Here is a 54,840-nt window from a genome sequence, read left to right as displayed (position 1 = left end):
CGCCATCGCCCAGATCCTGACCAACAGCCGCATGTGCGCGGAGGGGCATCGCCCGATCTGCCAGGACACCGGCATCGTCAACGTCTTCATCAAATGGGGCATGGACTGCCGGCTGGACGATAACAGCCGCTCCATGCAGGAGGTCGTGGATGAAGGCGTGCGCCGCGCCTATCTGAACCCGGAGAACCGCCTGCGCGCCTCGATCCTGAAGGACCCCGCCTTTTCGCGCGTCAATACGAAGGACAACACGCCCTGCGTGCTGAATGTCGAGATGGTGCCGGGCGACAAGGTCATCGTCGACGTCGCGGCCAAGGGCGGCGGGTCGGAGAACAAGACCAAGTTCAAGATGATGAACCCCAGCGATTCGATCGTCGACTGGGTGCTGGAGATGGTGCCGCAGATGGGCGCGGGCTGGTGCCCGCCCGGCATGCTGGGCATCGGCATCGGCGGCACGGCGGAAAAGGCCGTGGCGCTGGCCAAGGAATCGCTGATGGAGCCCATCGACATGGGCGAATTGAAGGCGCGCGGACCGCAGAACGAGATCGAGAAGCTGCGCATCGAGATTTTCGACAAGGTCAACGCGCTCGGCATCGGCGCGCAGGGGCTGGGTGGCCTCGCCACCGTGCTGGACGTCAAGATCTACGACTATCCCTGCCATGCGGCGGGCAAGCCGGTGGCGATGATCCCCAATTGCGCGGCGACCCGCCATGCGCATTTCACGCTCGACGGCTCGGGTCCCGCCTATCTGGAGGCGCCGAAGATTTCGGAATGGCCGCAGGTCGACTGGAAGCCGAGCAAGGAGGCGATCCGCGTCGACCTCGACACGCTTACGCCGGAAGTGGTGCAGAGCTGGAAGCATGGCGACCGCCTGCTGCTCAACGGCAAGATGCTGACCGGGCGTGACGCGGCGCACAAGCGCATCCAGGACATGCTGAGCCGCGGCGAGGAACTGCCGGTCGATTTCAAGGGTCGCGTCATCTATTATGTCGGCCCGGTCGATCCGGTGCGCGACGAGGTGGTGGGCCCGGCCGGTCCGACCACGGCGACCCGCATGGACAAGTTCATGGACATGATGCTGGAACAGGGCCTCGCGGCCTGCGTCGGCAAGGCGGAGCGCGGCCCGGCGGCGACCGACAGCATTGCCAAGCATAAGAGCGCCTATCTGATGGCGGTCGGCGGCGCGGCCTATCTGGTGGCGCGGGCGATCAAGGCGGCCAAGGTGGTCGGCTTCGAAGACCTGGGCATGGAAGCGATCTACGAGTTCGAGGTGCAGGACATGCCCGTCACCGTAGCCGTCGACAGCGAAGGCCAGAATGTCCACCGTCTCGCCCCGCTGGTGTGGCAGGAGAAGATCAAGAAGGAAGGCCTTCTCGAAGGGGTGTGAGGCTCGCCCGATCCTCCCCGTCGGGAGATGGGGAGGGGGACCGTTTGCGAAGCAGATGGCGGCGGGGAATCGGCGCAAGGCAGCCGAATGGAAGGATCGTCGCAGGCGCGGGAATTGCGGCGCGCTTTGGCGCACCCGAAATCGCGCTGTGAACAGCATCCGGTCGGGCTTTTGTGCTGGATTCCACTGCGCCTCTGTCCGGTTGGCTATGGAGCTGGACAGCGGCTTTCATGACCATGCTGAGCAGATGGCGCAGGATGCCCAGCGTAGCAGATGGCGGCGTTTTCAGGGGGTTAGGGTGCTCTGGATCAAGGCTCATGACATAATCCGGGATTTCGACGATGTGGCGCGGCACATCCTGCACCACGGTCGCGCATTTCCCCTCCACCATCCCGGGAAGGACTAGGATGGCGTTTCCCATCTGGCTTCCGGCGACGCTGCTGGCGGGAGCGACGCAGGCCTGGCGGACGGCGGTGCAGCGCCGGGTCAGCAAGGAACTGTCCGTCAACGCGGCGGGTCTGGTGCGCTATCTCTACGGCCTGCCCTTCGCGCTGATGCTGCTGGCGGGCTATCGGCTGATCTATCCCGGCCCGCTCCCCTCGCCCGATCCATCGTTCCTGCTGTTCTGCCTGGGGGGCGGACTGGCGCAGATCGTCGCGACCAATTTGCTGATCATGGCCTTCGCCCATCGCAATTTCGTCGTCGGCACGGCTTATTCCAAGACGGAGGCGGTGCAGGGGGCCATCCTCTCCTTCCTGCTGATGGGGGAGCGTCTGCCCCCCTTGGCCTGGGCAGGGATCGGCTGCGGCGTGGCGGGCATCATGCTGCTGTCGGTCGGCGGCAAAAAGCCCGGCTTCCTCCGCGCGCTGGGGCAACCGGCCGCGCTGTGCGGCATCGCCTCGGGCTTCTTCTTTGCGCTGACCGCGATCGCCATCCGGCGGGGAACGCAGGAGGTGGACGCCGGTGGCGCGAACGCGGACCCGGTCCTGGCCGCGCTGATCGTGCTGGTCGTGACGGTCGCCATGCAGACGGTGATGCAGGGCGGCTTCCTGCTGCTGCGCGAGCCCGGCGAAATGCGCAAGGTGCTGCACGGCTGGCGCATTTCGGGGCAGGTCGGGCTGTTGTCCGCCCTCGGTTCGGCATGCTGGTTCACCGGCTTTGCGACTGCGCCGGTCGCGCTGGTGCGGATCGTCGGGCAGGTGGAGGTCGCCTTCACCCTGGGCTTCGGTCATTTCTACCTGGGCGAACGGATGAAGCAGAGCGAGGTCATGGGGCTGGTGCTGGTGGCCACCGGCGTCGTGCTGGCGCTGACTGGCGCGCTGTAACGGCCCACCGCATCGATAACGGATATTTTACCAACGTCCGATAGCCCGGACGGCGTGGAAAACCAGGCAAGAACCCGGAACGTCGAACAGGCGGTGATGAAGGTGGCCAAGCTGTCCGGCGACCTGGGCATCCGCACGCTCGATCTGCAGGCGGACATCAGCGAGCTGGCGGATCGCGTCACCAATCAGGCCCGCACGATCGAGGCGATCAGCGGCGCGGCGGCGCAGCTTTCCCGGGATGGCGAAAGCGTGTCGCTGGCGGGACAGGATGCGCGCGAAAAGGCTGTGGCCGCGCGGAGCATCATCCAGGATTCCGGGCGCCAATTGTCGGACGCCAACAGCAATTTCGTCGACCTGATCGAGCGGGTGAGCAGCGTCCACGCACAGCTTGACGGCTTTCGCGAGGCGTTGAAGACCGTCGCCCATGTCACCAGCGTGATCAGCGGCATCGCCAGCCAGACCAATTTGCTGGCGCTCAACGCGACCATAGAGGCGGCGCGCGCAGGCGATGCCGGGCGCGGCTTCGCCGTGGTGGCCGCAGAGGTCAAGAAGCTGGCGCAGGAAACCGCGACCGCCACCCAGACCATCGATCAGTCCATCGGAGCGCTGACCGGCGAGGCGGGCAAGATGCTGGAGGGCATCGTCCACGGCGCGGAAACCGCGCGAACGGCGCTTAACGACACCAAGAATATCGAACTGCTGGTCGAACGGCTCGGCGCGCTGATGGAAGACCTGTCCAGCAACAGCGAGGGGGTGGCCGAACGCATCGCCTCCATCGTCGGATCGGCGGGCGAGATCCGCGGTGGGCTGGCGGCGCTGGCGAGCACCTCCACCGACAATGCGGGGGGCCTGCAAAGACTGTCCGGCCGCATCTCCACTGCCAGCGACGACACCAACCGACTGCTGCAACTGGTGGCGGAAAGCGGCGTGGAGATTCCCGATACGCCCTATATCGATTTCTGCCTGGATGCCGCGCAGGCGGTAAGCGACGCGCTGGAACTGGCCGTTGTCGAGGGCCGGCTGACGGAAAGCGAATTGTTCAGCGAATCCTACATGCCGATCCCCGGCACGCAGCCGGTTCAATATAGCCATCCGGTCCAGCCGGTGCTGATCCCCGCTGCGCGGGTGCAGCAGGAAAGGGCGCGCGTCTTTCCAGGGCTGTTCGGCATGACCTTCACCGACCGCAACAGCTTCGGCGCGGTCGCGATGCCGGAACGGTCGCATCCGCAGCGGCCGGGCGACGACAACTGGAATTTCGAATATTCGCGCCAGGGCCTGATCTTCGACTTCCCCGACACGCGCGAGCAGTGCAGGATCACCCAACCCTTCTGCATCAAGGCCTATCGGCGGCTGAACGCCGTGGGTGAGGTCATATTGCTGAAGCAGGTCATCGCCTCCATCCATGTTCGAGGACGGCATTGGGGGATTTTGCAAATGGCCTATCAGGACCAGGACAGGTGAGATTTTCGGCCTGAAGGGTCGGGAGCGGCCTTCGCCGCGTTCGGAAGAGGGAGCGGCGTATGGAAGCCCCGTTCAAACGCCATGATCTACGGAAGGCGGGTGGATCGCGGCCATTCCGCTATTCTTGAGGCACAAAGTGCTCCTGCGAAGGCGGGAGCCCAGTTTCCACGGTGCAATGGTCCACAGACGGCGGAACCGCGCTCTGACGAACCATGCGTCTTGTTCGAGCGCCTTCGAGGAGCATGGCGGGTTCGAACAAGAAGCGGACGGTTCCCCGGCCCCTAACGTCCGAACTTCTTCTGCACCTTCCCGTAGCGCAGTTTGCGCGTTCCCGGCTTGCCCTCGGTCGCCCGTCCTCGCGGCGCCGCCACCTGCTGCCCGGCGGGCAGGCCAAGCTCTTCCGCCTCCAGCTTGCGGATTTCGTCCCGGATGCGTCCGGCCTCCTCGAACTCCAGGTCCGCCGCCGCGGCCCGCATCTGCTTTTCCAGATCCTCAATATAGGCGCGCAGATTGTGGCCGACGAGGTGCGGCCTGTCCTCCAGCCCGGTGTCCACCGTCACCTGATCCTTCGACGCGACATGGGCGATGATGTCGCCGATGTTGCGCTTGATCGTGGTGGGCGTGATGCCATGTTCCAGATTATAGGCCATCTGCTTCTCGCGGCGGCGCGACGTCTCGTTGAGCGCCCGCTCCATCGATCCGGTGACGCGGTCGGCATAGAGGATCACCCGTCCCTCGACATTGCGCGCCGCGCGCCCGATCGTCTGGATGAGCGAGGTTTCGGAGCGCAAAAAGCCCTCCTTGTCCGCGTCGAGGATCGCGACCAGCCCGCATTCGGGGATGTCCAGCCCCTCGCGCAGCAGGTTGATGCCCACCAGCACGTCATAGACCCCCAGCCGCAGGTCGCGGATCAGCTCTATGCGCTCCAGCGTCTCGACATCGCTGTGCATGTAGCGGACCTTGATCCCCGCCTCATGCATGAACTCGGTCAGATCCTCGGCCATGCGCTTGGTGAGCGTCGTGACCAGCGTGCGATAGCCTTTCTTCGCCGTCTCCTTCGCCTCATGGATCAGGTCGTCCACCTGGTCCTCCACCGGCTTGATCTCGACAGGCGGGTCGATAAGGCCGGTCGGGCGGATCACCTGTTCGGAGAAGGTGCCGCCGGTCTGCTCCATCTCCCACGACCCGGGCGTTGCGGAGACGCTGACCGTCTGCGGCCGCATCGCGTCCCATTCGTTGAAGCGCAAGGGCCGGTTGTCGATGCAGCTCGGCAGGCGGAAGCCATATTCGGCCAGCGTGATCTTCCGCCGATGGTCGCCCCGCGCCATCGCCCCGATCTGGGGCACGGTCTGGTGGCTTTCGTCCACGAACAGCAGCGCATTTTCCGGCAGATATTCGAACAGCGTCGGCGGCGGCTCGCCCGGCAGACGGCCGGTCAGGAAACGCGAATAATTTTCGATCCCCGCGCAGGAGCCGGTGGCAGCGATCATCTCCAGGTCGAAATTGGTCCGCTGCTCCAGCCGCTGCGCCTCCAGCAGCTTGCCCTCGGCCTGCAATTCCTTCAGCCGCTCCGCCAGTTCGAAGCGGATCGCCTCCATCGCCTGCTTCAGCGTCGGGCCCGGCGTCACGTGGTGCGAATTGGGAAAGACCTTCACAAAGTCCAGGCTCGCGACCTTCTTGCCGGTCAGCGGGTCGAATTCGACAATGTCCTCTATCTCATTGCCGAAGAAGCTGACCCGCCAGGCGGTGTCCTCATAGTGCGACGGGAAAATCTCCAGATTGTCGCCCTTCACCCGGAAATTGCCGCGCGCGAACGCCGCGTCGTTGCGCTTGTACTGGAGCGCGACCAGCTTTCGGATGATCTCCCGCTGGTCCTCGACCTGCCCCTTCTTCATCGCGAAGGTCATGGCCGAATAGGTTTCGACCGAGCCGATGCCGTAGAGGCAGGACACCGACGCCACGATCAGCACATCGTCGCGTTCCAGCAGCGCACGCGTGGCCGAATGGCGCATCCGGTCGATCGCCTCGTTCACGCTCGACTCCTTCTCGATATAGGTGTCGGAGCGCGGCACATAGGCTTCGGGCTGGTAATAGTCGTAATAGCTGACGAAATATTCGACGGCGTTTTCCGGGAAGAAGCTCTTGAACTCCCCATAAAGCTGCGCGGCCAGTATCTTGTTGGGCGCCAGCACCAGAGCGGGCCGCTGCAACGCCTCGATCACCTTCGCCATGGTGAAGGTCTTGCCCGATCCGGTGACGCCCAGCAGCACCTGGTCCTTCTCGCCAGCCAGCGCGGTTTCCACCAGTTCGGCTATGGCGGTCGGCTGATCGCCCGACGGCTCATAGTCCGACACCAGTTTGAACGGCCTGCCACCCTCGCTCTTTTCCGGGCGCGCGGGGCGGTGGGGGACGAAGCCTTCGCCGGTCTCCGGCTCGTCCAGCGTGGTGCGGATCTGGATAGACATAAGCGGAATATGGGGCCTTTGGCTTGAGACGCAATCGGCTTCACGCTCTCTTGTGCCGGGAAGCGGCAAAGCCGTACGCCTCCGCCCTTTCAGGGCTTCGGTTCGAACAGCCCTTCGGACGGCGACGGATAGACCGCCGGCTGGTCACCCTGGCGCGCGAAGAGCCGAAGTAGGCCCTTCTCCATCTTCCCAGTCCATCAACGCTCACCCGATTGTCGAACACGCATAGCATCAGAATTAGAACAAATAAAGAACATATGGCTTGCCCATTCCGCATTGTATCCTCCCCCTCCCTTGATATGGTCGCGCCCTAAACGGCGTGGAAACAGGGAGAAAAGCTTATGCGTCCGACACTCTCCATCCTGATCGGCCTGACGGGAGCGACCGCCCTGCTCGCGGCGTGCGGCGAAAAGAAGGCGAGCGAGCCGCAAACCCGCGAGGAGGTCCGTCAGGAAGTGCAGAAGGTCCAGCTCAAGCCCGGCCAGTGGGAGGGCAGCTATGAGCTGGAGGACATCGACATGCCGAACATGCCCGGCGGCGGCGACCAGATGAAAGAGCAGATGAAGAAGATGATGAGCCGCACCTCGATCAAATATTGCGTCTCGCCGGAGGAAGCCGCCAACCCCAGCGGCAAGATGTTCTCGGGGCAGGAGAACAAGGATTGCGCCTACAAGGGCTTCGACGCCAGCGGCGGTTCCGTGAAGGGCGAGATAAGCTGCAAGTCACAGGGCGGCACGATGAACGCCGTCATGTCCGGCAGCTATGCGCCCGAAAGCTATGAGATGCACATGGACATGAAGATGACCGGTGCGCCCAATGGCATGAACATGAGCATGAAGGCCAGGACCAGCGGCAAGTGGATCGGCACGACCTGCGCGGAGAAGTAAGGGCGGGCGATGTGAGCGAAGCGCCTGCAGGCGATAGCAGATTCCTCTTGCGCTTTGCACGGCTTGGCGCGAGCCTGCACCGGTTCCAACAGAGAACAGGGGAGAGGATATGCAGAAATTCGCGCTGGCGGCCTTGCCGCTTGGGCTTGCTCTCGGCTTGGCCGCCTGCGGCAGCAAGCCGGAACCCGCGCCCGAAACGACCGAAGCGCCGATCGTCATGAAAGCGGGCGAATGGGCGCTGACGCGCAAGACAACCGGCTATAATACCCCCACAGTCACCCCGGCCGAATATCAGGCCGCGCTGAAACAGGTGAGCGAGGACAAGACCTGCATCGCCGTCGATGCCGCCGGCGTGCCGGACGCCAATGCTCTCGCCGGGGATGAGGGCAGGAACTGCACCTACAAGGACAAGCTGATCCGCAAGGGGCGTCTGATCGCTACGCTGAGCTGCACATCCGGCAAGGGCACATCCGAAATCGTGCTGGAGGGCAATTTCACCGCCGATACGCTGACGCTGGGCAGCACCATGACGAGGACCGAGGGCGGCCAGCCCGTGCTGCGCACCACCCATGACGTCACCGGCAAGCGTGCAGGGGAATGCACCAAGGCGTGACGATAAGGACCGGGCGGGGTTCTCCAACTGTGCCCGGTCCGCAAAGCCCGCCGGCGCAGCGCCTTCCTTTCGCGGGATCTCCGGCCTTTCGGAGCATGGCGCGCGGCCCTCGCGGCGATCGAAGGCTGCCGGCCATTATCGCAAGCGCGGGGATGCTTTCCGAGGCGATGGAATTACGGATCGAGAGCGGCGGATAAGGGGCGGGCCGAGAGCAGCATGGGGGCGAACATGCTGCCGCGACGAATGGGCAAGACTGCGCCATGTTCGATGGACCCCGGAGCGCATCTTGGGTCGCGTCCTTCCATCGCGGCGATGAAGCCTAGAGCCAATCGACATTCAGCCCTGACGGCCTGCAAATGACGCTTTTCCGTGCTTCCGGTGCTCACCTACCTTGAGTAGGCTGCGCTCCGGGTCACGGAAAATCGACATTCAGCCCTGACGGCCTGCAAATGACGCTTTTCCGTGCTTCCGGTGCTCACCTACCTTGAGTAGGCTGCGCTCCGGGTCACGGAAAACCACCATTTTACCTTCGGTGGCCTTCGGCTCGGCTCGTCATCATCTGAATGTCGATTGGCTCTAGGCCCGGGCGCGCACCTGATGTCCGGGGAAGAGCGCCGCCGCGTCGGCCGCCGGCATGGGCCGCCCGAAATAGAAGCCCTGCACCTTGCGGCAGCCCAGGCCCCTGACCATGGCCAGTTCGGCCTCCGTTTCGACGCCCTCCGCCGTGGTCGCCATGCCCAGACTGTCCGCCAGCGTGACCACCGCGCGGATTATCGCCAGGCTTTCCGCCCTGTTGTTCGCCGCGCCCACGACGAAGCTGCGGTCGATCTTGATCGTGTCGAAACGTGTGCGGCTGAGATAGCCGAGCGAGGAATAGCCCGTCCCGAAATCGTCGAGCGACAGCCGAACGCCCAGCCCCCGCAACTGATCGAGTATCTTGAGCGCCCCGGTATCGGCGTTGACGAACACGCTTTCGGTGACTTCCAGTTCCAGCCGCCGCGCCTCCAGCCCGCTCTGCGCAAGGGCGGACACCACCGCACCGACAAAGCTCGGATGGACGAGCTGCTCGGCCGAGACATTGACCGCGATGCGCACGCCGTCGGGCCAGCATGCCGCTTCCTTGCAGGCGGTCCGCAGCACCCATTCCCCGATCGGTCCGATCAACCGGGCTTCTTCCGCGACCGGAATGAATTTGGCTGGCGAGATCGGCCCCATGTCCGGATGGGTCCAGCGCACCAGCGCCTCGAACCCGACGACAATGCCCGCCTGCGCCTCCACCACCGGCTGGAACAGCACATGCAGCTGGTTCTTCTCCAGCGCGTCGCGCAACGCGAGTTCCAGTTGGCGGCGCTCCTCCGCCTGCGCATGCAATTGCGGTTCATAGGCGCAATGCACGCCGCCGCCATCGCCCTTTGCGCGATAGAGGGCGAGGTCCGCGCTGCGGATCAGCGCCTCCGATTCATGGCCATCCTGTGGCGACACCGCCGACCCGACGGATGCACCGACGTAAAGCGTATGTTCGTCCACCTGATAAGGGGCTGAAAGGCCGTTGATGATCCGGGCCGCAAGCCTGTCGACGCCGTGATTATCCCCCAGTTGCGGGATGACGACGGCAAATTCGTCGCCGCCGATGCGCCCGCAAAATTCCGCGCCGGAACAGATATGCCGCAATCGCCGCGCCACCTGGGTCAACAGCTTGTCACCGATCTGGTGGCCCAGCGTATCGTTCACCGCCTTGAACCGGTCCAGGTCTATCATCAGGAAGGCGCAGCCGCCGCGCCCTGCGCCCGCCGTCCCGCCGCCGCCCATGGCCTGATCCAGCACATCGCGCAGATGCGTGCGATTGGGCAGGCCGGTCAACGGGTCGAACCGCGCAAGCTGCGCGATCCGTTCCGCCGATTCCTTCTGTTCGGTAATATCGGAGCCGACGCCCCGGAAGCCGAGAAAGGCGCCGCCCTCGTCATAGCGGGGCGAGGCGGACAGTTCCCACCAGCGCACATCCCCCTCCAGCTCGACCGGCAGGACGATGTTGCTGAAGCTTTCCCGCCGCTTCAGATGATCCGCCAACGCATGCAGTTCCGTCGGGAACAGGCCGCTTTCCCAGGCATTTCCAGCCAGCAGTTGCACCAGCAGCACGCCTTCCACCTCGGCCGGTGTACGGCCGAGCATTTCGGCAAGGCGCGGCGACACGCCGCTCAACCGCCGCGCGGGATCGGTCTGCCACAGCCAGTCGGACGCGCCATGTTCATATTCGCGCAGCAGCAGGCTGACGACCTCGCTCTTTTCCTCCAGTTGCACGCTGGCGCTGTGCTGCCGGGCGAAGGTCCGTGCATAAAGGAAGCAGCCGACCAGCAACGACAGCGCATAGCTGGTGGCAAGGGCAAGCAGCGGCGTCTGGTCGCGCGGATCGAACAGCGCGCCAAGCCCGACGATGCAGGGCAGCAGGAAGCCGGTCGCCGCCAGCGGAGTGGCGGCATAGCTGATCGCGCCGCAGACCATGATGCAACTGATCAGCGTCCAGTGCGCCACCAACTGCGCGGCGCCGTGCCCGGACGAGAGCGTCATCATGCACGCCGCCCAGACGAGGCCGTGAAGCAGGCCGGTGAAGCCATGGACCCTGAGATCGGTCGCGCTTGCCGCCGCGCCATTGCGCCTGCGCCGCAGGATGGCGCCGACGGCCATGGAAAGGAGCAGCGCGGCGCTCCAGACCATCAGCCCCGGCACAGAGCCGTGATCGCCGAAGACCTGCCACAGGAACAGCAGGCCGAAGAGGTTCATCGCCTGCCTCAGCAGCGCGACATGATCGGCCGAGCGCAATTGGGCGGCAAGGACGCGTTCCGCCGCATCGCCCGGCACGACGGCAAGACCCATCATCGCCCGAAGCGATATTCGCTCCCGCGAAGCCTGTTCAGAAGATGGCCCTTGCCCGCGTCTCACCCGGCCGGATTAACAGCAAGCGGTTATCAATCCGTAACGGCCGTCAAAAGCAGATGAAAAAAGCGGCCCCCGGCCGGTCGGTTCGCGGCAAAGGGTCAGGCGGCGATGTCGTAGGGCCGGATTTCGCCGGTCAGATAGAGGTTGCGCGCCTTCGACCGGCTGAGCTTGCCCGAGCTGGTGCGCGGCAAAGTGCGCGGCGGCACCAGTTCGACCACGCAGTTCATGCCGGTGATCGCCCGCACGCGTTCGCGGATCTGGTCGCGCAGCCGGGTACGCTCATCATTGTCGGAGGTCCGGCAATGCACCAGCACGGCGGGCGCTTCCTCGCCGCCCGGCGTGGTGATGGCAAAGGCGGCGATGTCGCCCTGCTTGAAGCCGGGAAGCTGCTCCACCGCCCATTCGATGTCCTGCGGCCAGTGATTCTTGCCGTTGATGATGATCATGTCCTTGGCGCGGCCCACGATATAAAGATAGCCGTCGCTCAAATAGCCCATGTCGCCCGTGTCCAGCCAGCCGTCGACCATGCAGGCGTCGGTCGCCTCAGGATCGCGGAAATAGCCGACCATGAGCGACGGCCCGGTGGTCCACACCTTGCCGATCTGACGCTCGTTCAGCTTCGCTCCATCCTCGTCCCGGATTTCCACGACCATGTCGCGCGCCGGCTTGCCGCAATTGACGATCGAGCGGAAGCGCTGCGGCCGGCCTTCGGTCGCGTCGCCGCCGGAAAGGTCGGTTTCCTCCACCAGTTCGACGATGATGCCCTCGCCCGGCGGCATGATGGTGACGGCCAGCGTGGCCTCGGCCAGGCCATAGCTCGGCAGGAACGCCTTGGGGCTGAACCCCGCGTCCCCGAACGCATCGACGAAGCTCTGCATCACATCCGGGCGGATCATGTCCGCGCCGTTGCCCGCGAGCCTCCAACGGGAAAGGTCGAAACGATCCTGCGCCTTGGTCTGGCTCGACATGCGGCGCGCGCAAATGTCGTAGCCGAAGGTCGGGGAATAGCTGATCGAGGTGCCTTCGTTGCGGCTGATGAGGTCCAGCCACGCCAGCGGACGGCGAGCGAAATCCTCGGTCTTCATATAGTCGGTCGACACCTGGTTGGCGACGACGGACAGGAAGCAGCCGACCAGACCCATGTCATGATACCAGGGCAGCCAGCTTATGCAGCGGTCGCTCTCGACCAGTTCCATGCCATGGCTGTGCGCCGCCAGATTGCTGAGCAGCGCATGATGCGTCACCGCCACGCCATGGGGGAAGCGGGTCGAACCGCTCGAATATTGCAGATAGGCGATCTCCTCGCCCTTCGCCTGCGGCAGATCGCAGGGCACGGCTTCCCGCGCGATGAAATCCTCGAAGGCGATGCTCTCGACCGCCTTTTGACGGCCGGATTCCCCCGCCATCTCCTCCAGTTCCTTGGGAAAGAGGAACAGCATCGGGTCGCAGCTCGACAGTTGGACGTTCAACTGGTCGATATAGCTTTCCTTGCCGCCGAAGCTGGTCGGCAGCGGCAGCGGCACCGGCCAGGCGCCCGCATAGACGATGCCGAAGAACAATTGCGCGAAATCCGGGCCCGTCTCCGCCACCAGGGCCACGCGATCCTCCGGCTTCACCCCATGGGCGATCAGCCGGTGGGCGCAGGCGACGGCGTCCTCGCGAAGCTCCGCAAAGGGATAGGGTCGCGCCAGATTCCCCCGCGCGTCGTGAAAGTTCAGGCCGCGCCGCCCGGTCGCAGCATAGTCCAGCGCTTCGCCCAGCGTCTCGAAGTCGGAGAAACGGCGGGGCAGATCGTCGGTGGTTGGCGTCGGTGCCATCATGCTTTGCGAACCCGTCATATTGGTGTCACCCAATGTCATGTTTGTCATATTCCGGCGCGCCGCTAACAGCTTTCAAGCCGCTTTGCACCGGATAGTTGCATTCCAGCTTGGGCTTTTACCCCAAAAGGGGCGGTAAAATTCCGGCCCGACTGTGGCATAATCAAGGCGCAACAGGCATGAAGCATTGCCATGACCGGCAAACGCCCTCCTGCCCCGCTCGATGAAGAGGCCATGCGCGAACTTGCGCTGCGTTATGTGGCGCGCTTCGCCACCAGCCGGGCCAAATTGCTCGCCTATCTGGGCCGCAAGATCAAGGAACGTGGCTGGGGCGGCGAAGACCCCGCCGATCCGCAGGCGCTGGTCGATCGGCTGAGCGAATTGCGCTATGTCGACGATGCCGGTTATGCCGTGATGAAAAGCGGCGCGCTCAGCCGCCGCGGTTATGGCGCCCGCCGGGTCGCGGAAACCCTGCGCGCCGATGGCATAGCGGAAGCCGACCGGGTGGAAGCCCACGCCCAGACCGAAAGGGAAAGCTGGTCCGCCGCCGACCGCTTCGCCCGGCGCAAGCGGATCGGCCCCTATGCCCAGGAACGACCGGACCTAAAGCAGCGGGAAAAATGGATTGCCGCCTTCCTGCGCGCCGGCCATGATTACGCCACCGCCCGCCGCTGGACCGACGCCGCGCCGGGGGAAGTGCCGGAAGCGGATGAGTAGCCGCTCAGCACCCTGTTTGTTAACCGCCAGGCTGTGATACCTCACCCCCATGAAGCCCTTCCTCCTCCTTCTGCTTGCAATTCTCCCGGCCGCCTGCTCCCCATCCGCCCCCAAAGCCGAAAACACCGCCGCGCCCACCGCCACCGGGCAAACCACCCTCCTCCCCCTCACCATCCACACCGCCAAAACCGCTCACCGCTTCACCGTCGAACTCGCCCTTACCGAACAGCAGCAGGAACAGGGCCTGATGTTCCGCAAGTCGCTCGCCCCCGATTCCGGGATGCTCTTCCCCATGTCACCGCCCCGCCCGGCCAGCTTCTGGATGAAGAACACGCTGATCCCGCTCGACATGCTGTTCATCCACACCGACGGCAGCATCGCCTTCCTGAAGGCCAACGCCGCCCCTTATTCCCGCGAGCCGGTCTCCGCCGGCATCCCGGTCGCCGCCGTCCTCGAACTGCGCGGCGGCAGGGCGGCGGAGCTGGGCATCAGGGAAGGCGACCGCGTCACCTGGGGCGATTGCGACCGGCCGTCCTCGTCAAACCCCCTCAATTTCTGCCCCCGCTGACCAGAACCGCCTTGCCAAGCGCCAGCCGCAACGGCTAAGCGCTTCGCCCATGGGAATCCTTGGCAAGATCTTCACCTGGTGGGATGGCGCGACCATCGGCACCTCGCTCTACACCTCCCGCAAGGGCACGAAGGTGGGTGAGGACCATCAGGGCAATGTCTATTATGAAGGCGGCACCGACCCCAATGGACTGACCCGGCGCTGGGTCATCTATAATGGCGCGAACGACGCCAGCCGCGTGCCCGCCGAATGGCATGGCTGGCTGCATCATTCGATCGAGGGCGCGCCGGAGAGTTTCCTGCCGCCCCCGCGCATCTGGGAAAGGGACTTCACCCCCAACGCCACCGGCACGGCCCAGGCCTACCGCCCCACCGGCGCGCTGGAAAAGGGCGGCCTGCGCCAGAAGGCGACCGGCGATTATGAGGCGTGGAGCCCCGACGCATCATGATGCGGCGCCCGGCGGGACGTTTCCTGCCGATTCTCGGCTGCACCCTGGTACTGGCCGGTTGCGGCGGCGACGATCTGCCGACGCAGAACCAGGGCGGTCCTGTCCGCATCGAGGGGCAGAAGATCCGCAATGGCGACGAGTCTCCCCTCACCGGCACGCCGATGAACGAGCGGGTGGCGGTGATCGGCCTGCTCAACAAGCGCAACGGCATCACCACCGACCTGACGATGAAGCCGGGCGAAGCGCTGCGCGTGGGCGATGCCATTGTTCGGCTGCAGGCCTGCGAAACCACGGCGCCCTGGGAAAATGTGCAGGAAACCGGCGCCTTCGTTCAGCTCGACGTGCGCAGCACCGCCGACAATAAATGGCGCCGCAACTTTTCCGGCTGGCTGTTCCGGGAACGGCCCGACCGCAATGTCGTGCAGCACCCGGTCTACGACGTCTGGGTCAGGAGCTGCACGATGTCATGGCCGGAAACCGGTCCCGATACGGTGAAGCTGGGCGACAAGGGCGAAGTGTCGGACGGCGCGCGGGCCAAGGCGTCCCCGGCAAGCGGCGAAAATGCCAGCTCCGCCCAGACGCCGGAACCGGCCGCCAGCACGCCCCGCCCCGCCCCCAGCGCCACGCCGTCCAATGCGCCCGCCAATGATTGAAGATAGTCGCGCTGGCTGATTTCGATCGCACCCAATGACCGCAGATGATCGGTCATGAACTGGCAGTCGAGCAGGGTGAAACCGCCGAAACGCATGCGGGCGGTCAGCCAGGCCAGCGCCACTTTCGAAGCATCGGCGCGTCGCGACACCATGCTTTCCCCGAAAAAGGCCCGCCCCAGCGCCACGCCATAAAGGCCGCCCACCAGTTCCTCCCCCTCCCACACCTCAACGGAGTGGGCGAAACCTATTTCATGCAGATGGCGATAGGCACGCTCGATCGGATGGTTGATCCAGGTGGACGGGCGGTCCGGCGCGGCTTCTGCACAGAGCCGGACGATGCCTGCGAAATCGCGATTGGCGGTAACCCGAAACCGCTCCCGCCGGATCGTCTTGGCCAGCGAATGGGAGATGTGGAAACCGTCGAGCGGCATGATCGCCCGTCGCTTCGGCTCGATCCAGTACACCTCCTCCGCCTCGCGGTCGTCGGACATGGGAAACACGCCGATCGCGTAAGCCTGCAACAGCACCAGCGGGTCAATCGTCATCAAAGAAAGACTTAACGCGAGACAGGGCAGCGCGCCAGTGCGACTTTCATTCCTCGAACCGCCTTGCAAAACGGGAAGCCCCATCCCGCGGTCGATGGAGCATCAACATGAGCGGCCTTAAGGCTGTGGTAGAAGCAGGCTAGAATCGCCATAGCTGTAGAAACGATAGCCGCCATCAATGGCGTGCCGATAGACCGACAGCATTTTCTCCGTGCCCATCAAGGCGCTTACCAGCATGAACAGGGTCGATTTGGGCAGGTGGAAATTGGTCATCAACCCGTCGACTGCGCGGAAACGATAGCCCGGCGTGATGAATATCCGCGTCTCGTCCGCGAAAGGACGGATGATGCCGTCCTCCCCCGTCGCGCTTTCCAGCAGGCGCAGGCTGGTGGTGCCGACCGCGATCAGCCGGCCGCCGGCCGCCCGTGCGGCGTTGAGGCGGTCCGCCGTCGCCTGGTCGATCCGCCCCCATTCGGCATGCATCCGGTGATCGTCCGTATCGTCCGCCTTTACCGGCAGGAAGGTGCCGGCGCCGACATGCAGCGTCAGCGTTTCGGTCCGGACGCCGGCTTTTTCGACCGGTGCCATCAATTCGGGCGTGAAGTGCAACGCCGCCGTGGGGGCGGCGACCGCGCCGTCTTCCCGCGCGAACATGGTCTGGTAATCGCTGCGGTCGCGCTCGTCGGTCGGGCGCTTGCTGGCGATATAGGGGGGCAGCGGCATCCGGCCCGCCCGTTCCAGCAACAGCTCGACCGGCTCCTCACCCTCGAAGCGGAGCGTGACGCCACCGTCCTCGTCGCGCGGGCCGGCCACAGCGGTGACGCCATTGCCGAAGTCGATCCGGTCGCCATCGCGCACCCGCTTGGCGTTGCGGAGGAAGGCCTGCCATTGGCGCAGACCGAGCCGCTTGTGGAGCGTGGCGCCGACCCTGGCCTGGCCGCGCATCCCCTCCAATTGGGCGGGAATGACCCTGGTGTCGTTGAACACCAGCACGTCGCCGGCGCGCAGCAGGTCGGGCAGATCGCGCACGATCCGGTCCTGGAAGGGCGCGTCGCCGGGCACCAGCAGCAGCCGGGCCGCGTCGCGCGGGGAAGCAGGGCGAAGCGCGATGCTTTCAGGCGGGAGGTCGAAATCGAACAGATCTACGCGCATGGTCGAATGCTCTAGAACAGCATATCAAGTGCTCCTGCGAAGGCAGAAGCCCAGTTCAGGCGGCGGGACTGGGCTTCTGCCTTCGCAGGAGCACGCATTCACCCGGCCTGACTATTTCTTCTTCGGCGCGGCCGGCTTCCTTGCGGGCGCGGGCTTCTTCGCCGGCGGCGCGACGATCGAGGGCGCGGGCGGAGCAAGCGGCGTCGGCAGTGCCGTCACCGGCGGTCTGCCGTCGCTTTCGATCGAGGCCTGGAGGATGATGGTCGGATCGGCGGGCGGTTCGCCCTGATGGATGGCATCGACATATTGCATGCCCTCGATCACGCGGCCGAACACCGTATATTTCTTGTCGAGCTGCATGCGCGGCAGGAAGACGATGAAGAACTGGCTGTTCGCGCTGTCCTCGCTCTGGGCGCGGGCCATGGAGACGGTGCCACGCAGATGCGGCATCGGATTGAATTCGGCCTTCAGGTCCGGCAGCGTCGACCCCCCGGTCCCGTCCCCCTTGGGGTCGCCGCCCTGCGCCATGAAGCCGGGAATGACGCGGTGGAATTTGAGCCCGTTGTAGAAGCCCTGGCGCGTCAACTCCTTGATCCGCTCGACATGGCCGGGCGCGATGTCGGGACGCAACTGGATGCGCACGCGGCCGCCGCTCGACAGGTCCAGGTCCCAGACATTCTGGGGATCGACAGGCACCGTGGCCGGCGGCAGCTTGGAAGCGGGGTCGAGGCCGAGCTGCTTGGCGGCCTGCTCCGCGCGCACGGCCGCCTCCTCCTTCTTCATCTCCTCGGCATTGCGCCCACCGCCGCCCTGGGCCAGGGCCGCGCTGCTCGATGCATAGAGAGCGAAACCGATCGCCACGGTCTTGAGCGCCGACGTGAACCGCATGAATGAAGCTTTCCTCAAATTTTGCCCAGGTGCGAACTTGCCCTGATAGCGCCCTCTTCGCGATTGGCAACTGAACGAAGGCTGAGTGGAGCCTTCAGCCCTGCCCTTTCAGGCCGATGGCGGCGACCCGCGCCTCCACTTCCTCGCGCACGGCGGGGCTGACGAATTTGTGGATCGGCCCGCCATAGAGCGCGATTTCCTTGACCAGACGGGAAGCGATCGGCTGCAACGACACGTCCGCCATCAGGAAAACGGTTTCGACCCGGCCGTTGATCTGCTGGTTCATCCCCGCCATCTGATATTCATATTCGAAGTCAGCGACGGCGCGCAGGCCCCGGATGATGACGCTCGCCCCCTGCGATTCGGCAAAGTCCATCAGCAGCGAGTTGAAGCCCGTGACGACGATTTCCGTGTCGATGCCCGCGCATTCGCGCCGCACCATATCCAGCCGTTCATCGTCGGAGAACATCGGAGATTTGGAGATGTTGGTGGTGACGCCGATCACCAGCTTGTCGACCAGCTTCGCGCCGCGCCGGATGATGTCCATATGACCCAAGGTGATCGGATCGAATGTCCCGGGATAGACCCCCACCCTCTGCTTGCTCATGCCCCTAACGATCCCTTTCCACGATATAGTCGGCAATGGCGCGCAGCAGGTCGGCCTCCGGCCCGAAGCCGTGCAGATGCGCCTTCGCCTGCTCGACCAGCAGGCGGCCCTGTTCCCGCGCCCGCTCCACCCCCAGCAGGGAGACGAAGGTTTCCTTCCCCGCCGCCGCGTCCTTGCCCAGCGCCTTGCCGGCGAGAACGGCGTCCCCCTCTACGTCGAGCAGGTCGTCCGCGATCTGGAAGGCAAGGCCGATGTCGCGGGCATAGCCGTGCAGGCGCGTCCGCCCCTCCGGCGGGATGCGGGCCATGATCGCCGCCGCATCGACGCAGAAGCCGATCAGCGCGCCGGTCTTCAACTGCTGGAGCCGCGTGACCGTGGGCAGGTCGAAGCTGGTCTTCTCCGCCTCCAGGTCCATCATCTGGCCGCCCGCCATGCCGCTGGTGCCGCTGGCGACGGCCAGCGCCTTCACCAGCTCGACCCGGACGAAAGGATCGGGATGCGTCTCCTCGTCCGCCAGCACTTCGAAGGCCAAGTCGTGCAGGCAATCGCCCGCGAGGATCGCCGTCGCCTCGTCAAATGCCTTGTGCACGGTCGGCTTGCCCCGGCGAAGGTCGTCGTCGTCCATCGCCGGAAGATCGTCATGCACCAGCGAGTAGACATGGATGCATTCCACCGCGACGCCGACCCGCAGCGCCGAATCCCGCGAGATGTTGAACAGGTCGCTGGCCGCCTGCACCAGCAGCGGACGCAGCCGCTTGCCTCCGCCCATGGCCGCATGGCGCATCGCTTCGTGCAGGCGCCGGCGCGGGTCGTCGGGAACCGCCAGCAGCGCGTCGAACAGGCGGTCGATGTCGGCCGCCACCGCCGCAGCGCGGTCGGCCACCAGACCGATCGACCGAGGCGAGGCGGAGTCGGGTCCGCTCATGGCCGCCTCTCCCGCACGCTGCACGCTCAGTCCGAACCGAAGGGCTGAGCGCCGGTCACGGCGCCGCCGGCGTCGATCGTCAGCTTGGCGATGCGCGCTTCGGCCGCCTGCAGCCGTTCCATGCAGCGTTTCCGCAGTTCCTCGCCCTGCGAATAGAGCGAAATGGATTCGTCGAGCGGCACATCCCCGCTCTCCAGCCGCCGGACGATCGATTCGAGCGCGCGCAGCGCATCTTCGAACGACATCTGCGACGGATCGCCCTCATGGGTCATGCTGTCTTGCGCCATGTCCCTGCATTGGCGACCCCCGCCCGCCCGGTCAAGCCCGCATGGGCCCTGGGAGCCGATTCCGGCCGCCATTCACGAAAACGTCATGACGTCGCGCCACTGGCTGGCGGACTCGTGGCAGTTTTGCGTTGACGCTTGGCGTGGCTAGTGCACATAGAAGGACCGCTATGAAATATCATCTCCCCCTGATCTCCGTGGCGGCGCTTGCGCTGCTCTCCGCCTGCAACAAGAATGACGAACCCGAAGTGGTGGGCGGCCCCGCCGATCCCATGGCCGAAAAGCTGGCCAATGCCGCTCCCGTCGAACTGCCGCCGATGGTGAAGGAAAGCCATCAATATCGCTGCAAGGACAACAGCCTGATCTTCGTCGACTTCATGAGCGACGACAAGACGGTGAACGTGCGCACCGAAAAGGACGGCGCCCCCACGAAGCTGACCGCCGCCGAGGCGGGCAAGCCCTTCGAAGGCGGCGGCTTCAAGGTCGAGGGCTCGGGCAAGCAGATCACCGCCACCCTGCCGGGCAAGAGCGCGCTGAGCTGCAAGGCCTGATCCTTTCCGTTTTCCTGCAAGTGCGGGCCGGCCCTCCCCATGGAGGCCGGCCTTTTTCTTTGGAGTTTGCAAGGATGTGGCCAATCGACGCCATTCCTCTCCCGCCTGCTGGAGAGGGAGTGGCTTGAACCGCCCCAATCTGCACGCCCGGGCCGACGCGCTCAACGCAATTCCGGCTCTCCCACCTCGACTGGATCGGGGCCGAAGCGGTTGGGGCCCCGCGTGCCGCTCATGATGAAGAAGATCAGCAGGACGATGCTGCCGATGATCGGGAAGAAGACGATCAGCAGCCACCAGCCGCTGCGGTCGGTATCGTGCAGGCGGCGGACGGAAACCGCGATATGGGGAATGATCATCGCCAGCGTGAACAGCCCCGTCAGCGGACCGCCGCGGGTGCTATAGCCCGCGCCCGCCCACCAGGGGCCGCGCTGGAACCAGTGATCGGTCGTGCTGAGGCCCAATATCCCCTCGACCATCGCGACGCCGATATAACAGAGCAGCAGGAACAGGACGAACATCCAATATTCGCGCGGCCGCGCCCGGCCGGAGAATTTGGCGTAGCGACGAAGCGGCAACAGCATCCATTCCATGGGCAACTCCCCTTTTTTTCGTCCGGCCGGGAAAGCTATCATGTTTTCGCCCGGGCGCGAGCCTCAGCATTGTCTATCGGGCGCTCCCCCGCTAAAGGCGCGCACATGTCCAGCACCGCATCCCAGATCACGCCGCAGGTCGTCGCAGACCATGGGCTTTCCCCGGAAGAATATGATCGCGTCCTGAACGCGCTCGGCCGGGAGCCGAATCTCACCGAACTCGGCATTTTCTCGGTGATGTGGTCGGAGCATTGCTCTTACAAAAGTTCGCGAATCCATCTGAAGAAGCTGCCCACGGAAGGGCCGCAGGTCATTTGCGGCCCCGGTGAAAATGCGGGCGTGGTGGACATCGGGGACGGCCAGGCCGCGATCTTCAAGATGGAGAGCCACAACCATCCCAGCTATATCGAACCCTATCAGGGCGCGGCGACGGGCGTGGGCGGCATTTTGCGCGACGTCTTCACCATGGGCGCGCGGCCGGTGGCGAACATGAACGCGCTGCGCTTCGGGCGGCCCGACCATCCGAAGATGAAGCACCTCATCAGCGGCGTGGTGCATGGCATTGGCGGCTACGGCAATTGCGTCGGCGTGCCGACCGTAGGCGGCGAGGTGAATTTCCATCCCGCCTATGACGGCAACATCCTGGTCAATGCGATGACCGTGGGCGTCGCGGAAACGGACAAGATCTTCTATTCCGCCGCTTCGGGCATCGGCAATCCGATCGTCTATGTGGGTTCGAAGACCGGCCGCGACGGCATCCATGGCGCGACCATGGCCTCGGCGGACTTCGGCGACGACGCCGACGCCAAGCGCCCGACGGTGCAGGTCGGCGATCCCTTCACCGAAAAGTTGCTGATCGAAGCCTGCCTCGAACTCATGGCATCCGACGCGATCGTCGCGATCCAGGACATGGGCGCGGCGGGCCTCACCTCCTCCTCGGTGGAAATGGCGTCCAAGGGCGGCGTCGGCATCCAGCTCAACATGGACGATGTGCCGCAGCGCGAAACCGGCATGACCGCCTATGAGATGATGCTGTCGGAGTCGCAGGAGCGCATGCTCATGGTGCTCCAGCCGGGCAAGGAAGCCTTTGCCGAAGCCATTTTCCGCAAGTGGGAGCTGGACTTCGCCGTGATCGGCCATGTGACGGATACCGGCCGCATGGTGCTGGTCCACAAGGGCGAGACGGTGTGCGACATTCCGCTGGCCCCGCTGGCCGACGATGCGCCGCTCTACGACCGTCCGGCGATGGCGAAGGATGAATATAAGGCCTGGTCGGGCGTGCAGCCCTTGGGCGAGATCAGCGAGAGCGCCGACATCGGCGCCGATCTCGTCAGGCTGATGGGATCTCCCGACATCGCCTCTCGCCGCTGGATCTGGGAGCAGTACGACCATATGGTGGGCGCCGACACGGTGCAGCGCCCCGGCGGCGACGCGGCGGTGGTGCGCGTCCATGGCACGCGGAAGGGCATCGCGATCAGCACCGACTGCACGCCGCGCTATTGCTATGCGGACCCCTATGAGGGCGGCAAGCAGGCGATCGCGGAATGCTATCGCAACATCAGCGCCGTCGGCGCGACGCCGCTCGCCGTCACCAATTGCCTGAACTTCGCCAATCCGCAGCGGCCAGAGATCATGGCGCAGTTCACCGGCTGCCTGGAAGGCATGGGGGAGGCTTGCCGCGCGCTGGATTTCCCGATCGTGTCGGGCAATGTCAGCCTGTACAATGAATCCAAGGCGACCGGCGGCGGATCGGCGATCCTGCCCACCCCGGCGATCGGCGGCATCGGCCTGCTCCAGGACATCGACGGGATGGCGACCGTGGCCTTCAAGAATGAGGGCGACGCCATCTGGCTGATCGGCGGGGAAGGCGGCCATCTCGGCCAGTCGATCTGGCTGCGCGAGATTGCCGGCCGGGAAGCGGGCGAGGCGCCGAAGGTCGATCTGGCGGCGGAGCGTGCCCATGCAGAAACCGTCCGGGCGCTGATCGCGGAAGGCAAGGTCAATGCGGTGCATGACATTTCCGACGGCGGCCTGCTGGTCGCGGTGACGGAAATGGCGCTGGCCGGGAAGATCGGCGCGGAGCTGAGCATCGCCCTTACGACCGCCAGCGCCTTTGGCGAGGATCAGGGCCGGTACATCGTCGCCGCCGCCCAGGGGGTGGACATTCCAGGCGCGCTTCGCATCGGCACGACCGGCGGCGACAAGGTGGCGGGCGTGGCGCTGGCGGACCTGCGCAGCGCCCATGAGGGCTTCTTCCCGGCACTGATGGACGCTGAACTTTAAAGAATAGAAATGACGTGCTCCTGCGCCAGCAGGAGCACGCTGCGCTGAATGCGCTGAAGATGTCCATTTCGAGGAGTCCCGCCATGGCCTTTACCGCGAAGATCCTCCTTCTGGGCTCGGGCGAACTGGGTCGTGAATTCGTGATCTCCGCCAAGCGCCTCGGCGCGCAGGTCATCGCCTGCGACAGCTATGCGGGCGCGCCTGCCATGCAGGTGGCGGACGGGTTTGAAGTCTTCTCCATGCTTGACGCCGACCTGCTCGCCAAAGCCATCGAAAAGCATCGGCCCGACTTCGTGGTCCCCGAAATCGAGGCGATCCGCACCGAGGTCCTGGCCGATTTCGAGGCGCGCGGCGTGACGGTCGTCCCTTCGGCCCGCGCCACCATCATGACCATGAACCGCGACCGCATTCGCGAAGTCGCCGCGGTCGAACTGGGGCTGCGCACCTCCCGCTATCGCTACGCCGAAACGCTGGAGGAAGTGCGGGCGGGGGCGGCGCATACCGGCCTTCCCTGCGTCATCAAGCCGGTCATGTCCTCATCCGGCAAGGGCCAGAGCACGGTCCGCACGATTGAGGAACTGGAAGCCGCCTGGGACTATGCAGTCGCGAACATGCGCGGCGACCGCAGCCGGGTGATCGTCGAGGAATTCATCGCCTTCGACTATGAGATCACGCTGCTGACCGTGCGCAGCCGTGACGGCGTCAGCTTCTGTCCGCCTATCGGCCATCGGCAGGAACGCGGCGACTATCAGGAAAGCTGGCAGCCCACGCCCATGTCCGGCGGCGCGCTGGCCGCCGCCCAGGACATGGCGCGCAAGGTGGTCGACAACCTGGGCGGCTACGGCATTTTCGGCGTGGAGTTCTTCGTGAAGGGAGAGGATGTCATCTTCTCCGAACTCTCGCCCCGGCCGCACGATACCGGCATGGTGACCCTGATCTCCCAGAACTGGAGCGAATTCGATCTTCACGCCCGCGCGATCATGGGCCTGCCGGTGCCGGAAGTGACGCTGCATGGGGCCGCGGCTTCGGCGGTGATATTGGCGGATCGGGAATCGGATGACTTTGGGTTCGAAGGATTGGCCGAAGCGCTCTCGACGCCCGGTGGGGAAGTCGATCTGCGGCTGTTCGGCAAGCCGACGACCCGCCCCTATCGCCGCATGGGCGTCGCCCTGGCCCGCGCGATCGACGCAGACCAGGCCCGCGCCGTCGCGGCCGAGGCTGCATCGAAAGTGCGGATCATCCATGGTCGATAGGGCGGTTTCCCGCCATTAGGCCCCTCGCCTTGAAGGCGAGGTGTCAACATCCGCAACTGGCCCAATCTTGCCAATCCCGCATGGCATCCCAACATGCGTCCCGACCCCGAAGCAAGGAGCCTTTCATGACCATCACCCGCCGCGTCACCGTGCATGAAGGCCCTGGCGGTCAGTTCGAGAGCATGGCCGTGTTCGACGATGCCGCCGCCGCTCCGCGTCCGGCCATCCTGCTTTTCCCCAATGTTCTGGGCACCAAGGAGGCCGATTTCGCCTATGCCGAAAAGGTCGCGGCGATCGGTTACACCGTGCTCGTCGCGGATGTGTTCGGCCAGGGCAAGCGGACCAGCCGGGCCGATCCGGACATGGGCCGCTACATGGCCGAACTCAATGATGACCGCACTTTGCTGCGGGACCGGACGAACGCCGCCCATGCGCTGCTGAAATCGCTCGATGAGGCGGACGAGAGCCGGACCGCGGCGATCGGCTTCTGCTTCGGCGGCAAATGCGTGCTCGACCTTGCCCGTTCAGGAGCGGATATTGCAGGCGGCGTCAGCTTCCACGGCGTCTATGATGCGCCGCCCCTTCCCCATGCGAAGATCACCGCGCGGCTGCTGATCTGCCACGGCTGGGACGATCCGATCGCGCCGCCGGAAGCCACGGTCGCGCTGGCGAAGGAACTGACCGAAGCGGGATGCGATTGGCAGATCCATGCCTATGGCCATACCGGGCACGCCTTCACCGACCATGACGCGAAGATGCCAGAAAGGGGCCTGGCCTATAATCCCGAAGCCGACCGCCGCAGCTTCCGCGCGATGGCCGATTTCCTGGGCGATCTCTTCGGCTGAACCGCGGCCGGCCGGGTTCAGATTTCGTCGATCATCTCCGCCAGCACGCCCAGGCAGTCCTTGGCGAGTTGGATCGACCGCGCCGGCGACCAGCCGAAATCGGCGTCCGGCAGGTCGTCATTATCCTTGAACGGCATTTCCAGCGTCATTGCCACGGCGCCGAAGCGCTCGGCCAACTGGTTGGTGGACATGGACAGGTTCGCCTTGCCCGCCGGCGCGGTGGGATAGCCCTTCCTCGTCTGGAAATCGGGCGTCCGGGCGGCCAGCGTGTCGCGATAGCGGCGATACAAGGCCGACTGCCGCTCCGTGATGGAGGGAATGCCTTCGAACCCGGCCAGGAAGACGGCCGCGATCGCCTCGTCGCCATGCACGTCCATGGCGAAGTCGACCCCGACCTCATCCATCGCTCCGCGCACCAGGAACACCTCCGGACTCTTCTCCATCGACGGCTCATGCCATTCTCGGTTGAGGTTGATGCCCACGGCGTTGGTCCGCAGATGGCCGCGACGGCTGCCGTCCGGATTCATGTTCGGCACGATGTAGAAGGTCGCCTCCCTGCGCAGCAGCCGCGCCACGGCGTCCTCCTCGTCGCAGAGCCGCTCCAGCGCACCCTCCATCCACCATTCGGCCATGCTTTCGCCCGGATGCTGGCGGGCGTAGAGCCAGACCTTCTTCGGTCCTTCCCCCAGCACCAGCAGGTCGAGCGGCTGCCTGTCCACCGTCAGCCCCAGTTCGCGATGCTCCACCCCCGGCTGCGACGCCGCCCAGGCGACCAGATCATGGTGCCGTTCCATCGAATAGGGCGCGAAATAGGCGAGCCACACCGCATTGCTGTCGGGCGAAAGACGGATCGTCAGCGTCCCGTCGGCATAGCCGGTGTCCGCCAGAAGCCAATTCTCCCGATCCTCGCTATAGCGCGCCTTATAGCCTGGCCAGCCGTCGGGATAGGCCGACGCGCCGCAATTGACGATCGCCAGTTCGACTTCCCGCCCGGCCACGCCAGCCACGCGGAAGTGGAACCATTGGTAGAAGTCGCTCTGCCGGTCTTTGACGATCTCCAGCTCGGCGCGGACGCCTGCGGACGTGGCGGAAATGGAAAGGACGCGAATATTGCCGCTGTCGAAGGCACTTGTGATCGAGATGCTCATCTGACGGTTATAGTCCGCCCCGATTCGCCCGGATAGCCCCCCAGCAATGCCGTCGCCAGCTTCTGCGCCGCCAGACCCGGCTGCGATGCGGGCGTTCCCTCCCGCGCCCCGGTCTGCGCCCGGCCCTCCCAGATGGTGGTCGAATCGGCGCGGCGGCGTATCTGCACCTGCAATTCGGTGAAGACCTGCCCCTTGGGCTTGCCCGACAGGTTGATGCCGATGCCCAGCCCCAGGCCGGAATAGCCGCCGCTGCCCACGGCGCCGCCCACGCCGACGCTTACCGGCTTGCCATTGGCGCCATAGCTTTCGGGTTCGCGGAAGGTGCGGCGAAAACTCACCAGCGCGACATAGTCGCTCTTCGCCCCCTGTGCGGCCGTGGTGAAGCCCACGCGCTGCAATTCCTGCTCGACCGCGGCGGCATAGGTGCGGAATTCCAGGCCGACATCGGGGTTGCCGGCCATTTCCTCGACGGCGATGGTCCCGTTGCGCGCCGGATCGTCGATATGGAACCGCGTCACCTCCACGGGTGGAACAGCCGTGGCGCAGCCGCTGAGCCCCAGGGCGAGCAGGGACGGAAGGACGATCTTCTTCAACATGGACGGATTCGACATGGATGGCACTCCAGGGGATGAACAGCCTCTACACGACACCGCGCCGCTAATCCCTTAAAAGCGTCAAGCCACGGATTTGCTGCATGCAGGATGAACGGCGCGGCGATGGAGCGAAAAGCGGGCGGCCGCCCTTGACTTTCGGCCGTCCCGCCCATAGGGGCTGCGCTTCGATTTTCGATCACGCAAGATTCATTCAAAGGCTGGTTCCATGAAGATCCGCAATTCGCTCAAGTCGCTCAAGGGCCGTCACCGGGATAACCGCGTGATCCGCCGTCGCGGCCGCACCTATGTCATCAACAAGACCAACCGCCGCTTCAAGGCCCGCCAGGGCTGATTCATGGCGGATATTGCCGCCGTCGTCTTTGACGTTGGCAATGTCTTGTATCACTGGACCCCAAGGGTTCTGTACGAGCGCCTGATCGATGACGATCGGGCGCTCGATGCGTTTCTCCGTGACGTGGTGACGCTGGACTGGCACTTCCAGCACGATCAGGGCCGCCCCTTCGCGGAAACCAGCGCAGAGCTGATCGCGCGCCATCCCGAACATGCGGCGCTGATTCGCCTCTGGGGCGAGAAGTTCATCGACAGCGTAGGACCGGCAGTCGAGGGCATGCCGGAGATCGTCCTTGAATTGCACGAGGGCGGCATTCCGCTCTTCGCCATCACCAATTTCAGCCATGAATTCTGGGCGCCATTCCATGCTCGGGAGTCGGCGCTGTTCGCCCCCTTCCGCGACATCGTGGTCTCCGGCGCGGAAAAGCTGGTGAAGCCCGACCCCGCGATCTACCGGCTGGCGCTGGAGCGATTCGGTTTGAGCGCGGAACAGGCGCTGTTCATTGATGACCGCGAGGAAAATGTCCTGGCGGCCGAGACGGAAGGCATGCGCGGCCACCTGTTCCGCGATGCGGCGACGCTGCGCCGGGAACTGGCAGAGCTGGCGTTGCTTCGAAGCCCAACCGTCTAAGCTGGACATGCCCCTGCGAAGGCAGGAGCACGCCCCTCAGGACCGATCGGCATTCAGCCCTCGTCCCGGCCCCTCAGCTCATCTCCGCGAATCGCGGCCACATGCAGCACATTGGTCGACCCCGGCGTCCCGAAAGGCACGCCGGCCAGCACGACGATCTTGCCGCCCTTCTCGACCATATCGTGGCGCAGCGCCATGCGGCGGGCCTTGCCGATCATCTCCTCGAACGTGCCGATGTCCTTGGTCCGGACGGCATGCACGCCCCAGGTCAGCCCCAGCTTGCGCGCCGTATCCTGCCGCGGCGTCAGCGCCAGGATCGGTGTCATCGGCCGCTCGCGCGCCACGCGGCGCACGGTGCTGCCCGAAGAGGTGAAGCAGGTTATCGCGCTCGCCCCGACGACGGACACGATGCTGCCGGCGCCCTCCGCCAGCGCATCGGCGGTGGTGGGATCGGGCTTCGTCTCGGTATAGTGCAGCCGCCCGAAATAGCCCGGATCGCGCTCCACGCTATGGGCGATGCTGTCCATCATCGTCACCGCCTCGACCGGCCAGTCGCCCGCCGCCGTTTCCGCTGACAGCATGATCGCGTCGGCCCCGTCATAGACCGCGGTCGCGACATCGGACACTTCGGCGCGGGTGGGCGTCGGCGCCTTGATCATGGATTCCAGCATCTGCGTCGCCACCACGACGGGCCGACCCATGCGGCGCGCGGTCGCCACGATCTGCTTCTGCAGCGGCGGCACCGCCTGGGGCGGCAGTTCCACGCCAAGGTCGCCCCGCGCCACCATCACGCCGTCGGCCAGTTCGATGATCTCCTCCAGCCGCTGGACAGCCGCCGGCTTCTCGATCTTCGCCATCAATGCGCCATAGCCGCCCATCAGCTTGCGCGCCTCGGCCAGGTCTTCCGGCCGCTGGACGAAGCTCAGGGCGATCCAGTCGCAGCCCTGTTCGACCGCGAAGCTCAGGTCGCGCCGGTCCTTTTCGGTCAGCGCCGGCACCGGCACGACCACATCGGGCACGTTCACGCCCTTGCGGTTGGAAAGGGTACCGCCGACCTCGACCACCGCGTCGATGCGATCCTCCGCCACCTTCTTGACCCGCAGCACCATCTTGCCGTCGTCCAGCAACAGCCGGGTTTCGGGCACCAGAGCCGCATAGATCTCCGGATGGGGCAGGTTGACCCGCGTCGCATCGCCCGGCGCAGGATCGCTGTCGAACACGAAGGCCGCGCCCGTTTCCAGCACCGCCAGCCCGCGATCGAATGTCCCGACGCGCAGCTTCGGCCCCTGAAGGTCGCCCAGGATTGTCGTAGGACGTCCGAATTCCTTTTCCAGCGCCCGGATCGTCGCGATGCGCGCGGCATGATCCTCATGCGCGCCATGGCTCATATTGATGCGGAAAGCGTCGGCCCCGGCGACGAACAGCGCCCGGATCATTTCCGGGCTGTCGCTCGCGGGGCCAAGGGTCGCCAATATGCGGACCTTGCGCGAACGGGGCGGTAATTTCGTCATTCCTCTTGTCTCCTGGCCGTCATGGTCGCCTCTGGTTTGCCAGGGCGCGGTTTTCGATTATCCGTGCTGCACGACAGGATGATGATCAGCGAAAGGTTCGCCGTGAGCGATAACATACTCAGTGATGCGGTTGCCGCAACCGCCTTCCGACGGCTGGTGGCGCATTTGCAGCACCGCACCGATGTCCAGAATATCGACCTGATGGGAACGGCGGGCTTCTGCCGCAACTGCCTGGCCGACTGGATCGCGGAGGCGGACGGCACGATCGGCAAGGAGGAGGCGCGCGAGATCATCCATGGCATGCCCTTTGCCGAATGGAAATCCCGCCATCAGGGCGAGGCGACGCCGGAACAGATCGCCCGCATGCAGGAGAGTGTGGCGAAGAACGCCGACAATCATTAGAGGCAGGCGCCGACCGATTCATCAACCGATTCACATTTACTGGAGATTCCCATGAGCGATGGCAATGTCGCCGCCGAACAGCTACGCCTCTTCATCGAGCGCATCGAGCGTCTGGAAGAGGAAAAGAAGGGCATCGCGGACGATATAAAGGACGTCTATCTGGAGGCGAAGGCCAATGGCTATGACGTGAAGACGATGCGGTCCATCGTCCGCCTGCGCAAGATGGAGCGCAATGCCCGCATGGAAGCCGAAGCGCTGCTGGAAACATACAAGACGGCGCTGGGCATCGAATAAATCGCAGCGCGGGGAGAGCGTCCATGACCGGGATCATCGTCAGCACCACCCCTTCGCTGGAAGGCCGGCCTGCGAAGGAATATCTCGGCATCGTCACCGGCGAGGTGATCGTGGGCGCAAACCTGTTCCGCGACCTGTTCGCCAGCGTGCGCGACATCGTCGGCGGGCGCTCGGGCGCCTATGAGGACGTGCTCCAGCGTGCCCGCGAACAGGCGATCGCGGAAATGCGCACCCGCGCCGCGGCGCTGGGCGCCAATGCGGTCGTCGGCGTCGACCTGGATTATGAGACCGTCGGGTCCAGCGGGTCGATGCTGATGGTGACCGCCTCGGGCACCGCGATCCTCGTCTGACATTGCGCATCAAGGGCGCGCTCGCTAGAGAGCCCGCATCGAACAAACAGACAAGTCAGGAGCAGGCCGTGGCCGGCCATAGCAAATTCAAGAACATCATGCATCGCAAGGGCGCGCAGGACAAGAAGCGCTCCTCGATGTTCTCCAAGCTGTCGCGCGAAATCACCGTGGCGGCGAAGATGGGCATGCCCGACCCGGACATGAACCCGCGCCTCCGCCTTGCGGTCAACGCCGCCAAGGCGCAGTCCATGCCAAAGGACAATATCCAGCGCGCGATCGACAAGGCGATCGGCGGCGACATGGAGAATTACGAGGAAATCCGTTACGAGGGCTATGGTCCCGGCGGCGTGGCCATCATCGTCGAGGCGCTGACCGACAACCGCAACCGCACCGCAACCAACGTCCGCACGGCCTTTTCCAAGAATGGCGGCAATCTGGGCGCTTCGGGCGCGGTCAGCCACGGTTTCGACCGCATGGGCCTCATCACCTATCCGGCGAGCGCGGGCGATGCCGACGCGATCTTCGAAGCGGCGCTGGAAGCGGGTGCGGACGACGTCTCCTCGAACGAGGACGAGCATGAGATCTGGACCGCCATGGACGCGCTGCACGAAGTCGCCAGGGCGCTGGAGGCCAAGCTCGGTCCGGCCGAAGGCGCCAAGCTCGCATGGAAGCCACAGACCACCGTCGAGGTGGACGAGAGCAATGCGGCGACGCTGATGAAGCTGGTCGACACGCTGGAAGACGATGACGACGTCCAGACCGTCTGGGGCAATTACGAAGTTTCCGACGAAGTCATGGAGAAGCTGGGTTGATCCTTCCCCTTCCCTCTCCCCTGCGGGGAGAGGGATGCGAAGCTCTGGCGGCCCTGCCGCTCGGGCGAAGCCGGGAGGACGCGGCAGCCGACGCGCCCGGTCCGGTCTCCCTCCAGACGGGCCTGTCCGGCGGACCAGCAAGCCTCCCTGTCCTCTCCCGTGAAGGGACGAGGGGAATATCATGATCATCCTGGGCCTGGACCCGGGCCTTGGCACGACCGGCTGGGGCCTGATCGCCGCGGACGGCAACCGCCTCACCCATATCTCCAACGGCCAGATCAAGACCGATTCAGGCATGGCGCTGGCCAGCCGGCTGCTGGTGCTCGATCTGGCGCTGACCGACCTCATCCTCGAACATCAACCCAATGGCGCGGCTGTCGAAGAGGTGTTCCTCAACGTGAACCCGCAGTCGACGCTCAAACTCGGCCAGGCCCGTGGCGTGGTGCTGCTGGCGGCTTCGCGATCCGGTATGGAAGTGGGCGAATATGCCGCCCGGCTCGTCAAGAAATCCGTGGTCGGCGTCGGCAATGCATCGAAGGAGCAGGTCCACGCCATGGTCTCCCGCCTCCTCCCCGGCGCAAAGATCGCAGGACCCGATGCCTCGGACGCCCTGGCCGTAGCGATCACGCACGCCCATCATCTGGCCAGCGCACGAAGGATTCCGCGGAAGTAGAAGGGTGGGGCGATCCGGGACGGGAACTGGCCAATCCAAGACCTTCCCCTCCCGCAGGCGGGAGGGGTTAGGGGTGGGCGCGAGCGTAGCGAGCTTCCAGCTTAGCCGTTGAAAATTCACGCTGATGTCGTGCCAGCCCACCCCCTAGCCCCCTCCCGCCTGCGGGAGGGGGAATGGCAGGAATCCACCCAAACCGGTCGGGACCATCACAATTCGCGGCGCAGGGCGGGGTCTATGCTGCCGTCGGGGCGGACGCCGGCGCGTTTCAGGTCGCGGGCCATTCTTCCGGTCAGGAAGCGGAACCACATCACGAAATCGGCCCGCAGCGACCAGAAGGGATAGCGGAAGGTCGCCGGGCGGTTATGTTCGATCAGGCTGTGGCCGATCCAGGCGAAGCCATAGCCGGCGAGGGGCACGGCGGGGATCATCCACCAGCTTCCCGCGACCGGCAGCGCGGCGATCAGCAGCACGACCAGGCTGGTGCCGGCATAGTGCATCGCCCGCGTGCCCGCATGGGCATGTTCCTGGAGATAATAGGGCCAAAAGTCGCGGAACGCCGCCGTCTTGTCGTCCATCGCATCCCCTCCTGCCTGTGTCCGCAAGCCTATCGGGAAACGGGATGGAAGTTAAGATGGATGCGTCAGGCCGTGTGCCGATCGGGGGCGAACAGGAAATAATCATAGGCCGCCCGCGCCGCTTCGGCCATGATGCGGTCGCGCAGTTCATGGCCCATATGGTCCTTCATCACGAAGACCGAGATGACGAACATGCGGCCATCGGGCAGCGTGACGATGCCCGCGTCGTTGCCGAGGCCGTTCAGCGTCCCGGTCTTGTGCGCGATGCGGGTGCCCGGCGGCAGCATGGCGCGCAGCCGGGTCTTGCCGGTCTTGCAGCGTTCCATGACCGACAGCATCAGCGCGGTCGTCTGGGGCCGCAGCACCCTGCCCAGGCGGATCGCGGCGAGCAGGTCGTCCATCGCCCGCGGCGTGGCGGTGTCGCGCGGATCGGCGGCGAAGCCCAGATTGGGCATGTCGCGGGCGTCGCGCTGCGCCGCGGAAAGGCCGGATTCCATCGCGGCTTCATCGCCGAAGCCAATGCCCGTCACCTTGGCGCGGGCGAGCAGGTCGCGGGTGTTGCTGTCGACGCGCAGGCCCCTGATCCCGGCGGCGCGGACCCAGTCGTTGACCGCCTGCGGCCCGCCGGCGCGGGCGACAAGGGCGTCGGTCGCCTCATTGTCGCTGAGCGTCAGGCTCATGTCGATCAGGGTGCGCACCGGCAGCGGGCGGCCGAGGCGCATGAGCGGTTCGTCGAGGCTGAGGCTGCCCGCGTCCAGCAGCGAGAGGATCTTGGCCGTGACCGCCACCTTGTAGGTGCTGGCCATGGGGAACAGCGTGTCGCCATTATAGGCGAGCGTCTCGCCCGTGCCGAGATCGCGCACGGCGATGCCGACCGTGCCGTCGGTCAGCGTGGCGAAACGGGCGAATTCGGCCATCAGGCGGGATTCGGCGCTGTGCTGGACCGGATTGGGCGTCGGGCCGAAGGCGTCGGCGGTGGGCAGCGGAGCCAGGAACAGGGCCAGAAAGGCGATCAGCTTGGTACGAAGGCGCGGCATGCCGCCTGTTTCCCCGATTTGCCGGAGAAGGGCAAGCACTGTTGACAGCGGATCGGCGCGGGGTTCATCACGCCGGGCCATGAGCGATACGATCAAGCTGGACGAGAGCTGGCGCGCACCGCTGCTGCGGGAATTCGAGAGCCCCTATATGCAGGGGCTGAAGCGCTTCCTTCAGGAGGAGAAGGCGCAGGGCAAGCGCATCTTCCCCAAGGGCAGCGAATATTTCCGGGCGCTGGACCTGACGCCGCTGGACAGGGTGAAGGTGGTGGTGCTGGGGCAGGACCCCTATCATGGGGAGGGGCAGGCGCATGGCCTGTGCTTTTCGGTGAAGCCGGGGGTGCGGACGCCGCCGTCGCTGGTCAATATCTACAAGGAATTGCAGAGCGACCTGGGCCTGCCGCCGCCGCGCCACGGTTTCCTGGAGCATTGGGCGCGGCAGGGCGTGCTGCTGCTGAACAGCGTGCTGACGGTGGAGATGGGCAAGGCGGCGTCGCACCAGAAGCGCGGCTGGGAACAGTTCACCGACGCGATCATCCGGCTGGTCAACCAGCAGGGCGAGCCGGTCGTGTTCCTGCTGTGGGGCAGCTATGCGCAGCGCAAGGCGGAGTTTGTCGACCGGAGCCGGCATCTGGTGCTGAAGGCGGCGCACCCCTCCCCCCTTTCGGCGCATAACGGGTTCCTGGGGTGCCGGCATTTTTCGCAGGCCAACGCCTTTCTGGAGGAGAAGGGGCGCGGGGCGATCGACTGGGGGTTGCCGGAGACGGTGGCGGCATGAATTTCGACGACCAGTTGCACCGCTATTTCGGGGTGCGGGATGTGGACGCGCTGACCCCTGATGCCCTGGAAGCGGGGCTGGAGCGCATGCGGGTGGATTTCGGGCTGGAGACGGACGGGCGGCGGCGCTTTGCGCTGTGGTCGCTGATGTTCCTGCTGGGGGCGGCGCCCGATCTGGACGAGGCGTTCGAGGACCCGGCGGACCGGGACGCGGCGCGCGACTTCATGGAGATGATGGAACGGGCCGAGGGGAACGAGTAGGGTTTTGCCGCCGCGCAGGAACAGGCTAGTCTGTCGGGCATGCGAATCTTCACCATCGGCTATGAGGGCGCGACGCAGGACGAGGTGATCGCCGCCCTGCGCGCGGCGGGTGTGACGATGCTGGCCGATGTGCGGGCGGTGCCGCTGTCGCGGCGGCCGGGCTTTTCCAAGAATATCCTCGCCGCCGGGCTGCGCGAGGCGGGGATCGATTATGTCGGGTTGAAGGCGCTGGGGACGCCCGCCGCCGGGCGGGAGGCGGCGCGCAAGGGGCAGCACCAGCGGCTGGCGGAGATTTATGCGGGGCAGTTGGAACTGCCCGAGGCGATGGTGCAGGCCGCGCAACTGGTGGAGATGGCGGAGGAGCAGGCCGTGGCGCTGCTGTGCTTCGAGCGGGATGCGGCGGCCTGTCACCGGTCGTTGCTGATCGATGCGGTCATGCCGGATGCGGAGCGGGTGGATCTGGTGCCTTGAGGAGCGCGCTTCCCCTCCCCTTCAGGGGAGGGGATTGAGGGGTGGGGGCGTGCCCTAAGGGAAAGCTGGGAGTAACGGCCTGCCCCCACCCCAACCCCTCCCCTGAAGGGGAGGGGCTTCTATATATAAATTCAGTTTCTTTGCCGCCGAAGCGATTCCATATTGCATTGCAGCAGGGGGTGGCGTTTCATCGCTTTCATGCTGAAGGCCGCGCTCCACCACCTGACGTCCTATCGCTACAGTCGCCCGATCACGCTTGGGCCGCAGGTGATCCGGTTGCGGCCCGCGCCGCACAGCCGGACGAAAATCCCCAATTATGCGTTGAAGATCGATCCGCCGGGGCATTTCCTGAACTGGCAGCAGGACCCGCATGGCAATTGGCTGGCGCGGATCGTCTTTCCCGAGCCGGTCGACCGTTTCTCCGTCGAGGTCGACCTGCTGGCCGATCTCGACATCATCAATCCATTCGATTTCTTCGTGGAGCCTTATGCGGAGGAGTATCCCTTCGCCTATGACGAGCAGTTGAAGACCGACCTCGCCGCCTATTTCGACCTGGAGGATCAGGGGCCGCTGTTCGAGGCTCTGGTGGAGAGCCACAAGGGGTTTGAGGGGCGGACGATCGACTTTCTGGTCGAGGTGAACCGGCAGCTTCAGCAACGGGTCGGCTATGTGATCCGGATGGAGGCCGGGGTGCAATCGCCGGAGGAGACGCTGGAGATCGGCACCGGGTCGTGCCGGGATTCGGCCTGGCTGCTGGTGCAGTTGCTGCGGCGGCTGGGTTTTGCGGCGCGCTTCGTATCGGGATACTCGATCCAGCTTGTGGCAGACGTCGAGCCGCTGGAGGGGCCGAAGGGGGTTTCGCAGGACGTGGTCGATCTGCATGCCTGGGCGGAGGCCTATGTGCCGGGCGCGGGCTGGGTGGCGCTCGATGCGACTTCGGGGATGTTCGCCGGAGAGGGGCATATTCCGCTCTGCGCGACGCCGCATTATCGGTCCGCCGCGCCGATCAGCGGCATGGCGGAACCGGCGGAGGTCGATTTCCACTTTTCCATGGGCGTCAGCCGCATTGCCGAGGCGGTGCGGATCACCAAGCCCTTCACCGATGCGCGCTGGGATGCGGTGATGGCGCTGGGCGCGCAGGTGGACGCCGACTTGCAGGCGCAGGACGTGCGGCTGACGACCGGGGGCGAGCCGACCTTCGTGGCGGAGAATGGCGGCGATGCGGGCGAGTGGAACGGCGATGCCGTGGGGCCGACCAAGGCGGGTTATGCCGACCGGCTGATCCGGGGGCTGCGGGAAGCCTTCGCGCCGGGCGGGATGCTGCATCATGGGCAGGGCAAATGGTATCCGGGCGAGAGCCTGCCGCGCTGGGCCTATGCGGTCTATTGGCGGCAGGACGGGGTGCCGATCTGGCGCGATGCCGGGCTGATCGCGGATGAGGTCGCGCCGGCGGATGCGCGGGTCGTGACGGCGGAGGATGCGCAGGCCTTCATCGCGCATATGGCGGGGGCGATGGGCTTTTCCGCCGAGCATATCCAGCCGGTTTATGAAGATCCGGCGGTGTGGGCGGTCAAGGAGGCGGACCTGCCGGTCAACACCTCTCCCGACGATCCGAAGATCGCCGATCCGGAGGCGCGGGCGAGGATGGTGCGGGCGTTCGAGCGGGGGCTGGACCAGCCGGTCGGCTATGTGCTGCCGGTGCAGCGGTGGCAGGCTCAGGCCGCGACGCCGCGCTGGCAGAGCGAGATTTGGCAATTGCGGCGCGGGCGGCTGTTCGCGGTGCCGGGGGATTCGGCCCTGGGCTATCGCCTGCCCCTGGGGTCGTTGCCGCATGTGCCGGAGGCGGCCTTCCCCTATATCCATCCCCGCGATCCGAGCGAGCCGCGCGGGCCTTTGCCGGATTTCCGGGCGACATTGGACGAGGTGCATGCCCAGCCGGTGCAGCGGGTTCCCGACGCGCCGGGCGGGGCCGCCGCGCAGGAGCGGGTCGAACAGTTCCATATCGAGGGGGCGGTGCGCACCGCCGTGACGGTGGAGCCGAGGGGGCATTTCCTGTCCGTCTTCCTGCCGCCGGTGGAGGCGCTGGAGGATTATCTGGAACTGATCGCCGAGGTCGAGGGCGCGGCGGAGGCGATGCGGATTCCGGTGCGGATCGAAGGCTATGCGCCGCCGCCCGATCCGCGCCTGCAGGTGCTGAAGGCCACGCCCGATCCCGGCGTGATCGAGGTGAATATCCAGCCTTCTTCAAGCTGGGACGAGACGGTGGAGATCACCGAGCGGCTCTATGCGCTGGCGCGGACCTGCGACCTTACCGCCGACAAGTTCATGGTCGACGGGCGTTCGGTGGGGACCGGGGGCGGCAATCATATCGTGCTGGGGGGGCCGAGTTTGAACGATTCGCCCTTCATCCGGCGGCCCGACCTGCTGAAGAGTTTCGTGCTGTACTGGCAGCGGCATCCTTCGCTGTCCTATCTGTTTTCGGGGCTGTGCATCGGGCCGACCAGCCAGGCGCCGCGCATCGACGAGGCGCGGCATGACGGGCTGTACGAGCTGGAGATCGCGCTGGCGCAGGTGCCTGCTCCCGGTGATGGCGATGCGCCGCCGCCATGGCTGGTGGACCGGCTGTTCCGCAACCTGCTGGTCGATGTGACGGGCAATACCCATCGCACCGAAATCTGCATCGACAAGATGTTCTCCCCCGACGGGCCGACCGGGCGGCTGGGGCTGCTGGAGTTTCGGGGATTCGAGATGCCGCCGGAGCCGAGGATGAGCCTTGCCCAGCAATTGCTGTTGCGGGCGCTGACGGCGTGGTTCTGGCGGCAGCCGCAGCAGGGCGGTCTGGTGCGCTGGGGGACGGCGCTGCACGACCGCTTCATGCTGCCGCATTTCGTCTGGGCCGATTTTCTGGAGGTGCTGGGCGACCTGCGCGGCGCGGGTTTCGCGTTCGATCCCAACTGGTTCGAGGCGCAGCGGCAGTTCCGTTTCCCGGTGCATGGCGCGGTGGATGCGGGCGGCGTGGGGCTGGAGATTGCCCATGCGCTGGAGCCGTGGAATGTGCTGGGCGAGACCGGGGCCATTGGCGGGACCGTGCGCTATGTCGACAGTTCGACGGAGCGGTTGCAGGTGCGGGCGACGGGGCTGGTCGCGGGGCGGCATGTCGTCGCCTGCAACGGGCGGCGGGTGCCGATGACGCCGACCGCCGTGCCGGGCGAGGCGGTGGGCGGCGTGCGGTACAAGGCCTGGGCGCCGGCCGCCTGCCTGCACCCTGCCCTGCCGGTCAACGCGCCGCTGACCTTCGACGTGCTGGATAGCTGGAGCGGGCGGTCGCTGGGCGGCTGCGTCTATCATGTCGCGCATCCGGGCGGGCGCAATTACGACACGCTGCCGATCAACGCCTATGAGGCGGAGGCGCGGCGCAAGGCGCGGTTTCAGGACCATGGCCATACGCCGGGGCCGGTCGACATGCCGCCCGCCGAGGCCCCGGGCGAATTTCCGATGACGCTGGACCTGCGTTTCCGGCATCCATGACCGTGGCGAGCGCCCCTGTCGTGGAAGCGGCCGGTTGGGCCGACGCCTATCTGGCGCGGGCGCCGGAGGGCGACCTGTTCGCCGGAGCGAGCGCGGAGATGGCCGGGCGCTGGCGGACGATGCTGGAGCGGCTGTCGGCGCAGGCGCAGGGCGATCCGGCGGTGCTGGCGGGCAATGTCGATCGGCAGGCGGTCGACCTGGGGCTGGCGTTCCGGCTGACCGGGGACCAGCAGGAAAGGCCCTGGCCGCTCAGCCCCATTCCGCTGCTGATCGGGGCGCGGGAATGGACGCATATCGAGCAGGGGCTGATCCAGCGGGCGCAGTTGCTGGAGCGGGTGATCAGCGACATCTATTCCACCCAATCGCTGGTCCGCGATGGGAAGCTGCCCGCGAGCGTGATCACCGGCAGTCCGCATCACTGGCGGGTGATGACCGGCGCGCCGCCGCCGCATGGGCATTTCGTCCATTTCTACGCCGCCGATCTGGCGCGGGGGCCGCAGGGCGATTGGCGGGTGCTGGCGGACCGGGTGCGGACGCCCGTTGGCGTCGGTTATGCGCTGGAGAACCGGCTGGCCCTGTCGCGGGCGACCGGGGACCTGCTGGGCGCGCTCAATGTGCGGCGGCTGGCGCCGTTCCTGAGCGACCTGCGGCGCGGGCTGGCGGCGGATTGCGAACGGAGCGATCCGCGCATCGGGCTGCTGTCGCCGGGGCGGTTCAACCAGAGCTATGCCGAGCAGGCGCATCTGGCGCGCTATCTGGGCCTGTTGCTGGTCGAAGGTGACGACCTGATCGTGTCCGACGGGCAATTGTTCGTGCGGACGATCCAGGGATTAAAGCGGGTCGATGGCCTCTGGCGCTGGATGGACAGCCGCTTCCTCGATCCGCTGGCGTTCGACGCGGAATCGCGGATCGGCGTGCCGGACCTGTTCGACGCCTGCGTCAAGGGCGGGCTGATGCTGGCCAACTGGCCGGGCGTGGGCGTGATCGAATCGCGGGCCATGGCGGCCTTCCTGCCGGGGCTGGCGCGGGAGGTGCTGGGGACGGACCTCATCCTGCCCAATATCGCGACATGGTGGTGCGGGCAGGCGGCCGAGCGGGCGCATGTGGCGGGGGCGATGGACGAGCTGGTGGTGGGATCGGCCTTCGACCGGGACGTGGCGGGGCTGACGGGAACGCGGTTCCTGCCCGGATCGGGGATGGATGCGGCGCAGCGGGCGGCCCTGCTGGAGGCGATGGCGCGGCGGCCGATGGATTATGTCGGGCAGGAAGTGGTGCGGCTGTCGACCACGCCCGCGATCGTCGGGGGCAGGCTGACCGCCCTGCCCTTCACCCTGCGGGTGTTCGTGGCGCGGGACGAGCTGGGGCAATGGCGGATCATGCCGGGCGCCTTTGCGCGGCTGGCGGCGCATGGCGACATTCGCGCCGCGCTGATGGGCGAAGGCGACCTGTCGGCGGACATGTGCGTGCTGGACGGCAAGCCGGTGCCGCAGGACGGACTGTCGGCGGCGGCTCCGGCGATCCGGCGGGTGGGCGGCATGCTGCCCGCCAAGGCGGCGGACAATCTCTATTGGCTGGGCCGCTATATCGAGCGGATGGAGATGACGGCGCGGGTGATCCGGGCGATCGTCGGCGGGTCCATCGAAGCCGATCTGGGGCCGGCGGTGGGATCGCCCGCCATGGACCGGCTGATGGGGCAGCTTGCGTCCTGGGGCGCGATTCCGGCTGTCGCGGGGGCGGTTGGGCCACTCTGCGCGCAGGCGTTGGGCGATGGCGCGCAGCCGGGCAGCGTGCGGGCCCTGCTGGCGGCGGTGGCGGGCATAGGGGAAGGGCTGCGCGACCGGCTGGCGGTGGATTACTGGCGGCTGGTGCGGCTGCCCCTGCCCGATTTCGACGGCGGGGTGACGGAGACCCTGCTGAAGGCGTCATCCCGGATGATCGAGCGGATTTCCGCGCTGTCGGGGCTGGCGGCGGAGAATATGGGACGGACCGAGGGGTGGCGTTTCCACGACATGGGGCGGCGGATGGAGCGGGCGATCAATGGCTGCCGTCTGGCGATGCTGTTCGGGGGCGATGGGGCTTCGGCGGACGACCTGACCGTGCTGCTGGACCTCAACGACAGCCAGATCAGCTATCGCAACCGCTATCTGGCCGGGCCCGCCCTGGCGCCGGTGCGCGATCTGGTGGCGCTGGAGCCGCATAATCCGCGCTCCATCGTCTATCAGGCGGAGAGGCTGGCGGAGCATGTCGGGGCGCTGCCGACGCTGCATGGCGATGGCATGCCCGAGGAGCCCCAACGGCTGGCGGCGATGCTGGCGGCGCGGCTGGCGCCGCTGACGGGGGATGTGCTCGGCATGGCGGACTTGAGCGATGCGGAGGGCCGGTTGCTGGAACTGTCGGACGCCATCGGCCAGCGCTATTTCCTGCAGCGGCGCAAGGAAAAGAGCGAGGGCGTCAGCCTGCTGTCATGATCTACCGCATCCGGCATCAGACCATCGTGCATTATGATGCGCCGGTGCAACTGGCGCGCCTGAACCTGCGGCTGCGGCCCGCGCCCTGGCCGGGGCAGTGGACGTCGGACTATCATCTGGCGGTCGATCCGGCGCCTTCCTCCATCGAATCGCGGCCGGGGGCGTGGCCGGTGCATGTCGCCCGGCTGGAGATCGACAGCCCGCTGCGCCGGATCAGCATCGACAGCAGCTTTCGCGCCGGGGTGCAGGGCGGGCCGGCGGCGGAAGCGCGGGACGATGATCCCACCGTCGGCGCGGTGGCGGAGGCGGCGCTGGTGGCGCGGGACATGGGACCGGCGGGGCCGGCGCATTATCTCCACGCCTCGCAGCGCGTGCCGCTGGTGGCGGAGATCGGGGATTGGGCAGCGGATTTGCTTGTCCCCGGGCGGCCGATTGTCGAGGCGGCGGTGGAACTGGCGCGGCGGATCAAGGGCGAATTCGCCTATGTGAGCGGGGCGACCGATGCGGCGACGCCGGTGGCGGAGGCCTTTGCGGCGCGCCATGGGGTGTGCCAGGACTTTGCCCATGTGATGGTGGCGGCGTTGCGCTGGTTCGGGCTGCCCGCCGCCTATGTCAGCGGCTATCTGCGCACCGATCCGCCGCCGGGCATGGCGCGGCTGGTGGGCGCGGACGCCATGCATGCCTGGGCGATGCTGTGGTGCGGGCCGGCGCGGGGGTGGATCGGCCTTGATCCGACCAACGGCGTGATCGCCGGGGACGGGCATCTGTTCGTCGCCATGGGGCGGGACTATGCCGATGTCGCGCCGATGGACGGGCTGTTCGTCGGCGGCGCGGGCCAGAGCGTGCAGGTGATGGTGGACGTCATGCCGGAGGATGAAGCGGCGTAAGGCGCGCCCGGAGCGCGCTGCGCCAATCGCACGCAGCGCGCTCCGGCTTTCTGCCGCATCCTTTCCAGAGCATCGTGCGCAAAAGTGGGAACCGGTTTTGCGCACGATGCTCCGGCGGCTCTACCACCCTCCAGCCCATGTCATGGTCAGCGACCGGAGCCGTGGACCCGCACCTGCCCGGTGCGATAGCCCTTCTCGCGCATTTCCTTCGCATAGTCGCGGCGGGCGTCGGCCAGTTCCGCGCGATATTCGTCCCAGGCGTCGCGCTCATCCTCCGCATCGGTGGCGTGGCGCAGGTCGTGGGCCAGTTCCTTGCGGGCCTCCGCAACATCGGTGCGATAGTTGAACCAATATTTATTCTGCACGCCCGCAATCGGCGCGGGCAGGGTCATGTCGTCCTCCATCGCGGCGAGCCTTTCCTCATAGCTCATCGCGCCATGGGGCATGGCCGTTGCGGAAAGCGGCGCCATGGCGAGCATGGCAAGGGCGCTGGCGACAGTCGAGCGTTTCATGTCTCTTCTCCTCTTCCTCGTCCCGATGGGGGGTCAACGTGCGAGGAAAGGGATTTTGCGCATGAACGGTTGTGCAGAATGGATGAAGCGCATCCCCGCGGCGACCGGCGGAAAAGGGAAACCGGCCGGAAATGACCCTATTTCAATAGGTTATGGCAAAATCCCGCCCATGGCCCTTGCAGCGGCCATGGGCGGGAAGGGGAAGCGGGTCACATGCGGATCGCGTTGCGGAACATGACGAAGGCGATGATCACCAGATAGACGCCGAAGATCTTCTTGAGCGGGGCGGCGGGCATGGCGTGCGCGACGGCGACGCCCAGCGGCGCGGTGAGCACGGACATGGAGGCGATGGCGAGCGTCGCGGGGATGTTGACATAGCCCAGCGATCCCCAGGGCAGGCCGCCTTCCTTGAGGCCGATCAGCGCGAAGCCGATGGCGCTGGGAATGGCGATGAGCGTGCCGATGCCCGACGCGGTGGCGATGGCGCGGTGGATCGAGCGGCCGCACAGCGTCATCACCATGATGGCGATGGTGCCGCCGCCGATGCCGAGCAGGGCGGAGAAGGTGCCCAGGCCCCCGGCGATGCCGACGCGGGCGATGCCCGAGGGCATGGTGTCGCTGATCACCTTGCCGCCGACCTTGGGCAGCAGGAAGTTGAGCGACATCAGGAACACGCCGATCGCGAAGATCATGGTCAGGATGCGTCCGTCGACATGGCCGGCCAGCAGCACGCCCGCGCCGTCGCCCAGGATGATCCACGGCGCCCAGGTCTTGAGCACCTCGAACTCCACCGCGCCGCGCTTGGCATGGGCGAGGAGGGAACGGATCGACGTCACGATGATCGTCGCCGCCGACGTGCCGATGGCGACATGGGCGATGGCGTCATGCGTGCCGCCCAGCAGCGGCAGCACCACGAACAGCGCAGGCACCACCACGAAGCCGCCGCCGATCCCGAAAATCCCCGCCGCGAAACCGGCGAACAGTCCCGCCCCCAGCATCGCGACCAGCGGCAGGAGCCAGGTCATCACGTCACCGTGCATCAGCGCTGCTCCCCTGCCGGTGCCGTGCGGGCGGCGTTATGGGGGAAGATGCCCTGGTGGATCAAGGCGGCGGAAGCTGTGCAATCGACCATGATGGAAACCCATGCCTCTCTTCGGCGGAATGTAAGTGGCGGGGACGATCAACTGCCCCACATCTTCCCAAGACGAACGACGTTGGGGAACCCGCAAAGGAGAGGCGCAATATTGTGGGGGAGCGGGAGAGGATGCGGGTGGATTCCAGCGCCCGGACCGGGCATCTGCGCGCTGCGCAAAAAAGAAAACGGCCCCGATCACGGAGCCGTTTCCCTGTTTCAGAAAACCGAGGGGGGATCAGGCGGCGAGCGCCTTCACCTTGTCGGTCACCACGGTCACGCGGGCGGTCAGCGGCGAGGCCACGTCGCCGGCCAGCTTGATCAGCGCTTCGCTGCTCTTGGCCGCTTCCTTGGTGAATTCGTCGAAGCTGCTGGAGAGCAGCTGGCTCTGGAGCTGGAAGAATTCGGTCGGCGTCTTCACGGTCGAGAAGCTCTTGAACGAGGCAGTCGCCTTTTCGAAGCTCTTGCGGCTGTAGTCCACGGCTTCCTGGCCCAGGGTCTCAAAGCCCTTGGCCGCGATCTTGCCGGACTCGACCAGCGCTTCGACATTGCCCTTGGCGATGTCGCTGAACTCCTCGATCGCCTTGGTCGACTTCTCGACGCTCACCTTCGCCTTCTCGTTCAGGTCGGCATAGACCGTTTCGAGCTTGGCCTTGGTTTCTTCAGCGAATTTCTTTCCGGTCTCGATCACGTCGTTCATCATCTTCGTTCCTTCTGTGGCGGGCAGCAACATGGGCTCTAGCGGCCCGGCCTTGGACGACAGGCTCTTCCATAGCTCCGGTTCGGTCGGCGTCGGTTCCGCAACCGGCTCAAACTTCGGCGTCTTCACCGCCGGCGCCGCGGCGACGGGGGTGGGTTCGGGCGTCGCATCCTTCACCAGCTCGGGCTCAGGCGCGGCGTCCACCGCCGTGGTCGCCGCAATCACCGCCACCGGATCGGCCTTCGCCACGGGCGCCGGCCTGGGGGCTGGAGCGACGGGCTTGGGCGGCGCCGGTTTCCTGACGGCGGGCTTCGCCTTCGTCTGGGCCGGGGCCTTGATCGCAGCTTCGGCGGCCTTGAGCGCCTCACTGGCGGACAGGGTCGACGACGACGCCTTCTTGGCGGCAGGCTTCTTACGCACTGGCTTTGGGGTAACGGCCATGGACCAACCTCCATTTGTTGCAGTGCACAATATAGGGATCGAAATGCTGTTGCAAGTGTTTTTGTGCAGTGCAACAAAAATGCCTCATACGGCCCGTCGCTGCAACGAGGCGGGCTGCCGCAAACCCTGCCCCCCCTGTCCCATGTGAAGGAACTAACGGGTTTTCACATAGCGGCCGGGCGCATCCTCAATGGCCTTGAGTCGGCCCCTGCCCGGGCGGCGGGCGCCCTTCACCGGGACCGTGGCGGGGGTCTGCCCGCGAATCCACTCGATCCAGTCGGGCCACCAGCTCCCCTTCGTCTCCTTCGCCTGTGCAAGGAAGGCCTCTAGGGTGGGCTGCGATTCGGTGCAGGTCCAATATTGATATTTGCCGGCGGCGGGCGGGTTCACCACGCCCGCTATATGCCCCGACCCCGCCAGCAGGAAACGGATCGGGCCGGAGAAATGTTCGGTCAGTTTCCACACGCTTTCCAGCGGGGCGATATGATCTTCCCGTCCCGCCTGCACATAGGCGGGGGTCCTGACCCGGCGCAGGTCGATAGGCGTGCCCGCGACGCTGATCGCGCCCGGCCGGACCAGCAGGTTGTCGCGATAGAGCTGGGTCAGATAATCCCTGTGCCAGCGCGCGGGCAGGTTGGTGGTGTCGCCATTCCAGTAGAGCAGGTCGAAGGGCGGATAATCCTGCCCCAGCAGGTAATTGTTGACCACATAGTTCCAGATGAGGTCGCGCCCGCGCAGCAGGTTGAAGGTCGCGGCCATGTAGCGCCCGTCGAGGAAGCCGCCGGAGGAAAGCTGCTCCACCATCTTCATCTGCTCGTCATCGACGAACAGGCTGAGGTCCCCTGCCTTGCTGAAATCGACCTGGGCGGTGAAGAAGGTGGCGCTGGCGACCTTTTCCCCCTCCCCACGCGCCGCCAGCAGCGCCAGCGTGGCGGCAAGGGTAGTGCCCGCGACGCAATAGCCGATGGCGTGGACGCCGGGCACGCCCAGCAGGTCGCGCACCGTGTCGATCGCGTCGATCTGGCCGTTCAGTATATAATCGTCCCAGACCAGGTCCTTCATCGAGGCGTCGGCCGATTTCCACGACACCAGGAAGACGCTGATCCCCTGGTCCACGGCCCATTTGACGAAGCTTTTTTCCGGCGACAGGTCGAGAATGTAGAAGCGGTTGATCCATGGCGGGAAGATGATCAGCGGCGTTTCCAGCACCTTGTCCGTCGTCGGGGCATAGTGGATCAACTGGTAGAGCGGCGTTTCCCTGATCACCTTGCCCGGCGTGGAGGCGATGTTGCGGCCAAGCTCGAACGCCGTGCCGTCCGTGTGGGTGAGCTGGCCCTTTTCCAGGTCGGCCAGCATGTGCTGGAGGCCCTTGACCAGATTCTCGCCGCCGCTCTGGATCGTCTTCTGCACGACCAGCGGGTTGGTCAGCGGGAAATTGCTGGGAGCGATGGCGTCGAGCAGGCCGGTGGTGGCGAAGCGCAGCCTGGCCTTCTGCTTCGGATCGACGCCGTCCACCGCGTCGGCCAGCTTCATCAGATAATCGGAGAGCAGCAGGTAACTTTGCCGGATCAGGTCGTAGAAGGGATGCTCGGTCCAGGCCGGGTCGGCGAAGCGGCGGTCGCGCGCGGCGGCGGGGCTGCCCGAGGGCGGCGGCTCCGGCTGGTCGCGCAGCAGGCCGCCGGAATCCAGGAAACGCTGCCACAGGGCGAGGCCTTCGTCGGCGAAGCCGGTCTGGATGCGCGCCACGGCTTCGGGATCGAAGGGCAGCGTGCGCCCGGTCGCGCCCGCCGCCTGTTCCAGCAGCAACTGCTGCGCCCGGCCCAGCACCTGCGTCCATTGCTGCATGTCCTCCAGCGTGGGGAGATGGGGTTCCATGACGTCCTGTGCTTTCATGGCCACCTTCCTTCGCCTGGCATGGTCCGGTCCGCCGCTTTCTCTGGCGTGTCGCGGGCTGGCGGGTTATAGCCGGATCGTGACAAGCCGAATGCGCGTCACGCACTATTCCTTACAGCGAGCTTTCAGGAAAGCCCCAATGTCCGAAGAATTCTACCGCATGAAGCGTCTGCCGCCCTATGTCATCGCCGAAGTGAACGCGATGCGGGCCGCCGCACGCGCCGCGGGGGAGGACATTATCGACTTAGGCATGGGCAATCCCGACCTGCCGCCGCCCGACCATGTCATCGCCAAGCTGTGCGAGGTCGCGCAGAAGCCGAGCGCGCACGGCTATTCCCAGTCGATGGGGATTCCGGGGCTGCGCCGGGCGCAGGCCAATTATTATGGCCGCCGCTTCGGCGTCGATCTGGACCCGGAGACCGAGGTGGTCGTGACCATGGGGTCGAAGGAAGGCCTCGCCAGCCTGGCCACCGCGATCACCGCGCCGGGCGACGTCGTGCTGGCGCCCAATCCCAGCTATCCGATCCACATGTTCGGCTTCATCATCGCGGGCGCGACCATCCGATCCGTGCCGACCACGCCGGACGAACATTATTGGCAGTCGCTGGAACGGGCCATGGCCTTCACCGTGCCGCGTCCGTCGATCCTGGTGGTGGGCTATCCCAGCAATCCGACGGCGGAGACGGTCGACCTCGCCTTCTACGAGCGGCTGGTCGCCTGGGCGAAGGAGAACAAGGTCTGGGTGCTGAGCGACCTTGCCTATTCCGAGCTTTATTATGACGGCAATCCGACGCCCTCCATCCTGCAGGTGCCGGGCGCCAAGGATGTCGCGGTCGAGTTCACCTCGCTCAGCAAGACCTATTCCATGGCGGGCTGGCGCATCGGCTTCGCCGTGGGCAACCGGCAACTGATCGCGGCGTTGAAGCGGGTGAAGTCCTATCTGGACTATGGCGCGTTCACGCCGATCCAGGCGGCGGCCTGCGCGGCATTGAACGGGCCGCAGGACATCGTGCAGAAGAACCGCGAACTCTACCACAAGCGCCGCGACGTGATGGTGGAGGCCTTTGGCCGGGCGGGCTGGGACATTCCCGCGCCCAAGGCGTCGATGTTCGCCTGGGCGCCGCTGCCCCCTGCCCTCAAGGACATGGGGAGCCTGGAATTTTCCAAGCAGCTCCTTACCCATGCCAAGGTCGCGGTCGCGCCGGGGGTCGGCTATGGCGAGGATGGCGAGGGCTATGTCCGCATCGCCATGGTAGAGAATGAGCAGCGGCTGCGGCAGGCCGCGCGCAATATCCGGCACTATCTGAAGTCCATGGGCGTCAATACGCCGGCCAAGGGCGCTGCCTGAGGAATATAGGCCTGAGGAATATAGGCCTGAGGAATATAGGCCTGAGGAATATAGGATTGCTCTCCTGCGGAAGCGCTGAAGCGGGACAGGCGGCTCGCATGCAGCCCGGTTCGGAGGGTTGACTGATGCCCGGACGGCGGAACTGGGCTCCTGCCTTCGCAGGCGCGCGTTTCCTCCAAGTCATGATGGCGTGAGCCCCATGCCATCATTTCAACCCTTGCCATTTCCTTCGCGCTGCGCTGCTGTGAAACGATGATCGCACTCCCCCAGGTTTCCCAGGTCGCACAGACTATTCAGCTCGCTTTGGCTCCCGTCTTCCTGCTTGCGGGTATCGGGGCGTTCCTGAACGTCTGCGTCGGGCGGCTGGCGCGCATCATCGACCGGGCGCGGAAGGTGGAGGAGAAGATCCTCGCGTCGCGGGGCAAGGAACATGACCGGATGGTCAGCGAAATCCGCGTGCTGGACCGGCGGATGAGCGTGGTCAATGGCGCGATCTTCCTGTCGGTGGCGTCGGCCTGCGCCGTCTGTCTGGTGGTCATCCTGCTGTTCGCGGCCAATCTGTTCGGGGTGCATCTGGGCACGCCGATCGCGATCCTCTTCATCCTGGCCATGGTGTTGCAGGCGGCGGCCTTCGGCACGTTCATCCAGGAAATCCGGCTCGCCTCGCGCACCATCCACATCCGCAACGAGGTGCTGTACCACAAGGTCGAGGAAGAGGGCGCGGGATGACGAAGTTCACGGTCAACGACCGGCCCGTCCAATATCGCATGGACCCGGCGACGCCGCTGCTGTGGGCGCTGCGCGACGCATCGAACCTGACCGGGACGAAATATGGCTGCGGCACGGGCGATTGCGGCGCCTGCACGGTCGACATAGACGGGGAAGCCGTACGCTCCTGCCAGGTGACGATCGCCGCCACGGAGGGCAAGTTCGTCACCACCATAGAGGGATTGTCGCCCGACCGCGGCCATCCGCTGCAACAGGTGTTCGCGGCGGACAATGTCTCGCAATGCGGTTACTGCATCCCCGGCGTCATCATGGCGGCGTCGGTGCTGCTGCGGCGGACCAGCGATCCGGGCGACGAGGAGATCGACGCGGCGATCACCAATATCTGCCGGTGCGGCATCTACCCCCGGTTGCGAGGTGCGATCCAGCGGGCGGGACGGGTGATGCGGGGCGAGGAAGTGGTGGACGCCGTGCCGCCATCCGGCATCACGCCGGACGAAGCGGCGAAGACGGTTCCGGCGCTGCGGAAGCCCTGAGGCCATCCGCGTTCCTGCCGTTCAGCCGAAGCGGTAGCCCGACACGGCCCAGCCCAGCACATTGCTGGCGTGGTCGCGCACGGCCGCATCCTCCCCGCCCGCGCCCAGGGCGACCATCAGCGGCAGGAGATGTTCCTCGCGCGGATGGGCGAAGCGGGCATGGGGCAGGTCGGCCCAGGCGGCGACGCGCTGCGCCCGGCTGGCCGGATCGGGGTCGGTGACGGCGGCGGTCAGGGCGTCGTCCCAGAGCATCGAAGGCTGGGTCGCCTGTGCGCCGCGCACGCGCAGATTGTGGAAGCTCATTCCCGATCCGATGATCAGGACGCCCTCGTCGCGCAACGGCGCGAGCGCCCGGCCTGCGGCGAGATGCGCGTCGGGATCGAGATCGCCGCGAAGCGAGAGCTGGGCGACGGGGATGTCGGCCTGCGGCAGGGCGACCTTCATCGGGATGAAGACGCCATGGTCCCAGCCACGCGCATCCTCCCTGCCGGTGGGGAAGCCCGCCTGTTCCAGCAGGCCGGCGGCGCGGCGGGCGAGCGCGGGCGCGCCGGGCGCGTCCCAGCGGAGCGCATATGTGTGCGGTGGAAAGCCGTAATAGTCGAACAGCAGGCCGGGCCCTTCGCCGTCATGGACGGTGAACCGGCTTTCCTCCCAATGGCCGGAGACCAGCAGGATCGCACGGGGGCGTTCGGGCAGGGTCGCGACGATGCCCGCCAGATAGTCCTGCATCGGCTGCCACATCGGGTCGCAATGCGGGCGATCGGGGTCGCTGGGGTCCATGAAGAAGCAGGGGCCGCCGCCATGGGGGATGAAGAGAGTCGGTTGTCTCATGCCCATGAGATCGGATGGATTTGGGCGCGGCGCAAGCGGGGCGCTGGAAACGGACTGTTTCGGGTGGGGCGTGAAAGGCGGCGGCGGGCGGCCCTCAAGCTCCGTTTTCTTCGAGCACGGGGGCGATGGCCTGGGCCAGGGTGGCGCCGGAATAGGGCTTTTTGAGCAGGGTCACGTCGCCGAAGCGTTCGGGCAGGTCCAGCCCGTCGCCATAGCCGGTGGCGAAGAGGAAGGAGACGCCCTTTTCCGCCAGCAGTTCCGCCACGGGAAGGCTGGTCTCATTGCCGAGGTTGAAGTCCAGGACCGCCAGATCGACGTCATGGTTCGCGATCGCATCCCGCGCGCGGCTGACGCTGGCGGCGGTGATCACTTCGGCGCCGAGGTCGCGCAGCGCGTCCTCGCCGTCCATGGCGATGATCATATTATCTTCGACCAGCAGCACGTTGCGCCCCTTGAGCAGCGTCGGCGTGGGCGCCGGGGCGGGGCTGGCGCGTTCGATGCCGACGACGTCGGGCAGGACGGAGGCGACATGGGCGGAGGGGATGCAGAATCGCGCCTCCAGACCGGAAAGGCGGTAATGCACCTCCGCCCGGCCATCGAGATCATAGGGGATGGACCGTTCGATCACGGTCGATCCGAAGCCCCGGCGGGTGGGCGCGACCACGGCGGGCCCGCCGCTTTCCCGCCAGTCGAGCAGCAGGCTGCCGTCGGCGTCGACCCTCCAGCCGATGGCCACGCTGCCATTGTCGGACAGAGCGCCATATTTGGCGGCGTTGGTCAGCATCTCATGGATCACCAGCGCCAGCACCGTGAAGGCGGCCGGGGTGAGCAGCACATTGGGACCGGTCAGCTTCACCCGGTCGCGCCGTTCGGCCAGATAGGCGGCCGATTCCACCTCTATCAGGTCGTAGAGCCGGGCGGGCGCCCAGCGGTCGGCGGTGATCTGGTCATGGGCGCGGGCCAGGGCGTGGACGCGGCTTTCCAGCGTGTCGATGAACTGGTCGACCGATTCGGCGCTGTCGCGGGTCTGGGACAGCAGCCCCCGGATCAGCGAGAGGATGTTGCGGACGCGATGATTGAGTTCCGCGATCAGCAATTCCTGCTTCTCATGCGCCTTCTGCCGTTCATCATGGGCGGAATCGGACAGGCGCAATATGACTTCCAGCAGGGCGGTGCGCAGCGCCTCCGCCACGCGCAGTTCGGCGGCGGTGAAGGGCACGGCGGTGCCGCGCACCAGTTCCGACCATTGTTCGAAGCTCTTGCGCGGGGTCAGGCGGGGGCCGTTGGGGCCATATTCGATATGCTTTTCCGGGCTTCCCGCCCAGCGCACCGAGCGGAGCTGTTCCGCCCGGAACAGCACCACATAGTCGCGCGGGCGGCGCGACAGCGGGATGGCGAGCAGCCCCGCCGCCCGGTCGGCATGGGCGGACGATTCGGGCAGCAGGCGCGCCAGATGATCGGTGGTGAAGACCTGGCCGGCGGCGGCCTGGTTCAGCATGGCGACGATGGCGGCGAAGCTGCGCTCGTCCGGGGCGAGGCCGGAAAAGGTCATCTGGCCGTCGATATAGACGCCGACGCCGTCGGCCGGGATGGTGTCGAAGATCACCTCGCCCAGCCAGCGGGCGTTGGACAGCAGGTCATGGTCCTGCGCCACCGCCGACATCAGCCGGTCGGCCACCTGCCGCGCCTTGCCCTCATAGGCGGAGGTTTCGCTGCGCTCCCGGTTTTCGAGCATCATCGAGAAGATCTGGCCGAACAGTTCGGCGGCGCTGCGCTGCGCGAAGCTGGGCAGGCGGGGGCCGTAATGGTGGCAGGCGAACAGGCCCCAGAGCCGCCCTTCGACGACGATCGAGATTGAGAGCGAGGCCCCTACCCCCATATTGCCGAGATATTCGATATGGATGGGCGACACCGCCCGCGTCAGGCAGAGCGACATGTCGAGCGCGGCGCCAGAGGGGTCGAGCTGCGGCACGATGGGAACCGGCTGCGCCTGCACGTCCGCGATCACGCGGAAGATGTTGCGCAGGTAGAGCGCCCGCGCCTGCGCCGGAATGTCGGACGCGGGATAATGCAGGCCGAAGAAGCTGTCGATGCCGGGACGCAGCGCTTCGGCCACGACTTCGCCGTCGCCGCCCTCCGCAAAGCGATAGACCATCACCCGGTCGAAGCCCGTCAGCGCCCGCACCTGCCGCGCGCCGTCCCGCAGGAAGGCGGCCATGCCCTGCGTCTGGCCGAGCCGCGACACCATGGAGCGGACCATGCTGCTGGCCTCCATCTCGTCATGGGACGCCGGTTCGGCCTCGATCACGACCAGCGATCCGGAGAAGTGGACGGCGACGTCGAACGGCGCGATCCCGTCGATCAGGGTGAGGGAGAAGATGCGCTCCACCGCGTCGGGGCCGCGCAGCAGGGTGATGCGGTTGCGCAGGGAATGGACCGCTTCCCCGCTGAAGATGCCGCCGATCGGCCGGCCCAGCATCTGTTCGGGCGAAAGGCCGATATGATCGGGGCTGTTGGCCGACACGCGCGACACCAGCCAGTCGGCGGTCAGCGCGATCAGGAAACCGAAGGGCTGGACCGTGCCCAGCACATGGATCGGCTCCCGGTCGCAATTGCTGAGGTCGACGGCGAAATCCTGGGCCGGGATATTGCCCTCAGCCATGGACGGGCGCCACTTCGCCCCTGGCGGCGGCGGCGAACAGATCGAAGGCGGCCTCCGCGCCGCGAATCGCGTCGCCGATCCATGGCTGGCCCCCATCGGCCGCGGCTTCATCCAGTCGTCGCTGGAAATCCGCCCAGCCGCCCTTTTCATGCACGGCGGACAGATAGGCGCGCGGCAGGCCGGGGCCGACGCGGCGGGCGAGCATGGCGCCGCCCAGGCGCGATCCTTCCAGCGTGTAGCGCAGGCCCCAGCGATAGGCATCGGACGGGGGCGCCGGCGCGGCGAGCGGCGCGGGCTGCGGTTCGCCCAGGGCCGCAAGGTCCCGGGTCAGCAGCGGCAGGCGCGGCGCATCGGGGCGGGTCATCCGCTCCAGCGGGGCGAGCGCCCGGGCATGGGCCTTCAGGAAGGCGGCGTAGCCGGGGCGATCGTCCAGCGAAAAATGCGAGAACAGGTCGTCGACACGCTGATGGCTTTCCATCGTCGCTTGGCGCAGGGCCTGTCGGGCGCTGCCGGCAGTGGGCGTTATCGTCACCCGGCATTCCTAAGGGGCTTTGCGGGGGGGCGCACTGATCTGGATCAGCTTTTGCCTTCCTTCGGTCACATTTCCGGGGATTTCGGCGCAAAGCAGCCTTGGGGGCGCCGCCGGGGATTCTTTCAAATCGCTGACAGACAAGTTCAGCATCGTGACATCGCACAAGTCCTAAAAGCGACATATGAGGGGCGAATGGCCCCGTGAAACAAAGGCGAACGGCATGTTGAGGAAAATGATGCTGGCGGGCTTGATGACCGCGACGGTACTGGGCGGGATCGCCCCGGCCTATGCCCAGCGGGGCGACGATGGCGGCTGGCGCGGCCGTGGCGGCGAACGGGCGGGCCGGCCCGACGGCGGCCGTGGCGGCCAGGGCAACGGACAGGCGCAGCGCCAGTGGCAGGGCGGCGAGATGCGGCAGCAGCGGCCGGAACGGCCGGCGCAGGTCGCCCAGCCGCAATGGCGCGGCAATGAGGCGCGGCCCGACCAGCGCGGCCCCGCGACGGTCACCCGCTGGAACCGCGACCAGCAGCGCTTCGAGACCACCCCCCGTGGTGGCGACAGGGGCGGCGGCAACTGGGGCGGAAACGACCGCGATCGGCAGAACTGGCAGGACAATCGGCGCGACAATGACGGCCGGGACTGGAACCGGAACGACCGGAACCGCAACGACCGGGATCGGGGCGGCTGGGATCGGCGCGACGACCGCAACGACCGCCGCTGGAACGATGACGACCGGCGTTGGAATGGCGGCAATCCGGGCTGGAACAACGGACGGCGCTTCGACGACCGCACCCGGTGGCAAGGACAGAGGCGCTGGGACAATGGCTGGCGCAACGACCGGCGCTATGACTGGTACAGCTATCGTTCCCGCTATGGCGACCGCTACCGGATCGGCCGCTATTATGCGCCGCGCGGCTGGAACTACGGCTATTCGCGCTTTTCCATCGGGATCTTCCTGAACAGCCTGCTCTATTCGAACAGCTACTGGATCGACGATCCCTATTCCTACCGCCTGCCGCCGGCCTACGGCTCGCTGCGCTGGATTCGCTATTATGACGACGCGCTGCTGGTCGACATACGCGACGGCTATGTGGTCGACGTGATCCACGATTTCTTCTGGTGATGCCGGAAGACATGCGCTCCTGAACTGGCCTTCAGGACATACTGGACCTGGGACGGCGACGTTCCAGGTCCTTTTCATTTGCGCAGGGGCGCGGGCCGGTGGCAGGAGAGCGGCATGAGCGAGATTGTTGACGATGGCGGGGTCGCCTCCGCGGCGCGGGCGCGGATCGGGGAGTCGGTGCGGGCGCGGCTGGAGCGCAATCCGATGGTCAGCCGGATCGATACGCCGCAGCTTGAAATCTATGGCCGGCAGGAATTTCTGAGCGCGGAAGAATGTGCGGGCCTGCGGGAGCTGATCGATGCGGGGGCGCAGCCCTCCACCCTGTTTTCCGGCAGCGCCAATGCCGATTACCGCACCAGCGCGAGCTGCAACCTCAGCCCCTGGAGCCCGCTGGTCGGGGGGATCAGCGACCGCATCTGCGCGCTGATGGGCCTGGCGGCGGA

Annotated in this window: 53 protein-coding genes and 1 pseudogene (2 of these 54 cut by a window edge); 32 read left to right on the top strand and 22 right to left on the bottom strand. The window is 66.1% G+C overall.

Annotated features, from left to right (window positions below):
• From A0J57_RS16365 to A0J57_RS16350, 4 genes are all read left to right on the top strand, one after another.
• Nucleotides 1-1,384, top strand: the 3' portion of a protein-coding gene (locus A0J57_RS16365; protein ID WP_025547484.1) for a fumarate hydratase. The gene continues 137 nt to the left of window position 1, outside the view; only the last 1,384 of its 1,521 coding nucleotides appear in the window; its start codon lies off the left edge, out of view; the stop codon is at nt 1,382-1,384.
• Nucleotides 1,314-1,790, top strand: coding sequence for a DUF559 domain-containing protein (locus tag A0J57_RS27280; protein ID WP_328587039.1), 477 nt, complete (start codon nt 1,314-1,316; stop codon nt 1,788-1,790). Before A0J57_RS16365 ends, A0J57_RS27280 begins: the two co-directional genes overlap by 71 nt.
• A 1-nt stretch (nt 1,791) precedes the next feature.
• Complete coding sequence (locus tag A0J57_RS16355; RefSeq protein ID WP_044660371.1) at nt 1,792-2,709, top strand: DMT family transporter; 918 nt, start codon at nt 1,792-1,794, stop codon at nt 2,707-2,709.
• Between the two features lie 96 nt (nt 2,710-2,805).
• Nucleotides 2,806-4,170, top strand: a complete 1,365-nt coding sequence (locus tag A0J57_RS16350; protein ID WP_025547487.1) for a methyl-accepting chemotaxis protein — start codon at nt 2,806-2,808, stop codon at nt 4,168-4,170.
• Nucleotides 4,171-4,451: 281 nt separating this feature from the next.
• On the opposite strand, the gene uvrB is transcribed toward A0J57_RS16350, so the two are convergent.
• The gene (uvrB, locus tag A0J57_RS16345) at nt 4,452-6,635 is read right to left on the bottom strand and encodes an excinuclease ABC subunit UvrB (protein ID WP_025547489.1); all 2,184 of its coding nucleotides are present in this window, start codon (nt 6,633-6,635) and stop codon (nt 4,452-4,454) included.
• A 341-nt stretch (nt 6,636-6,976) separates the two neighbouring features.
• On the opposite strand from uvrB, the gene A0J57_RS16340 reads away from it, so the two are divergent.
• Nucleotides 6,977-7,522, top strand: coding sequence for a DUF3617 domain-containing protein (locus tag A0J57_RS16340; RefSeq protein ID WP_048576805.1), 546 nt, complete (start codon nt 6,977-6,979; stop codon nt 7,520-7,522).
• A gap of 109 nt (nt 7,523-7,631) precedes the next feature.
• Nucleotides 7,632-8,135 carry a DUF3617 domain-containing protein gene (locus tag A0J57_RS16335; protein WP_061937848.1) on the top strand — a complete coding sequence of 168 codons (504 nt, stop codon included), beginning with the start codon at nt 7,632-7,634 and terminating at the stop codon, nt 8,133-8,135.
• A 576-nt stretch (nt 8,136-8,711) separates the two neighbouring features.
• Here the strand turns inward: A0J57_RS16335 and A0J57_RS16330 are convergent.
• Nucleotides 8,712-11,009, bottom strand: a complete 2,298-nt coding sequence (locus tag A0J57_RS16330; protein ID WP_061937845.1) for a bifunctional diguanylate cyclase/phosphodiesterase — start codon at nt 11,007-11,009, stop codon at nt 8,712-8,714.
• 158 nt (nt 11,010-11,167) lie between these two features.
• Nucleotides 11,168-12,928, bottom strand: coding sequence for a fatty acyl-AMP ligase (locus A0J57_RS16325; RefSeq protein ID WP_044660374.1), 1,761 nt, complete (start codon nt 12,926-12,928; stop codon nt 11,168-11,170).
• 150 nt (nt 12,929-13,078) lie between these two features.
• Between A0J57_RS16325 and A0J57_RS16320 the strand changes: the two genes are divergently transcribed.
• The 4 genes and pseudogenes from A0J57_RS16320 to A0J57_RS27275 form a co-directional block, all read left to right on the top strand.
• On the top strand, nt 13,079-13,603 hold the full coding sequence (locus tag A0J57_RS16320) for a regulatory protein RecX (protein WP_061937842.1): 525 nt from the start codon (nt 13,079-13,081) through the stop codon (nt 13,601-13,603).
• Between the two features lie 49 nt (nt 13,604-13,652).
• Nucleotides 13,653-14,171 carry a DUF192 domain-containing protein gene (locus A0J57_RS16315; protein WP_061937839.1) on the top strand — a complete coding sequence of 173 codons (519 nt, stop codon included), beginning with the start codon at nt 13,653-13,655 and terminating at the stop codon, nt 14,169-14,171.
• A 49-nt stretch (nt 14,172-14,220) separates the two neighbouring features.
• On the top strand, nt 14,221-14,619 hold the full coding sequence (locus A0J57_RS16310) for an NADH:ubiquinone oxidoreductase subunit NDUFA12 (RefSeq protein WP_025547500.1): 399 nt from the start codon (nt 14,221-14,223) through the stop codon (nt 14,617-14,619).
• Nucleotides 14,616-15,017: pseudogene (locus A0J57_RS27275) on the top strand (DUF2155 domain-containing protein); the annotation flags it as partial. The gene A0J57_RS16310 and the pseudogene A0J57_RS27275, both read left to right, overlap by 4 nt.
• A gap of 35 nt (nt 15,018-15,052) precedes the next feature.
• Here A0J57_RS27275 and aat read toward each other — a convergent pair.
• The 6 genes from aat to A0J57_RS16280 form a co-directional block, all read right to left on the bottom strand.
• Nucleotides 15,053-15,817 carry a leucyl/phenylalanyl-tRNA--protein transferase gene (gene aat, locus A0J57_RS26925; RefSeq protein ID WP_076605760.1) on the bottom strand — a complete coding sequence of 255 codons (765 nt, stop codon included), beginning with the start codon at nt 15,815-15,817 and terminating at the stop codon, nt 15,053-15,055.
• Nucleotides 15,818-15,934: 117 nt separating this feature from the next.
• Nucleotides 15,935-16,969: a tRNA preQ1(34) S-adenosylmethionine ribosyltransferase-isomerase QueA gene (gene queA, locus A0J57_RS16300; protein WP_061937833.1), complete on the bottom strand. Its 1,035-nt coding sequence runs from the start codon at nt 16,967-16,969 to the stop codon at nt 15,935-15,937.
• Nucleotides 16,970-17,080: 111 nt separating this feature from the next.
• On the bottom strand, nt 17,081-17,857 hold the full coding sequence (locus A0J57_RS16295; RefSeq protein WP_061937830.1) for a peptidylprolyl isomerase: 777 nt from the start codon (nt 17,855-17,857) through the stop codon (nt 17,081-17,083).
• Nucleotides 17,858-17,951: 94 nt separating this feature from the next.
• Nucleotides 17,952-18,464 carry a pantetheine-phosphate adenylyltransferase gene (gene coaD, locus A0J57_RS16290; protein ID WP_025547507.1) on the bottom strand — a complete coding sequence of 171 codons (513 nt, stop codon included), beginning with the start codon at nt 18,462-18,464 and terminating at the stop codon, nt 17,952-17,954.
• Nucleotides 18,465-18,468: 4 nt separating this feature from the next.
• Nucleotides 18,469-19,389 (bottom strand): polyprenyl synthetase family protein, encoded by a 921-nt coding sequence (locus tag A0J57_RS16285; protein WP_025547509.1) that lies wholly within the window; start codon nt 19,387-19,389, stop codon nt 18,469-18,471.
• A gap of 26 nt (nt 19,390-19,415) precedes the next feature.
• A complete protein-coding gene (locus A0J57_RS16280) occupies nt 19,416-19,676 on the bottom strand; it encodes an exodeoxyribonuclease VII small subunit (protein WP_025547511.1) in 261 nt (86 codons plus the stop codon).
• Between the two features lie 167 nt (nt 19,677-19,843).
• Here A0J57_RS16280 and A0J57_RS16275 point away from each other — a divergent pair, with 167 nt between their 5' ends.
• Nucleotides 19,844-20,224: a hypothetical protein gene (locus A0J57_RS16275; RefSeq protein WP_025547512.1), complete on the top strand. Its 381-nt coding sequence runs from the start codon at nt 19,844-19,846 to the stop codon at nt 20,222-20,224.
• A 161-nt stretch (nt 20,225-20,385) separates the two neighbouring features.
• Here A0J57_RS16275 and A0J57_RS16270 read toward each other — a convergent pair whose 3' ends face one another.
• Nucleotides 20,386-20,814 carry a DUF805 domain-containing protein gene (locus tag A0J57_RS16270; RefSeq protein WP_025547513.1) on the bottom strand — a complete coding sequence of 143 codons (429 nt, stop codon included), beginning with the start codon at nt 20,812-20,814 and terminating at the stop codon, nt 20,386-20,388.
• A gap of 105 nt (nt 20,815-20,919) precedes the next feature.
• Here A0J57_RS16270 and purL point away from each other — a divergent pair, with 105 nt between their 5' ends.
• The 3 genes from purL to A0J57_RS16255 all read left to right on the top strand — a co-directional run bounded on the left by purL (nt 20,920) and on the right by A0J57_RS16255 (nt 25,195).
• Nucleotides 20,920-23,097: a phosphoribosylformylglycinamidine synthase subunit PurL gene (gene purL, locus A0J57_RS16265; RefSeq protein WP_061937827.1), complete on the top strand. Its 2,178-nt coding sequence runs from the start codon at nt 20,920-20,922 to the stop codon at nt 23,095-23,097.
• An 83-nt stretch (nt 23,098-23,180) separates the two neighbouring features.
• Nucleotides 23,181-24,350 (top strand): formate-dependent phosphoribosylglycinamide formyltransferase, encoded by a 1,170-nt coding sequence (gene purT / locus A0J57_RS16260; RefSeq protein WP_061937961.1) that lies wholly within the window; start codon nt 23,181-23,183, stop codon nt 24,348-24,350.
• Between the two features lie 125 nt (nt 24,351-24,475).
• A complete protein-coding gene (locus tag A0J57_RS16255; RefSeq protein WP_044660381.1) occupies nt 24,476-25,195 on the top strand; it encodes a dienelactone hydrolase family protein in 720 nt (239 codons plus the stop codon).
• A gap of 17 nt (nt 25,196-25,212) precedes the next feature.
• Here the strand turns inward: A0J57_RS16255 and A0J57_RS16250 are convergent, their stop codons facing one another.
• Together A0J57_RS16250 and A0J57_RS16245 are read right to left on the bottom strand one after the other, a co-directional pair.
• The gene (locus A0J57_RS16250; protein ID WP_061937824.1) at nt 25,213-26,343 is read right to left on the bottom strand and encodes a M14-type cytosolic carboxypeptidase; all 1,131 of its coding nucleotides are present in this window, start codon (nt 26,341-26,343) and stop codon (nt 25,213-25,215) included.
• The gene (locus A0J57_RS16245; protein ID WP_082718712.1) at nt 26,340-26,954 is read right to left on the bottom strand and encodes a DUF4136 domain-containing protein; all 615 of its coding nucleotides are present in this window, start codon (nt 26,952-26,954) and stop codon (nt 26,340-26,342) included. The genes A0J57_RS16250 and A0J57_RS16245 overlap by 4 nt, the downstream gene beginning before the upstream one ends.
• A gap of 208 nt (nt 26,955-27,162) precedes the next feature.
• On the opposite strand from A0J57_RS16245, the gene ykgO reads away from it, so the two are divergent.
• Complete coding sequence (gene ykgO / locus A0J57_RS16240) at nt 27,163-27,288, top strand: type B 50S ribosomal protein L36 (RefSeq protein WP_004210176.1); 126 nt, start codon at nt 27,163-27,165, stop codon at nt 27,286-27,288.
• A gap of 3 nt (nt 27,289-27,291) precedes the next feature.
• On the top strand, nt 27,292-27,918 hold the full coding sequence (locus tag A0J57_RS16235) for an HAD family phosphatase (RefSeq protein ID WP_061937823.1): 627 nt from the start codon (nt 27,292-27,294) through the stop codon (nt 27,916-27,918).
• Between the two features lie 53 nt (nt 27,919-27,971).
• Here A0J57_RS16235 and pyk read toward each other — a convergent pair whose 3' ends face one another.
• Nucleotides 27,972-29,429: a pyruvate kinase gene (gene pyk / locus A0J57_RS16230; RefSeq protein WP_076605759.1), complete on the bottom strand. Its 1,458-nt coding sequence runs from the start codon at nt 29,427-29,429 to the stop codon at nt 27,972-27,974.
• Between the two features lie 102 nt (nt 29,430-29,531).
• Here pyk and A0J57_RS16225 point away from each other — a divergent pair, with 102 nt between their 5' ends.
• From A0J57_RS16225 to ruvC, 5 genes are all read left to right on the top strand, one after another.
• The gene (locus tag A0J57_RS16225) at nt 29,532-29,831 is read left to right on the top strand and encodes a DUF1244 domain-containing protein (RefSeq protein ID WP_235600886.1); all 300 of its coding nucleotides are present in this window, start codon (nt 29,532-29,534) and stop codon (nt 29,829-29,831) included.
• Nucleotides 29,832-29,882: 51 nt separating this feature from the next.
• Complete coding sequence (locus tag A0J57_RS16220; RefSeq protein ID WP_007688707.1) at nt 29,883-30,125, top strand: DUF2312 domain-containing protein; 243 nt, start codon at nt 29,883-29,885, stop codon at nt 30,123-30,125.
• A gap of 23 nt (nt 30,126-30,148) precedes the next feature.
• Nucleotides 30,149-30,475: a heavy metal-binding domain-containing protein gene (locus A0J57_RS16215; protein ID WP_173664360.1), complete on the top strand. Its 327-nt coding sequence runs from the start codon at nt 30,149-30,151 to the stop codon at nt 30,473-30,475.
• A 68-nt stretch (nt 30,476-30,543) separates the two neighbouring features.
• Nucleotides 30,544-31,287 (top strand): YebC/PmpR family DNA-binding transcriptional regulator, encoded by a 744-nt coding sequence (locus A0J57_RS16210; protein ID WP_007688711.1) that lies wholly within the window; start codon nt 30,544-30,546, stop codon nt 31,285-31,287.
• 181 nt (nt 31,288-31,468) lie between these two features.
• A complete protein-coding gene (gene ruvC / locus A0J57_RS16205) occupies nt 31,469-31,960 on the top strand; it encodes a crossover junction endodeoxyribonuclease RuvC (RefSeq protein ID WP_025547533.1) in 492 nt (163 codons plus the stop codon).
• Between the two features lie 206 nt (nt 31,961-32,166).
• Here the strand turns inward: ruvC and A0J57_RS16200 are convergent, their stop codons facing one another.
• On the bottom strand, nt 32,167-32,535 hold the full coding sequence (locus A0J57_RS16200) for a DUF962 domain-containing protein (protein WP_061939292.1): 369 nt from the start codon (nt 32,533-32,535) through the stop codon (nt 32,167-32,169).
• A 65-nt stretch (nt 32,536-32,600) separates the two neighbouring features.
• Nucleotides 32,601-33,572, bottom strand: coding sequence for a serine hydrolase (locus A0J57_RS16195; protein WP_061939294.1), 972 nt, complete (start codon nt 33,570-33,572; stop codon nt 32,601-32,603).
• 79 nt (nt 33,573-33,651) lie between these two features.
• On the opposite strand from A0J57_RS16195, the gene ung reads away from it, so the two are divergent.
• The 6 genes from ung to A0J57_RS16165 all read left to right on the top strand — a co-directional run bounded on the left by ung (nt 33,652) and on the right by A0J57_RS16165 (nt 41,961).
• A complete protein-coding gene (gene ung / locus A0J57_RS16190; protein ID WP_061939296.1) occupies nt 33,652-34,347 on the top strand; it encodes a uracil-DNA glycosylase in 696 nt (231 codons plus the stop codon).
• Nucleotides 34,344-34,607, top strand: a complete 264-nt coding sequence (locus tag A0J57_RS16185) for a hypothetical protein (RefSeq protein WP_025552251.1) — start codon at nt 34,344-34,346, stop codon at nt 34,605-34,607. Before ung ends, A0J57_RS16185 begins: the two co-directional genes overlap by 4 nt.
• A gap of 39 nt (nt 34,608-34,646) precedes the next feature.
• A complete protein-coding gene (locus tag A0J57_RS16180; RefSeq protein ID WP_025552249.1) occupies nt 34,647-35,078 on the top strand; it encodes a DUF488 family protein in 432 nt (143 codons plus the stop codon).
• 198 nt (nt 35,079-35,276) lie between these two features.
• On the top strand, nt 35,277-38,606 hold the full coding sequence (locus A0J57_RS16175; RefSeq protein ID WP_061939298.1) for a DUF2126 domain-containing protein: 3,330 nt from the start codon (nt 35,277-35,279) through the stop codon (nt 38,604-38,606).
• Nucleotides 38,603-41,074 (top strand): circularly permuted type 2 ATP-grasp protein, encoded by a 2,472-nt coding sequence (locus tag A0J57_RS16170; RefSeq protein ID WP_061939300.1) that lies wholly within the window; start codon nt 38,603-38,605, stop codon nt 41,072-41,074. The genes A0J57_RS16175 and A0J57_RS16170 overlap by 4 nt, the downstream gene beginning before the upstream one ends.
• Complete coding sequence (locus tag A0J57_RS16165) at nt 41,071-41,961, top strand: transglutaminase family protein (protein WP_061939302.1); 891 nt, start codon at nt 41,071-41,073, stop codon at nt 41,959-41,961. Before A0J57_RS16170 ends, A0J57_RS16165 begins: the two co-directional genes overlap by 4 nt.
• Before the next feature lie 146 nt (nt 41,962-42,107).
• On the opposite strand, the gene A0J57_RS16160 is transcribed toward A0J57_RS16165, so the two are convergent.
• The 4 genes from A0J57_RS16160 to A0J57_RS16145 form a co-directional block, all read right to left on the bottom strand.
• Complete coding sequence (locus A0J57_RS16160; RefSeq protein WP_025547345.1) at nt 42,108-42,473, bottom strand: hypothetical protein; 366 nt, start codon at nt 42,471-42,473, stop codon at nt 42,108-42,110.
• A gap of 209 nt (nt 42,474-42,682) precedes the next feature.
• On the bottom strand, nt 42,683-43,513 hold the full coding sequence (locus A0J57_RS16155; RefSeq protein ID WP_025547343.1) for a sulfite exporter TauE/SafE family protein: 831 nt from the start codon (nt 43,511-43,513) through the stop codon (nt 42,683-42,685).
• A gap of 330 nt (nt 43,514-43,843) precedes the next feature.
• The gene (locus A0J57_RS16150) at nt 43,844-44,746 is read right to left on the bottom strand and encodes a phasin family protein (protein ID WP_061939304.1); all 903 of its coding nucleotides are present in this window, start codon (nt 44,744-44,746) and stop codon (nt 43,844-43,846) included.
• A 153-nt stretch (nt 44,747-44,899) separates the two neighbouring features.
• The gene (locus A0J57_RS16145) at nt 44,900-46,639 is read right to left on the bottom strand and encodes an alpha/beta hydrolase (RefSeq protein ID WP_061939306.1); all 1,740 of its coding nucleotides are present in this window, start codon (nt 46,637-46,639) and stop codon (nt 44,900-44,902) included.
• Between the two features lie 139 nt (nt 46,640-46,778).
• Here A0J57_RS16145 and A0J57_RS16140 point away from each other — a divergent pair, with 139 nt between their 5' ends.
• The 3 genes from A0J57_RS16140 to A0J57_RS16130 all read left to right on the top strand — a co-directional run bounded on the left by A0J57_RS16140 (nt 46,779) and on the right by A0J57_RS16130 (nt 49,249).
• The gene (locus tag A0J57_RS16140) at nt 46,779-47,987 is read left to right on the top strand and encodes an LL-diaminopimelate aminotransferase (RefSeq protein ID WP_025547340.1); all 1,209 of its coding nucleotides are present in this window, start codon (nt 46,779-46,781) and stop codon (nt 47,985-47,987) included.
• A 252-nt stretch (nt 47,988-48,239) separates the two neighbouring features.
• Nucleotides 48,240-48,716, top strand: coding sequence for a DUF2721 domain-containing protein (locus A0J57_RS16135; RefSeq protein WP_025547338.1), 477 nt, complete (start codon nt 48,240-48,242; stop codon nt 48,714-48,716).
• Nucleotides 48,713-49,249, top strand: coding sequence for a (2Fe-2S)-binding protein (locus A0J57_RS16130; RefSeq protein WP_048576444.1), 537 nt, complete (start codon nt 48,713-48,715; stop codon nt 49,247-49,249). Before A0J57_RS16135 ends, A0J57_RS16130 begins: the two co-directional genes overlap by 4 nt.
• A gap of 21 nt (nt 49,250-49,270) precedes the next feature.
• Here A0J57_RS16130 and A0J57_RS16125 read toward each other — a convergent pair whose 3' ends face one another.
• The 3 genes from A0J57_RS16125 to A0J57_RS16115 form a co-directional block, all read right to left on the bottom strand.
• Nucleotides 49,271-50,080 (bottom strand): class III extradiol ring-cleavage dioxygenase, encoded by an 810-nt coding sequence (locus A0J57_RS16125; protein ID WP_061939357.1) that lies wholly within the window; start codon nt 50,078-50,080, stop codon nt 49,271-49,273.
• A gap of 94 nt (nt 50,081-50,174) precedes the next feature.
• On the bottom strand, nt 50,175-52,742 hold the full coding sequence (locus A0J57_RS16120; RefSeq protein ID WP_062017265.1) for an HWE histidine kinase domain-containing protein: 2,568 nt from the start codon (nt 52,740-52,742) through the stop codon (nt 50,175-50,177).
• Entirely contained in the window at nt 52,735-53,268 is a 534-nt protein-coding gene (locus A0J57_RS16115; protein ID WP_082718780.1) for a biliverdin-producing heme oxygenase, read from the bottom strand. The genes A0J57_RS16120 and A0J57_RS16115 overlap by 8 nt, the downstream gene beginning before the upstream one ends.
• 226 nt (nt 53,269-53,494) lie before the next feature.
• Here A0J57_RS16115 and A0J57_RS16110 point away from each other — a divergent pair, with 226 nt between their 5' ends.
• Together A0J57_RS16110 and A0J57_RS16105 are read left to right on the top strand one after the other, a co-directional pair.
• A complete protein-coding gene (locus A0J57_RS16110; protein WP_061939310.1) occupies nt 53,495-54,397 on the top strand; it encodes an RcnB family protein in 903 nt (300 codons plus the stop codon).
• A gap of 114 nt (nt 54,398-54,511) precedes the next feature.
• Nucleotides 54,512-54,840 carry the start of a 2OG-Fe(II) oxygenase gene (locus A0J57_RS16105; protein WP_061939312.1) on the top strand. 349 nt of this gene lie beyond the right edge of the window, so only the first 329 of its 678 coding nucleotides appear in the window; its start codon is at nt 54,512-54,514; its stop codon lies off the right edge, out of view.

It is taken from the genome of Sphingobium sp. 22B (genome assembly GCF_001580035.1).
Classification (GTDB): domain Bacteria; phylum Pseudomonadota; class Alphaproteobacteria; order Sphingomonadales; family Sphingomonadaceae; genus Sphingobium; species Sphingobium fuliginis.
Note: the sequence above shows the minus strand (reverse complement) of the source record. Positions and strands in the feature narration are given on the sequence as shown.

Coding starts and splice junctions, on each gene's coding strand:
- A0J57_RS27280 (WP_328587039.1), top strand. CDS start 1,314: ATGTCCACCGTCTCGCCCCGCTGGTGTGGCAGGAGAAGATCAAGAAGG.
- A0J57_RS16355 (WP_044660371.1), top strand. CDS start 1,792: ATGGCGTTTCCCATCTGGCTTCCGGCGACGCTGCTGGCGGGAGCGACG.
- A0J57_RS16350 (WP_025547487.1), top strand. CDS start 2,806: ATGAAGGTGGCCAAGCTGTCCGGCGACCTGGGCATCCGCACGCTCGAT.
- uvrB (WP_025547489.1), bottom strand. CDS start 6,635: ATGTCTATCCAGATCCGCACCACGCTGGACGAGCCGGAGACCGGCGAA.
- A0J57_RS16340 (WP_048576805.1), top strand. CDS start 6,977: ATGCGTCCGACACTCTCCATCCTGATCGGCCTGACGGGAGCGACCGCC.
- A0J57_RS16335 (WP_061937848.1), top strand. CDS start 7,632: ATGCAGAAATTCGCGCTGGCGGCCTTGCCGCTTGGGCTTGCTCTCGGC.
- A0J57_RS16330 (WP_061937845.1), bottom strand. CDS start 11,009: ATGATGGGTCTTGCCGTCGTGCCGGGCGATGCGGCGGAACGCGTCCTT.
- A0J57_RS16325 (WP_044660374.1), bottom strand. CDS start 12,928: ATGACATTGGGTGACACCAATATGACGGGTTCGCAAAGCATGATGGCA.
- A0J57_RS16320 (WP_061937842.1), top strand. CDS start 13,079: ATGACCGGCAAACGCCCTCCTGCCCCGCTCGATGAAGAGGCCATGCGC.
- A0J57_RS16315 (WP_061937839.1), top strand. CDS start 13,653: ATGAAGCCCTTCCTCCTCCTTCTGCTTGCAATTCTCCCGGCCGCCTGC.
- A0J57_RS16310 (WP_025547500.1), top strand. CDS start 14,221: ATGGGAATCCTTGGCAAGATCTTCACCTGGTGGGATGGCGCGACCATC.
- aat (WP_076605760.1), bottom strand. CDS start 15,817: ATGACGATTGACCCGCTGGTGCTGTTGCAGGCTTACGCGATCGGCGTG.
- queA (WP_061937833.1), bottom strand. CDS start 16,969: ATGCGCGTAGATCTGTTCGATTTCGACCTCCCGCCTGAAAGCATCGCG.
- A0J57_RS16295 (WP_061937830.1), bottom strand. CDS start 17,857: ATGCGGTTCACGTCGGCGCTCAAGACCGTGGCGATCGGTTTCGCTCTC.
- coaD (WP_025547507.1), bottom strand. CDS start 18,464: ATGAGCAAGCAGAGGGTGGGGGTCTATCCCGGGACATTCGATCCGATC.
- A0J57_RS16285 (WP_025547509.1), bottom strand. CDS start 19,389: ATGAGCGGACCCGACTCCGCCTCGCCTCGGTCGATCGGTCTGGTGGCC.
- A0J57_RS16280 (WP_025547511.1), bottom strand. CDS start 19,676: ATGGCGCAAGACAGCATGACCCATGAGGGCGATCCGTCGCAGATGTCG.
- A0J57_RS16275 (WP_025547512.1), top strand. CDS start 19,844: ATGAAATATCATCTCCCCCTGATCTCCGTGGCGGCGCTTGCGCTGCTC.
- A0J57_RS16270 (WP_025547513.1), bottom strand. CDS start 20,814: ATGGAATGGATGCTGTTGCCGCTTCGTCGCTACGCCAAATTCTCCGGC.
- purL (WP_061937827.1), top strand. CDS start 20,920: ATGTCCAGCACCGCATCCCAGATCACGCCGCAGGTCGTCGCAGACCAT.
- purT (WP_061937961.1), top strand. CDS start 23,181: ATGGCCTTTACCGCGAAGATCCTCCTTCTGGGCTCGGGCGAACTGGGT.
- A0J57_RS16255 (WP_044660381.1), top strand. CDS start 24,476: ATGACCATCACCCGCCGCGTCACCGTGCATGAAGGCCCTGGCGGTCAG.
- A0J57_RS16250 (WP_061937824.1), bottom strand. CDS start 26,343: ATGAGCATCTCGATCACAAGTGCCTTCGACAGCGGCAATATTCGCGTC.
- A0J57_RS16245 (WP_082718712.1), bottom strand. CDS start 26,954: ATGTCGAATCCGTCCATGTTGAAGAAGATCGTCCTTCCGTCCCTGCTC.
- ykgO (WP_004210176.1), top strand. CDS start 27,163: ATGAAGATCCGCAATTCGCTCAAGTCGCTCAAGGGCCGTCACCGGGAT.
- A0J57_RS16235 (WP_061937823.1), top strand. CDS start 27,292: ATGGCGGATATTGCCGCCGTCGTCTTTGACGTTGGCAATGTCTTGTAT.
- pyk (WP_076605759.1), bottom strand. CDS start 29,429: ATGACGAAATTACCGCCCCGTTCGCGCAAGGTCCGCATATTGGCGACC.
- A0J57_RS16220 (WP_007688707.1), top strand. CDS start 29,883: ATGAGCGATGGCAATGTCGCCGCCGAACAGCTACGCCTCTTCATCGAG.
- A0J57_RS16215 (WP_173664360.1), top strand. CDS start 30,149: ATGACCGGGATCATCGTCAGCACCACCCCTTCGCTGGAAGGCCGGCCT.
- ruvC (WP_025547533.1), top strand. CDS start 31,469: ATGATCATCCTGGGCCTGGACCCGGGCCTTGGCACGACCGGCTGGGGC.
- A0J57_RS16200 (WP_061939292.1), bottom strand. CDS start 32,535: ATGGACGACAAGACGGCGGCGTTCCGCGACTTTTGGCCCTATTATCTC.
- A0J57_RS16195 (WP_061939294.1), bottom strand. CDS start 33,572: ATGCCGCGCCTTCGTACCAAGCTGATCGCCTTTCTGGCCCTGTTCCTG.
- ung (WP_061939296.1), top strand. CDS start 33,652: ATGAGCGATACGATCAAGCTGGACGAGAGCTGGCGCGCACCGCTGCTG.
- A0J57_RS16185 (WP_025552251.1), top strand. CDS start 34,344: ATGAATTTCGACGACCAGTTGCACCGCTATTTCGGGGTGCGGGATGTG.
- A0J57_RS16180 (WP_025552249.1), top strand. CDS start 34,647: ATGCGAATCTTCACCATCGGCTATGAGGGCGCGACGCAGGACGAGGTG.
- A0J57_RS16175 (WP_061939298.1), top strand. CDS start 35,277: ATGCTGAAGGCCGCGCTCCACCACCTGACGTCCTATCGCTACAGTCGC.
- A0J57_RS16170 (WP_061939300.1), top strand. CDS start 38,603: ATGACCGTGGCGAGCGCCCCTGTCGTGGAAGCGGCCGGTTGGGCCGAC.
- A0J57_RS16165 (WP_061939302.1), top strand. CDS start 41,071: ATGATCTACCGCATCCGGCATCAGACCATCGTGCATTATGATGCGCCG.
- A0J57_RS16160 (WP_025547345.1), bottom strand. CDS start 42,473: ATGAAACGCTCGACTGTCGCCAGCGCCCTTGCCATGCTCGCCATGGCG.
- A0J57_RS16155 (WP_025547343.1), bottom strand. CDS start 43,513: ATGCACGGTGACGTGATGACCTGGCTCCTGCCGCTGGTCGCGATGCTG.
- A0J57_RS16150 (WP_061939304.1), bottom strand. CDS start 44,746: ATGGCCGTTACCCCAAAGCCAGTGCGTAAGAAGCCTGCCGCCAAGAAG.
- A0J57_RS16145 (WP_061939306.1), bottom strand. CDS start 46,639: ATGAAAGCACAGGACGTCATGGAACCCCATCTCCCCACGCTGGAGGAC.
- A0J57_RS16140 (WP_025547340.1), top strand. CDS start 46,779: ATGTCCGAAGAATTCTACCGCATGAAGCGTCTGCCGCCCTATGTCATC.
- A0J57_RS16135 (WP_025547338.1), top strand. CDS start 48,240: ATGATCGCACTCCCCCAGGTTTCCCAGGTCGCACAGACTATTCAGCTC.
- A0J57_RS16130 (WP_048576444.1), top strand. CDS start 48,713: ATGACGAAGTTCACGGTCAACGACCGGCCCGTCCAATATCGCATGGAC.
- A0J57_RS16125 (WP_061939357.1), bottom strand. CDS start 50,080: ATGAGACAACCGACTCTCTTCATCCCCCATGGCGGCGGCCCCTGCTTC.
- A0J57_RS16120 (WP_062017265.1), bottom strand. CDS start 52,742: ATGGCTGAGGGCAATATCCCGGCCCAGGATTTCGCCGTCGACCTCAGC.
- A0J57_RS16110 (WP_061939310.1), top strand. CDS start 53,495: ATGTTGAGGAAAATGATGCTGGCGGGCTTGATGACCGCGACGGTACTG.